Source organism: Agromyces sp. CF514 (assembly GCF_900113185.1).
Classification (GTDB): Bacteria; Actinomycetota; Actinomycetes; order Actinomycetales; family Microbacteriaceae; genus Agromyces.
Genome location: NZ_FOZD01000002.1, coordinates 976005 through 1033493 on the forward strand (window position 1 = coordinate 976005; position 57489 = coordinate 1033493).

Consider the following 57489-nt stretch of genomic DNA (forward strand, 5'->3'; position numbering starts at 1 on the left):
AGCTGACCGATCCCGACAAGCAGTCGACGAGCAACACCGTTTCCCTGGTGCTCACCGACGGCACGAACACCGAGACGATCGAGCTCGGCGAGCTCGTCGACGGCAAGCTCTCGGGCAAGCACCTCTGGCCCGGCGCTTCGGTTGCAGCCGACGGCGTGACCCCGACCGGCTGGCCCGGCTGGGAGCAGCTCGCCGACGGCACCTGGCAGGAGACCGACGGCAACTTCGCGTGGACCCGCTCGGTGACCTCGGCGACCCTCGTCGTCAACCCCGAGATGACGGTCGAGCTGGCCTACCCGCCGGCGACGCCCGACTGCGTCGCGGCACCGCCCACGACCACCCCCGGCGGTGGCGAGGGCGACGGCGACGGCGGAGTTCCGCTGGCGAACACCGGTGGCGGTGACGGCTCGGGGCTCGCGAGCACCGGCTTCGCCGGAACCACGATCGCGATCGTCGCGGGCATCATCGTGCTCGCTGGCGCGGCATTCCTGGTCGTCGCCCGTGTGCGCCGCAAGCGCGCGTAGCGACATCCGATAACGCACGGAAGGGGGTCCGGTTCGCCGGGCCCCCTTCTGCGTGCGGCGAAGGCGCCGTGCGTTCCGGGCGATCCGAAACGTCGCGGGCTCAGAGCACGTCGAGCACGCGGGACGCCGGCAACGGATGGCCGGCCGCCTCGACCTCGTGCACGAGTGCGGTCAGGGCCGCGTTCACGGGCGCCGCGAGGTCGACGATCGCCGCCTCGCGCACCACGGCCCCGTTCAGGTAGTCGATCTCGGTCGGCTGCCCGCGACGCAGGCTCTGCTGCGTGGAGCCGCGATTCGACTCCCAGCCCATGCGCGCCACCAGAGCCGAGGGCACGGCCGCACCCTCCGAGACGGGAAGCTCGGCGAATGCCCGCAGCGATGCATCGTCGAGGCCGTTCAGGTCGCCGAACGTCACGCCTCGAGCGATGCCGACGCGAACGCATTCGCGCATCGACGCGGTGAGGACCGCGAGCAGCCCGGGCTCGGCGGCGACATCGCCGAGCCTGCCGCCGATGATCGCGGGGATCGCGTTGACCATGTTGACGACGAGCTTCGTCCACTGGGCGCCGCGGAAGTCGTCGACCGCCTGCACCGGCACCGCGGAGGAGAGCAGCTCGGCGACCCGCACCGACTCGTCGTCGGCGGGACCGTCGCCGCGGCCGAGCCGACTCTCGGCGGTGGCCGTGACGCGCACGACCCCCGGCTCGGAGTGGTCGGCGGCGATGAGCGAGAGCAGGCCGAAGCAGTCCGATCGGGGGAGCAGCCGCGCGGCTGTGTCGACGCCTTCGAGGCCGTTCTGCACGACCACGATCGGCACGCCGTCGATGAGCTCGCGGTTCGCGGCGATCGCGGCCTCGGCGTCCTGCGCCTTGGTGCACACGAGCACGAGCCCGGGCCGGACCGTCAGCCGATCCGAGGCGGCGACCTCGGCGACCACGTCGCCGTATCCGCCGCTCAGCCGGATGCCGTGGGCGCTGATCGCCGCGAGCACGGCTCCGCGTGCGGCGACCTCGACGTCGTGGCCGGCCTGCGCGAGCAGCGCCGCGAACGTGCCGCCGAGCGCGCCGGCCCCGATGATCCCGATCCTCATCCGTCCAGCGTAGGGCGAGCGGATGCCGCGGCCGCCCGGCCGTGGCCTGGCGGCCCGCCCTCGGTCGCCGGACTCCGCCCGGGTCCCGGCTGTTAGCCTGTACGGCGTGAACAGCGGCATCCTCCTCGTCGACAAGCCGCAGGGCATCACCAGCCACGACGTGGTCGCGCGCACGCGCCGACTCGCCGGAACCCGTCGGGTCGGGCACGCGGGAACCCTCGATCCGATGGCGACCGGCCTGCTCGTGCTCGGCGTGAACGGCTCGACCCGACTCCTGACCTACCTCGTCGGCCTCGACAAGGAGTACGTCGCCACGATCCGGCTCGGCGCGGGCTCGAGCACCGACGACGCCGAGGGCGAACTCCTCGACGCGGCATCCGCCGACCTGATCGACGCGGTCGACGACGCGCGCATCGCCTCGGGCATCGCGAAGCTCACCGGCGTGATCGAGCAGGTGCCGAGTGCGGTGAGCGCGATCAAGGTCGACGGCAAGCGCGCGTACCAGCGCGTGCGCGACGGCGAGCAGGTCGAGCTGAAGGCGCGCACGGTCACGATCTCGGCGTTCGAGGTGCTCGACGTGCGACGCGGCGGCGACGCGGACGGCTTCGTCGACCTCGACGTGCGCGTCGAGTGCTCGTCGGGCACGTACATCCGTGCGCTCGCCCGTGACCTGGGCGTCGACCTCGGCGTCGGCGGGCACCTGACGGCGCTCCGGCGCACGCGCATCGGGCGGTTCGGCGTGGCCGAGGCATCCGTGCTCGAGGATCTCGACGTCGCATCGGCGCTCATCGGCGCCGCGGATGCCGCGGAGCTGGCGCTGCCCGTCGTGCACGTCGACGCGCAGCAGGCGATCGATCTCGGGCACGGCAAGCGCATCGACGCGGCCGGAGCCCCCGACACCGTGAAGGGGGCGCCCATCGCCGCGGTCGCCGACCTCGAGGACGGGGCCCGTCGCCTCGTCGCGATCGTCGAACGTCGCGGCGACACGCTGAAGGTCGTCGTGGGATTCCCGCTCGAGGACGCCTCGTGATCGAGTGGTTCATGTGGGTGCAGCTCGCGGTCGCGATCGCCGCGGGGCTGCTGTGCATCGTGCTCGGGTTCGCGGGCCGACCCCCGAGCGACCTGTCGAACGGCTCGCTCGTGCTCGTCGAGCTGCTGCTGATCGTGCAGGTCGTGATCTCGATCGCCGCGCCGGCGTTCGGCAACCCGCCGACCGGCAACCCGCTGGAGTTCGGCATCTACCTGTTCGCGGCGCTGCTCGTGCCGCCCGCCGCGATCTTCTGGGCCCTGCTCGATCGCAGCCGGTGGAGCACGGTCGTGCTGGGGGTCGGAGCGCTCGCGGTCGCGGTCATGCTCTACCGCATGTTCCAGATCTGGACCGTGCAGCTGGGCTGACCCGCGTCTGAGAGAATCGAACGACATGTCTGAATCGCCCGCGAACCCCGTGAACACCGCGAACCCCGCCGCCGCCGCAGAATCCGGCGCCGCCGACACGCCGGACCGCCCGCGCATGAGCGGCGTCGGTCGCGTGCTCGTGGCCGTGTACGCCGTGCTCGCGCTCGCGGCCACGGGGCGGTCGTTCTTCCAGATCGCGTCGAAGTACGACGAGGCGCCGCTCGCATACACCCTGTCGGCGCTGGCAGCGGTCGTGTACATCGTGGCGACGATCGCGCTCGTGCGCCGAGGGCGGTTCTGGTACCGCGTGGCCTGGGCGACGCTCGTCTTCGAGTTCACCGGCGTGCTCGTGGTCGGCGTGCTGAGCATCCTCGACCCCGAGCTGTTCCCGCACGACACGGTGTGGTCGTGGTTCGGCCGCGGCTACCTGTTCATCCCGCTCGTGCTCCCGGTGCTCGGCATGTGGTGGCTCGCGAAGCACAGACCGGGCGCCGAGGGCTCGCCCGAGACATCCGCTCGCTCGACGGGGGCGGATGCCGCGTGAAGACCTTCAAGGGCATCGACGGGGTCCCCGCGGGCTTCGGGCCGAGCGCGGTCACGATCGGCAAGTTCGACGGTGTGCACCAGGGGCACCGTGCGCTCATCGAGCGGATCCGCACGATCGCCGACGAGCGCGGGCTCGTGACGGCGGCGGTCACGTTCGACCGCAACCCGCTCGCGCTGCTCGCACCAGACAAGTGCCCCGAGGCCCTCGTGAGCAACCGGCAGAAGCTCGAACTGCTGGCGACCACGGGCGTCGACGCGACGCTGCTGCTGCCCTTCGACCGTGCGCTGGCGTCGGTTCCGGCGACCGAGTTCGTCGAGCGGGTGCTCGTGCACGCGCTCGACGCGAAGGTCGTGCTCGTCGGCAAGGACTTCCGGTACGGTGCTCGTGGTGCGGGCGACGTCGATCTACTCATCGCGCTCGGCCGCACGTACGGCTTCGAGGTCGAGGTGGTCGACGACGTGCGCCCCGAGGGCGAGCGCCGCGTGTCGTCGACGTGGATCCGCGAGATCCTCGCCGAGGGCGACGTGCGCCACGCGACCGCCCTGCTCGGGCACACGCCGACGGTGTCGGGCATCGTCGTGCACGGCGCGAAGCGCGGCCGCGAGCTGGGCTTCCCGACGGCGAACCTCACGCCCGAGTCCGAGGGCCTCGTGCCCGCCGACGGCGTGTACGCGGGCTGGCTGACCGATGCGGGCACCCGGTATCCCGCCGCGATCTCGGTCGGCGACAACCCGACGTTCGAGGGCGTCGCTCCCAAGCAGGTCGAGGCCTACGTGCTCGACCGCGACCTCGACCTGTACGACCACCTGGTCGACGTCGAGTTCGTCGAGCGCATCCGCGGCATGGTCGCGTTCACGAGCATCCCCGATCTCATCGAGACCATGCGCGGCGACGTCGAGCGCGCGAAGCAGATCCTCGCGTGACCGGGGCCATCCCGGCGATCCCGACGGGTGAGCCGGCGAGGCCGTTGTGGGCGGGGCGCACGCTGGCGCTCCTCGGTATCCTGCTCGTCGCGTCGAGCCTGCGCACGGGTGTCGCCTCGCTCTCGCCGATCATCGCCGAGATCGACGCCGACATCCCGCTGCCGCCCGCGCTGGTCGGCCTGCTCGGCATGCTCCCGCCCCTCTGCTTCGCCGTCTTCGGCATCCTGACCCCGATGATCGCGAAGCGGCTGGGACTCGAGCGCACCGTCGTCGTGGCGCTCGCGGTGCTCGCCGCCGGGCTGCTCGGCCGCGGTCTGGCACCCGAGGCGGTCACGCTGGTCGGGGCGAGCGTGCTGGTGTTCGCCGCCGTCGGCGTCGGCAATGTGCTGCTGCCGCCGCTCGTGAAGCGGTACTTCTCGGATCGCGTGGGACTCGTGACCACGCTGTACGTGTCGATCATCTCGGTCAGCACCTTCGTGCCGCCGCTCCTCGCGGTGCCGGTGGCGGATGCCGCGGGCTGGCGCGTCTCGCTGGGCGAGTGGGCCCTGGTCGCCGTCGTCGCGCTCGTGCCGTGGATCGCGCTGCTCGTGCACCCGCGCGCGGGCGCTCCTGCGGCGATGCCCGAGGAGGCCGCCGGCGGGCAGGTGCGACGCGCGCTGCGCTCGCCGATCGCGTGGGCGCTCGCGACGATCTTCGCCGTGTCCTCGGTCAATGCGTACGTCATGTTCGCGTGGCTGCCGCGCATCGTCGTCGACGTCGCGGGGGTCACGAGCGCGCAGGCCGGAGCGCTGCTCTCGCTGTTCGCGGCGATGGGCCTGCCGGCCGCGCTGCTCGTGCCGGTCGTCGCTGCGCGCTACGACCGGGTGCGCACGCTCGTCGTCATCTCGGTGCTGGCGTTCCTGCTCGGGTACGGCGGTCTGCTGCTGGCGCCCGAGTCCGCGATCTGGCTGTGGGTCGCGCTCATCGGAACCGGCCCGCTGCTGTTCCCGCTCGCCCTCGTGCTCATCAACCTGCGCACGCGCACGCATGACGGGTCGATCGCATTGAGCGGCGTCGTGCAGTCGGTCGGCTACCTCATCGCCGCCGTCGCACCCATCGGCATCGGCCTCGTGCACGAGGCGACCGGCGGCTGGACCCTCCCGCTCGTGCTGCTCGCGGCGACCGCGGTTCCGGCCGCGATCGCCGGGTTCCTCGCGGCGCGACCCGGCTACCTCGAAGACGACCACCGCGCGCGCCGGGTATAGCCCACGCGCGTCGGCGCTCAGACGACCAGGTGCGGCCGGTGGATCAGTGCTGCGGCGCCCACGAGCGGCCCCTCGTCGGAGAGCGCCGACGGCACGATGCGGGTCCGCGTCACGAATCCGAACGTGACGCGCTCGGCGAGTGCGGCGCGCGCGCGCTCGAAGAGCGCGGGGGAGACCCGGCTGAAGCCGCCGCCGATCGCGACGACGTCGAGGTCGAGCAGGCTCGAGGCGGATGCCGCGGCGCGGCCGATCGCGGTTCCGGCGCGTTCGACCGCGGCGAGGGCGATCGGGTCGCCAGAGGCGTGCGCGGCGGCGAGGTCCTCGCCGGTCGAACCGGTGAAGCCCTGCGCGCGAGCCCACGCGACGGTGCGCGGGCCGGAGGCGACGGCCTCGAGGCATCCGCGTCCGCCGCAGGGGCAGGGATCCTCGAAGCCGCCGACCTCGATGTGGCCGATGTGGCCGCCGTTGCCCGTCGGGCTCGGCACGGCGCGGTCGCCGAGCACGAGCCCGCCGCCGACGCCCGTCGAGACGATCATGCCGAGCAGGTTGTGCGCGCCGCGGCCGGCGCCGATCCAGTGCTCGGCGAGCGCGATGCAGACGCCGTCCATGCGCAGCACGACGGGCGCGTCGGGCACGAGCGCGCGGACCAGCGTCGCGAGCGGGTAGTCGCGCCACACGGGCACGTTGAGCGGGGAGACCGTGCCCTCGGCGACGCCGATGGGGCCGGCGGACCCGACGCCGACGCCCACGAGCACTGCGCCATCGGGCAGTGCGTCGCGGGCGCCCAGCACGACCTCGCGAACGGCCTGCTCGAGTTCGTCGCTCGTCGCGGTCGGCCCGGTGGGCCGACGGTGCCGCGATGCGGGAAGCACGACGCCTGCGTCGTCGACGAGGGCGGCTTCGACCTTGGTGCCGCCGAAGTCGACGGCGAGTGCGAGAGACGTGGGCATGGCCATCAGCATAGGCTGCGACATCCGCCGCTCACCTGCTCATATGAGCACGATCGCACGCGAGTGTTGCCGATGAGCGCCAGGCTGCCTACCCTTGGAGTGAGCGGAAGGACAGGTGTGGACGAGATCGACGAACTCCTCTCGATCCGAGCGGCCGAGCTCTACTACGAGGAGAACAAGACCCAAGACGAGATCGGTCAGGCGCTGCGCCTGACCCGGTGGAAGGTCGGGCGACTCCTCGCGCAAGCCAAGCAAGAGGGCTTCATCCGCATCGAGATCCTGCATCCGCGCGCCCGGCGCCTCCCGATCGAGCGTCGCCTCCGCGACGAGCGCGGCCTCGCCGATGCCGTGGTCGTGTCCTCGGCGGGCGTCGCATCGGCCGAAGAGCTGCAGGCGCGCACCGCGCAGGCCGCGGCCGACTACCTCACGGCCCTCCGGCCGGTGCCCCGCACGCTCGGCGTCAGCTGGGGTCGCACGCTGTTCGAGATCTCGCAGCACCTGCGAAACGGGTGGGCGACCGGCGTCAACGTCGTGCAGATCAACGGCGGCGTGAGTCTCAACCGAAGGCCCGGCACCGCAGCGGCGACCGCCGTGGGCATCGCGCAGAAGGGCGGCGGCAGCGCCACCCTGCTGCCGAGCCCTGCGATCCTCGAGCGCCTCGAGACCAAGCACGCCATCGAGTCCGATCGGGTGGTCGCCGGCGTCATCGACCTCGCGCGCTCCGCCGACGCCTACCTCTTCAGCGCGGGCGCCGCCGACCACACGTCGGTGCACGTCGAGAGCGGCTACCTCGCCGAATCCGACGTCGACCTGCTCGTGGCGAAGGGCGCCGTCGGCGACGTCGTCGGCCGCTACATCGACTCCGACGGCAACATCGTCGACCCCGCCCTCGACGCGCGAACCGTCGGGCTCACGCTCGACGAGCTGCGCGAGGCATCCCTCGGCATCGCCGTGATCGCCGGCCGTGCCAAGCACGCGGTCGCCGATGCGGTCGTGCGCAGCGGCCTCTGCTCGGTGCTCGTCACCGACGAGGCGACGGCCCTTCACCTCCTCGACGGCTGAGCGCGGCGTCGTCCACCACGACGACGCGCACGCCGACACTCCTCGTACCAAGAACCAGCGAAAGCCAGGTCCCACCATGACAGGCACATCCCTCATCACCGCCAGGGAGCGCGCGCTCGCCGTGCTCGGCGGCGAACCCGACGACGCGACGCTCCGCAGGTACCTGCACGGCATCCCGGGCGTCGACGCGGTCGGCCTCGAGCAGCGCGCTGCCGGGCTCGGCACGCGCAGCATCAAGACGACCTCGAAGGCGTGGGCGCTCGACCGCATCATCCGGCTCATCGACCTCACCACGCTCGAGGGCGCCGACACGCCCGGCAAGGTGCGCTCGCTCGTCGCGAAGGCGATCAACCCCGACCCCGCGGATGCCACGACGCCCCGTGTCGCCGCGGTCTGCGTCTACGGCGACATGGTGCCGTACGCGGTCGACGCGCTGGGCGGCGCGCACGGCGACCCCGACGACGGACTCATCTCGGTCGCGGCCGTCGCCACCGCCTTCCCGAGCGGCCGCTCGTCGCTCGAGATCAAGCTCGCCGACACGGCCGAGGCGGTCGCCGCCGGCGCCGACGAGATCGACATGGTCATCGACCGCGGGGCGTTCCTCGCGGGCCGCTACGGCATGGTGTTCGACCAGATCGCGGCCGTGAAGGAGGCCTGCCGACGCCCCGACGGCTCGAGCGCCAGCCTCAAGGTGATCCTCGAGACGGGCGAGCTCGTGACCTACGACAATGTTCGGCGCGCATCGTGGCTCTCGATCCTCGCGGGCGGCGACTTCATCAAGACGTCGACCGGCAAGGTGCCCTCCGCGGCGACCCTGCCCGTCACCCTCCTGATGCTCGAGGTCGTGCGCGACTGGCACCTCGCGACCGGTCAGCGCATCGGCGTGAAGCCCGCGGGCGGCATCCGCACCTCGAAGGACGCGATCAAGTACCTCGTGACCGTCGCCGAGACGGTGGGCGAAGACTGGCTGCAGCCCCACCTGTTCCGCTTCGGCGCGTCGAGCCTGCTGAACGACGTCCTGCTCCAGCGCCAGAAGCTGACCACCTCGCACTACTCCGGCCCCGACTACGTCACGATCGACTGAGACGAGACACCGCACCATGAGCTTCCTCGAATACGCACCCGCCCCCGAATCGACGGCGATCCTGAACCTGCGCGACCAGTACGGCCTCTTCATCGACGGCGAGTTCGTCGACGGCCGCGGCGAGCCGTTCCAGACCATCTCGCCCGCGACCGAGGCCCGCATCGCGACGATCTCGAACGCGAACGAGGCCGACGTCGACCTCGCTGTCGCCGCCGCGCGCCGTGCCTACGACCGCACCTGGTCGCGCATGAGCGGCCGCGACCGCGGCAAGTACCTGTTCCGCATCGCGCGGCTCGTGCAGGAGCGGGCCCGCGAGCTCGCCGTGGCCGAGTCGCTCGACAACGGCAAGCCGATCAAGGAGTCGCGCGACGTCGACGTGCCCCTCGTCGCGGCCTGGTTCTTCTACTACGCCGGTTGGGCCGACAAGCTCGACCACGCGGGCCTCGGCGCGAACCCGCGCTCGCTCGGCGTCGCCGCGCAGGTGATCCCCTGGAACTTCCCGCTGCTCATGCTCGCCTGGAAGATCGCGCCCGCGCTCGCGGCCGGCAACACGGTCGTGCTGAAGCCGGCCGAGACCACCCCGCTCACGGCGCTCATCTTCGCCGAGATCCTCCAGCAGGCCGACCTGCCCCCCGGCGTGGTGAACATCATCACGGGCGCTGGCGACACCGGTGCGACGCTCGTCGCGCACGAGGGCGTCGACAAGGTCGCGTTCACCGGGTCGACGGCCGTCGGTCGTGCGATCGCGAAGCAGATCGCGGGCACCGACAAGAAGGCCACGCTCGAACTCGGCGGCAAGGCCGCGAACATCGTCTTCGACGACGCGCCCATCGACCAGGCGATCGAGGGCATCGTCAACGGCATCTTCTTCAATCAGGGCCACGTCTGCTGCGCGGGTTCGCGCCTGCTCGTGCAGGAGAACATCCACGACGAGGTCGTCGACCGGCTGAAGAACCGCCTGTCGACCCTGCGTCTCGGCGACCCGCTCGACAAGAACACCGACATCGGCGCGATCAACTCGCGCGAGCAGCTCGAGCGCATCCGCGAGCTCTCCGAGATCGGCGAGGCCGAGGGCGCCGAGCGCTGGAGCGCGCCGTGCGAGATCCCCGAGAACGGCTTCTGGTTCGCACCCACGATCTTCACGGGCGTGCAGACCTCGAGCCGCATCGCGCGCGACGAGATCTTCGGCCCGGTGCTCTCGGTGCTCACGTTCCGCACGCCCGCCGAGGCGATCGCGAAGGCGAACAACACGCCCTACGGCCTCTCGGCCGGCATCTGGACCGACAAGGGCAGCCGCATCCTCGCGGTCGCCGACCAGCTGCGCGCCGGCGTCGTCTGGGCGAACACCTTCAACCGGTTCGACCCCGCGTCGCCGTTCGGCGGCTACAAGGAGTCCGGCTACGGCCGCGAGGGCGGACGCCACGGGCTCGCCGCGTACCTCGCGCCGACCCCAATCGGCGCGCAGGCCGCCGTCACCCGCGGTTCGTCCCGCGCCGCCGTCGATGCGGCCGGCGCCGGTGCCGCACCCGAGGCGAAGCCGCGCCGCACCCGCGCCGCACGAACTGCCAAGACCACCGCGAAGGGAACGAAGCGATGAGCCGCCTCGCCGTGCCGAAGACGTACAAGCTCTACATCGGCGGCGCGTTCCCGCGCAGCGAGTCGGGCCGCACCTACGAGATCCTCGCGGCCGACGGCTCGTTCCTGGCGAACGCCGCGAAGGCCTCGCGCAAGGACGCACGCGATGCGGTCGTGGCGGCGCGGGCCGGCGTCGGCGGGTGGGCCGGTGCGACCGCGTACAACCGCGGCCAGGTGCTCTACCGCATCGCCGAGGTGCTCGAGGGGCGCAGGGCGCAGTTCGTCGCCGAGATCGAGGAGGCCGAGGGCGCGACCCGTGCCGCGGCATCCGCCCAGGTCGACGAGGCCATCGACCGCTGGGTCTGGTACGCGGGCTGGGCCGACAAGTTCGCGCAGGTCGCGGGCAACGCGAACCCGGTCGCGGGGCCGTACTTCAACATCTCGGTGCCCGAGCCCACCGGCGTCGTCGCGATCGTCGCGCCGCAGGACTCGTCGCTGCTCGGCTTCGTCTCGGCGATCGCGCCGGCACTCGTCGCCGGCAACGCGGTCGTCGTCGTGGCGAGCGAGCGGTACCCGCTCTCGGCGATCAGCCTCTCCGAGGTGCTCGCCACGAGCGACGTGCCGAAGGGCGTCGTCAACGTGCTCACGGGTTCGCCGGCCGAGATCGCGCCGTGGCTCGCGAGCCACGCCGACGTGAACGCGCTCGACCTCGTCGGTGCGGGCGCGCTCGACTGGGTCGACCTCGAGATCGCCGCGGCCGACACGCTCAAGCGCGTGCTGCGGCCCGAGCAGGGTCCGGATGCCGCGGCGCCGGCACTCGGCCGCATCACCGCCTTCACCGAGACGAAGACGGTCTGGCACCCGAAGAGCATGAAGTAGCGACCTCGTGTCCGGGCGCAACGGTGCATCCGACGAGCGGGGGAGACTCGAGTCCGACCCGTTCGACTACCGGCTCACGGGCCGCGGCGGCGTGATCGTGTATCGCGGCGGCCGGCCCGTGATGACGGTGGGCGGTGGCGACGCCGCGCGCCTCCTCGATGCGCTGCAACGTGCAGACGATTCCCGGGTGCAGCACCTGTTGGCTCGGGCGAGCGGCAACTATCGTCGGGGGAACGAGCGCGGCTGACGCCGTGACGACGGCGGAGGGAGCGGCGTGCGAATCCTCGTGACGGGCGCGACCGGCTACATCGGCGGGCGCCTCGTTCCGCGCCTGCTCGCCGCCGGCCACGAGGTGCGCGTGCTCGTGCGCCGACCCGAGCGCCTGCGCGACGTGCCGTGGGCGGCGTCGGCCGAGGTCGTCGCGGGCGACCTCGCCGATGCCGATGCCGTCGACGCCGCGATGGCCGACGTGCAGGCGGTGTACTACCTCGTGCACTCCATGGGCGGTCGCGGCGACTTCGAGCGCACCGAGCTCGACATCGCCCGCACGGTCGCCGGCGCCGCATACCGGAACGGCGTCGGGCGCATCGTCTACCTCGGCGGCCTGCATCCCGAGGGCGAGAAGCTCTCGCGTCACCTGCGCTCGCGTGCCGAGGTCGGCGAGATCCTGCTCGCGTCGGGCGTGCCGACGATCGTGCTGCAGGCGGGCGTGGTCATCGGGTCGGGGTCGACCTCGTTCGAGATGATCAGGCATCTCACCGAGGTGCTGCCCTACATGCCGGCGCCGCGGTGGGTGCGCAGCTTCATCCAGCCGATCGCCGTCCGCGACGTGCTGCACTACCTGATCGCGGCCGCCGACGTGCCGCCAGAGGTGAACCGCGCGTTCGACATCGGCGGCCCCGACGTCTTCAGGTACGGCCAGCTGATGAACGGCTACGCGGTCGAGGCGGGGCTGCCGCAGCGGCCGATCGCCGCGCTGCCGGTGCTCACGCCGTGGCTCGCCGGCCAGTGGGTCAACCTCGTGACGCCGATCCCGCGGCGGCTCGCGGTGCCGATCATCGAGTCTCTGCAGTACGACTGCGTGATGCACGACCACGACATCGACGAGGTCATCCCGCCACCGGCCGCGGGGCTGCTGCCGTATCGCACGGCGGTGCGGCTGGCGCTCGAGCGGGAGCGGGAGGGCGAGGTCGAGACGAGCTGGCGCAACGCCGAGGTCGCCGGGGCTCCGAGCGACCCGCTGCCGAGCGATCCGGACTGGGCCGGGCACACGGTGTTCGTCGACGAGCGCGAGCGGATGTCGCGGGCGACGCCTGCTGCCCTGTGGCGCGTCATCGAGGGCGTCGGCGGCGAGAACGGCTGGTACTCGTTCCCGCTCGCGTGGGCGCTGCGCGGGTGGATCGACAAGCTCACGGGAGGCGTGGGCCTGCGCCGAGGGCGTCTCGACCCCGACACGCTCCACGTGGGCGACGCGGTCGACTTCTGGCGGGTCGAGGCCATCGAGCGCGGGTCGTTCCTGCGGCTGCGCGCCGAGATGCGGGTTCCGGGGCGGGCGTGGCTCGAGCTGTCGGCATCCGGCGGGTCCGGCGGGTCCGGCGGGTCCGGCGCGTCCGCCGGCTCGCGCTACCGCCAGCGGGCCGTGTTCTTCCCGAGGGGACTTGCGGGCAGGCTCTACTGGTGGTCGATCCTGCCGTTCCACGGCGTGATCTTCTCGGGCATGGCGAATCGAATCACGGCCGAGGCCGAGGCCGACGAACGCGTCTGACGCGGCATCCGGAGGCCTCCGATGCGACTCGGTCGTGCGCCTCGAAAAAGGGTAACGAAACGGTAACGACGTTTGCTAGAGTGACGGGCACCGTCGCGCAAGGACGCGCGATCGGTGGAAAGGCCCGAACCCGTGACTCGCACCGTCCGTGCGATCGCCCCGACGATCGCGCCGCGTTCGACTGCCCCGAGCGCACCACCAGAAGCCCGGCCCGAACCTCGACCCGAAGCCCGTCGCAACGCCCGTGCGGCGACGGCGACGCCCCTGCTGCACCGACTCGCGCACCCGCCCAGGCGCTGGGTGCGCCTGCTGCTCGGAGCCGCCGGCGTGGCGACCGTGTCGACGCTGCTCATCGTCACGGGCATCCCGACGAGCGCCACGGCTCGTGACGTGTTCGGCGCGCTGCGCGGCCCGGGGGAGCCCGCGTTCATCGTCGGGCACCGCGGCGATCGCGCGAGCGCCCCCGAGAACACCATGACGTCGCTCGAGCTCGCCATGGACCGCCTCGCCTACGTCGAGACCGACGTGCAGCTCAGCCGCGACGAGGTGCCCATGCTCTTCCACGACACCGACCTCGAGCGCATCACGGGCGATCACCGCTCGGTCGGCGACCTCGACGCCGCGGCCCTCCGCAAGCTCGACGTCGGCGCCTGGTACGGCGACGAGTTCGCCGGAGAGCGGATGCCGACGCTCGACGAGTTCTTCACAGCCCTCGCCGAGCGGCCCGACGCCAGGGCCCTCGTCGAGCTGAAGGCCGACTGGACGTCCGACGAGGTGCGCACGGTCGTGGACCGCATCGAACGCCACGGACTGCGCGGGCGCGTGGTGCTCCAGAGCTTCAGCCTCGAGACCCTGTTCGCGCTGCAGCGGGTCTCGCCCTCGACGCCGCGCATCATGCTGATCCGCGAACTGCCCGCCGACCCCGTGCCGCTCGCGCAACGCCTCGGCCTCGTCGGATTCGGCACGACCGCGGCATCCGTCGTCGAGCAGCCGCAGGCGCTCGAGGCGCTGCACGCCGCCGAGGTGGCCGTGCTCTGCTACACGCTGAACTCCCACGAGAAGTGGGAGGAGGTGGGTGCGCTCGGCGTCGACGGCATCATCACCGACGAACCGAGCGAGCTCGACGAGTGGCTGGCGGTGACGGCGCCGGGCACCTGAGGACGCCGGCCTCCACGAGCGCGACCGTGCCGCATGCGCAGAACGGGCTCAGGCGAGCGCTTCTGCGATCGCGGCGATGTCGGTCGGCGTCGTGCGGCAGCATCCGCCGATGAGGCCGGCGCCCGCGGCGCGCCACGTGCGCACGAGGTCGGCATCGAAGCCGGCGGAGCCGTGCCAGGTGCGGGTCACGGCATCCCACGTCTCGCCGCTGTTCGGGTAGGCGACGACGGGCTTCGACGTGACCGAGCGGGCGATCCGGACCGCGTCGAGCACCTGCTCGGGCGGGCAGCAGTTCACGCCGACGGCGATGACCCGGTCGGATGCCGCGGCGAGCCCGAACGCGTCGGCGAGCGGCTCGCCCGTACGCAGTCGCTCGCCGTCGGGCGTGACCGCGAGCCACGCGCGCACGCCGGCGCCGTCGAGCTCGGCGACGAGCGCCTCGACCTCGCGAAGGGAGGGGATCGTCTCGATCGCGAGCAGGTCGGCGCCCGCGTCGGCGAGGATCCGCAGTCGGTCGTGATGCCAGGCCCGCAGCTCGGCGACGGTGAGGTCGTCGTCGCCGCGGTATTCGGAGCCGTCGGCGAGCGACGCGCCGTACGGGCCGATCGAGGCTGCCACCCACCCGCCGCCGGCCTCGTCGCGCGCCTGCGCGGCGAGCTCGACGCTGCGCACGAGCATCCGCCGCGCCTCGGCGGTCGTGCGGCCCGCGGCCGCGAAGCCGGATTCCGAGACCTGGTACGACGCGGCGACCGCGACGTCGGCGCCGGCCGAGAAGTAATCGCGATGCACGCCGAGGATCTCGTCGGGCTGCTCGAGCAGCGTCTGCGCGCTCCAGAGGGGTGCCGCGACATCCGCTCCGCGATCGGTCAGGAGCGTGCCGAGGCCGCCGTCGACGACGAGCGGGCGGGTCGAGAGTGCGCTCAGCAGTGCATCGGCGGTGGAGGCGCCGACCTCACCCACGGTTGTTCGACAGCTCGAAGATGCGGATGAGCTCGGCGACCGCGGCCTCGCGCTGCTCGCCGCCCGCGTCGTACATCTCGCTCACGTGCGTGCGCAGGTGGTTCTCGACGAGGAGCTTGTTCAGCGACCCGAGCGACTTCTGCACGGCGAGCGAGAGCGTGATGATGTCGACGCAGTAGTCCTCGTTCTCGATCATCTTCTCGATGCCGCGGAGCTGCCCCTCGATGATCTTCGTGCGGTGCAGTGCGCGTTTCTTGATGTCCTCGATCACCCCTCCATGGTAGTCCTCGCCGCCGCGTACCCCCGGGGGTACCGCGCTCCTGACGGTGCGAGGCGCTAGCGTTGGCGCATGGCGACCAGACTCCTGCGCGGTGCTGCGGCCGCGCTGCTCGCGCTGCTCGTCGCGGTCGCTCCGGCAGCGGCGGTCGCGGCGGCACCCGAGTCGGCGGTCACGGCCGCGCAGGCGGCGGCCGCGGCATCCGTCACCTCGCCCGTGACCGCGGTGCCGGCGGGCGTCGACGACTTCACGTTCGCGTCGTTCGACGCGGTCTACCTGCTCGGCCGCGACGAGGGCGGCCGCTCGGTGCTCGACACGACCGAGACGCTCGTCGCGCTCTTCCCCGACTTCGACCAGAACCGCGGCATCCGCCGGGCGATCCCGCTCGACTACGACGGCCACCCGGTCGACGTCCAGGTGCAGTCGGTGACGGATGCCGCGGGCCAGCCGCGCGCGTTCAGCACCGAGGAGGACGACGACGGCGAGTTCCTGCTGGTGACGATCGCCGGCGACGCGTACGTGCACGGCGAGCAGGCCTACGTCATCGCCTACCGCCAGCACAACGTGACGCTGCAGCCCGACGACGCCGACGTCGACGAGTTCTACTGGGACGTGAACGGCACCGGCTGGGCGCAGCCGTTCGGCACGGTGCGCGCCGAGCTCCGCGTCGACGGGGCGCTCGGCGACGCCTTCACGGGACAGGCCGCGTGCTACCGCGGCAGTGCCGGCACGGGCACGCCATGCGAGAGCCTGCGGCTGGGCGAGACGGCGGAGCAGCCGCTGCTCGTCGCGCAGGCGAGCACGATCGGCCCCTACGAGAACCTCACCATCGCCGCCGCGTTCGAGCCCGGCACGTTCGTGCCGCGCGACGAGTCGTTCGCATCGTCGCCCGCAGCGGTGACCTCGGCCGTGTTCGCGGCCGTCGCGCTCGCGATGTTCGTGCTCGCGCTCGTGCTGCGGCTGACGAGCTGGCGCAGCGCGCCGAGCGGCACGATCATCGCCCAGTACGAGCCGCCCGAGGGAGTCAGCGCGCTCATGGCGGCCGACCTCGTCGACCAGCCGTCGCGCGGCGTGACCGCCACCATCCTCGAGCGCGCGGTGGCGCGAGAGGTGCGCATCCTCGACCGAGGCGGCAAGAGCTACTCCGTGCAGTTCATGGGCGGGCCGCTCGGCGACCTCGACGCCCAGTCCGTCGTGCGGGCGCTCTTCAGCGACTACCCGACGGTCGGGCAGGAGCGCGCACTGAAGTCGAAGTCGACCGCCCTCGGCCAGCGCCTGCTCGCGATCCGCAAGGCCGTCGCCGCGCGGGCCGCGAGCTCGGGGCTGCGTCGACGACCCGCGATCGGCGGGCGCATCGCGATCGCCGCCGTCGCGATCCTCTCCGCGGTGATCGCCTTCATCGGCGCGGTCATCGCCCTCGAGGCCGTCATGGGCGGCGGCTGGCCGTTCCTCGCACTCTTCGTGGGCGGGCTCTCGGCCATGGCCGCCATCGTCACGGTCGCCGGGGTGCGGCCGCTCACCGCCGATGGGCGGCGACTGCGCGACCACCTCGAGGGCCTGCGCCTGTTCATCCGGCTCGCCGAGGCCGACCGCATCCGCATGCTGCAGAGCCCGAGCGGCGCGCTGCGCGACCCGGTGCGCGCCGCGCAGGCGCCCGTCTCCGGAGCGACGGATGCCGCGGCATCCGTCACCGGTCCGGCTGTCGCGGTCGACCCCGCAGAGGTGCTTCGACTGACGGAGCGCCTGCTGCCCTACGCCGCACTGTTCGGCCTCGAGAAGCAGTGGCTGCGCGAACTCGCATCGCTGTACGACGTGAACGGCCAGGAGCCGGGCTGGTACGCCGGGACGTCGGCGTTCGACGCCGCCCGATTCGCGGTCGCGGTCTCGGCGTTCACGACCACGTCGACCACCTCGTGGTCGGGCTCGTCGTCGAGTTCGTCGTCGTCGGGCTCCGGCGGCGGAGGGTCGTCCGGCGGTGGCGGTGGCGGTGGCGGTGGCGGCGGCGGAGGGGTCTGACCATGGCGGACTGGTTCTGGGCGGCCGTCGCGGGCCTCGTCGCGGGCGGCGCGCTGCTCGTCGGCGCGGTCATCGCGTGGTTCGTGAAGGTACCGGCGACGATCGTCGCCTCGGTCATGGCGTTCGGCTCGGGCGTGCTCATCTCGGCGCTCGCCTACGACCTCGTGCTCGAGGCGCAGGGCGAAGGCGGATTCTGGCCGACGGTCGGCGGCTTCGCGGTCGGCGCGGTCGTGTACGTGCTCGCGAACAACCTGCTCGACCGGCTCGACCAGCGCAATCCGCGCGGCAAGGGCGAGGACTCCGGCACGGGGGTCGGCATCGCGCTCGGCGCGCTGCTCGACGGTATCCCCGAGTCGGCCGTGCTCGGCCTCAGCATGGTCGGCGGCGGGGGAGTGAGCGTGCCGGTGCTCGTGGCCATCATCATCTCGAACGTGCCCGAGGGGCTCTCGAGCACGGCCGCGCTCAAGCAGGAGGGCCGTGGAGCCAAGTACGTGTTCCTGCTCTGGACCGGCATCGCGCTCGCGAGCGCGATCGCGGCGCTGCTCGGCTTCGTGCTGCTCGACGGCGCGAGCGGTGGGCTCACGGCGTTCATCACGGCGCTCGCCGCAGGGGCCATCCTGGCGATGATCTGCGACACGATGATCCCCGAGGCCTTCCGCTCGACGCACGCGTACACGGGCCTGCTCGCCACCTCGGGGTTCCTGCTGAGCTACGCGGTGCACGTGGCAGGTTGAGCGGATCGAGCGAACGCATCGGGCACGTCTCGCGCGTGTTTTCGCGGCATCCGGCCTGCTGCGGCTAGAATGGGGGCTGCGCCCAGGCGAACCCGTTCTTCGTTCGACCATGCGAGCCCCGCCCGCATGCTGCTCGAACAGTGTTCAACCTCCTGCAGTGTTCCTGCTCGATCAGGTCTTCTCCTCGAGCAGGGGTTCGCCCGTTCCGCACCGGTCGCATCCGTCGATGCGCCGAGCGGTGCCGGCCGCCGAGATCGGCGACGGGCAGGCGCCCAGAGACGAGCCCCGATACCCCGGAGGATCATGGCCCAGACGAGGCAGCGTCAGCGAACGCGTTCGCGCGACGACGACGCACCCATCATCCCGATCCTCGCGCGCAAGGTGCGCGAGGTCGAGCAGAAGGCGCAGAAGGGCAAGCTCGGTCCGACGAACCGCACCAAGTTCCAGGTCATCGCGCTGCTCATGCGCGAGGAGCGCGCCCGGGTGAAGTCCGACGGCGAGGTGCCCGACAACGCGCGCGCCGAACTGCTGAAGCGCCTCGACGGCATCGCGCAGATCCTCGCGAAGACCGCCGCGCGCGACACGAGCCTCATCACGCTGCTCGAACCGGATGCCTCGATCTCGACGGTCGCGCAGCGGTTCCGCCGTGACTGGCTGCTCGAGTCGGGCGCCGAGCTCAGCGCCGACGAGCTCATCATCACGCGCGAGGCCGAGGTCAAGCCCGTGCTCGCCGAGAACCAGGTGATCCCCGCGTCGGTCAAGTCGCGGCAGCTCGCGAACCCGTTCCTCGCCCCCGACTTCTCGAAGCCCGTTGCTCCGCCCGCACCCGTGCGACGGCTCGCCAACTGGGAGCTGCTCGGCCCGCTGTTCAAGGCGTTCGAGCAGGGTTCCGGAGGCCAGGCCGCCTCGATGGAGCTGCCCGAGGCGCCCAAGATCGATCGGCTCGCGCCACGCGGGCTCGAGCTCATGAAGCACCAGGCGCGGTTCATCGAATCCGCTCGCGAGGGGCACCGCACGTTCCTGCTCGCCGACGAGCCCGGACTGGGCAAGACCGCGCAGTCGGTGCTCGCGGCATCCGTCGCCGATGCCTACCCGCTGCTCGCGGTCGTGCCGAACGTCGTGAAGATGAACTGGGCGCGCGAGGTCGAGCGCTGGACGCCGCACCGGCGCGCGACCGTCATCCACGGCGACGGCGACTCGCTCGACGCGTTCGCCGACGTGGTCGTCGTCAACTACGACGTGCTCGACCGGCACATGGCCTGGCTGTCGACCCTCGGGTTCCGCGGCATGGTCGTCGACGAGGCGCACTTCATCAAGAACCTGCAGTCGCAGCGCTCGAAGAACGTGCTCGCGCTCGCCGACCGCATCCGCCGCGCCACGCCGGGCGGAGACCCCCTGCTGCTCGCCCTCACGGGCACCCCGCTCATCAACGACGTCGACGACTTCCGGGCCATCTGGCAGTTCCTCGGCTGGATCGAGGGCGACAAGCCGTCGCCCAGGCTGCTCGGACTCCTCGAAGAGAACGGGCTCACGCCCGCCGAGCCCGGCTTCTACGCCTCCGCGCGTCGCACCGTCATCGACCTCGGTATCGTGCGCCGGCGCAAGGTCGACGTCGCCGCCGACCTGCCGGCCAAGCGCATCGCCGACCTCCCGGTCGAGCTCGACGACGAACTGGGGCGCTCGGTGCGCGCGGCCGAGCGCGAGCTCGGCAACCGCCTCGTCGGCCGGTTCCGTGCGCTCGTCGAGTCGCGCAACCTGCGCGTCGGCGACCTCGACGACGACGTGCGCGACCAGTACATCCGGGCCGTCGCGAGCGCCGAGCTCGAGGAGTCGAAGTCGGCGAAGTCGGGCGAGAACGTCTTCACGATGGTGCGCAAGATCGGCCAGGCGAAGGCCGGCCTCGCGGCCGACTACGCCGCGCAGCTCGCGCGCTCGGTCGGTAAGGTCGTCTTCTTCGCCAAGCACATCGACGTCATGGACCAGGCCGAGTCGGCGCTCGCCGCGCGCGACCTGCGCACCGTCTCGCTCCGAGGCGACCAGACCGCATTGCAGCGGCAGGCGGCGATCGACGCGTTCAACAACGATCCGGATGTCGCGGTCGCGGTCTGCTCGCTGACCGCGGCCGGCGTCGGCGTCAACCTGCAGGCCGCGTCGAACGTCGTGCTCGCGGAGCTCAGCTGGACCGCCGCCGAGCAGACCCAGGCCATCGACCGCGTGCACCGCATCGGTCAGGACGAGCCGGTCACCGCATGGCGCATCATCGCCGCGCACACGATCGACGCGCGCATCGCCGAGCTCATCGACTCCAAGCAGGGCCTCGCGGCCCGCGCGCTCGACGGCCAGGACGTCGAGCCGGGCTCGGCCGACTCGGTGCAGCTCGACGCCCTCCAGCACCTGCTGCGCGCGGCGCTCGACGGCGCGCTGTAGCGCACGAGGCCGCCCGGCCGGTCGACGCGTCATCCGTCGATCCCCGTCCCTCGCCCGAGCCGAAGGGGCGTGGATCGACGGATCAGCCGCCCGCCCGGCCAGGGGATCCGCGGCTCGCGGAGACAGCGTGGCGAGAACCTTGCACATCTTGGCGACCTTGCCTCGCGAGGGCCGTCGAGCCGCGTTCCGAGAGTCGAGGTTCGCTAGACTTCCGAACGTCGTGCCCCGATGAAGCGGCTCCAGCGACGTTCCCCAACTACCAAGGAGTCCCAGGCGTCATGAAGATCGGAATCCTCACCTCGGGCGGCGATTGCCCCGGACTGAACGCGGTCATCCGCGGATCCGTGCTGAAGGGCGTCATCTCCTACGACACCGAGTTCGTCGGCTTCCGCAACGGCTGGCGCGGCGTCGTCGAAGAGGACCTGATGCCGATCGTGCGTCACGACGTGCGCGGCCTCGCCAAGCAGGGCGGCACGATCCTCGGCTCCAGCCGCACCAACCCGTTCGAGGGCGAGGGCGGGGGCCCCGAGAAGATCCAGGAGATGCTCGACCGCAACGGCATCGACGCGATCATGGCCATCGGCGGCGAGGGCACGCTCACGGCCGCCCGCCGCCTGTGGGACGAAGGCGGCATCAAGGTCATCGGCGTGCCGAAGACCATCGACAACGACCTCGCGGCCACCGACTACTCGTTCGGCTTCGACACGGCCGTGCAGATCGCGACCGAGGCCATCGACCGCCTGCGCACGACGGCCGACTCGCACGGCCGCTGCATGGTGCTCGAGGTCATGGGCCGCCACGTCGGCTGGATCGCCCTGCATTCGGGCATGGCCGGAGGCGCGCACGCGATCCTCATCCCCGAGCAGCCGCAGACCATCGAGCAGATCACCGAATGGGTCGAGTCCGTGCGCGACCGCGGCCGTGCGCCGCTCGTCGTCGTCGCCGAGGGCTTCAAGTTCGAGGGCATGGAGGAGGCGCACTCGCACAAGGGCCTCGACGCGTTCAACCGACCGCGCCTCGGCGGCATCGCCGAGCTCATCGCGCCCATGATCGAGGAGCGCACGGGCATCGAGTCGCGCGCCACCGTGCTCGGCCACATCCAGCGCGGCGGCGAGCCGACCGCGTTCGACCGCGTGCTCGCCACCCGGCTCGGCATGGCCGCCGTCGACGCGGTCTACGACGGCGCGTGGGGCTCCATGGTCACGCTGCGCGGCACCGACATCGAGACGGTCTCGATCGCCGAGGCCGTCGGCTCGCTCAACCAGGTTCCGCCGGCGCGCTACGACGAGGCGAAGATCCTCTTCGGCTGAGTCCGACGGGCGTCGCATGAGTCGAGGCGAACGGATGCCGCTGCCGCAGGTCTGCGTCTGCTACCTGCTGCGCGAGCACGAGGGCCGCACCGAGGTGCTGCTCGGCCGCAAGCGCCACGGCCTGGGCGTCGGCAACTTCGTCGGCCCGGGCGGCAAGCTCGAGCCGGGGGAGTCCGCGGCCGAGGCCATGGTGCGCGAGGTGCTCGAGGAGACGGGCATCCGCGTCGAGCCGCGCGACCTCGAGCCGCGAGGGCTCCTGAGCTACCACTTCCCGCACCGCGAGTCGTGGAGCCAGGAGTCGAGCGTGTTCGTCGCACGTCGATGGAGCGGCGAGCCCGCGGCGTCCGACGAGCTCGAGCCCGAGTGGTTCGCGCTCGACGAGGTGCCCTACGCGACGATGTGGGACGACGCGAGATTCTGGCTGCCCGGCGTGCTCGCGGGCGGCACGGTGCGGCGCACGTTCGTCTTCGGCGCCGACCTCGCGAGCGTGGTGGAGGAGCGCGGAAGCGTCGCGTAGGATTTACCCGGCGTTCGCCGGTTCTTCATCGTTGTCGGCTTTCGCCCTGTTCATCCGGTGACTCTCTGCACCGATCCGAGTCCGATCCAAGAAAGATGCCGGTGGATCTCACCCTCATCGTCGTGCTGGTCATCGCACTGGCCCTCTTCTTCGACTTCACCAACGGCTTCCACGACACCGCCAACGCGATGGCCACGCCCATCGCGACCGGTGCACTCCGGCCGAAGGTGGCGGTCGCGCTCGCCGCGATCCTCAACCTCGTCGGCGCGTTCCTCTCGACCGAGGTGGCCAAGACCATCTCGGGCGGCATCATCAAGGAAGGCGACGGGGGCGTGCTCATCACGCCCCAGCTGATCTTCGCGGGCCTCATCGGCGCCGTCGTCTGGAACATGGTGACCTGGCTGCTCGGCCTGCCGTCGTCGTCGAGCCACGCGCTCTTCGGCGGCCTCATCGGCGCCGCGATCGTGGGCGCCGGCGTCGGCGCCGTCGACTTCGCGGTGGTCGTCTCGAAGGTCATCCTGCCCGCGATCCTCGCGCCGCTCACCGCCGGCCTCATCGCCTACCTGGCGACGAAGCTCGCCTACGCGATCACGCGCCGCTACGACGGCAAGCCCGACGGGCGCTCGGGCTTCCGGTTCGCGCAGATCTTCTCGTCGTCGCTCGTCGCGCTCGCCCACGGCACCAACGACGCGCAGAAGACCATGGGCGTCATCACGCTCACGCTGGTCGCCGCCGGCCTGCAGACCGCGGGCAGCGAAGTGCAGACGTGGGTCATCGTGACCTGCGCGATCGCCATCGCGCTCGGCACGTACATGGGCGGGTGGCGCATCATCCGAACCCTCGGCACGGGCCTCACCGACGTGAAGCCCGCGCAGGGCTTCGCCGCCGAGACCGCGACCGCCGCGACGATCCTCGCATCGAGCCACGTCGGCTTCGCGCTCTCGACCACGCAGGTCGCCTCGGGGTCGGTCATCGGCTCCGGCCTCGGTCGTCGCGGCTCCAAGGTGCGTTGGCGCACCGCCGGCCGCATCGGCATCGGCTGGCTGCTCACGCTGCCCGCGGCCGGCGCCGTGGGTGCGATCGCCGCGTTCATCGCACTGCTCGGTCCCGTCGGCGTCATCCTCGACGCCGTGGTCGGCGCGGGCGTCATCACCGGCATCTTCCTGCTTTCGCAGCGCAGCGAGGTCTCGGCCTCGAACGTCACGAGCGAGGTGGCCGACTCCGGTCGAGCGGTGAAGATCAAGCGCAACCCGAAGCCGAAGGGCAAGGTGTCCAAGTGATCGACTGGCTCGCATTCGTGCTGGTGCTCGTGTCGGCGCTCGTCGGCGCGTGCGTCGTGGTCTCGGCGTACTCCCTCGGCATCCGCCTGCTGACCATCTCGGGGCGCACGCCCGTCGTCACCCCGGCCGAGTTCACCGACGCGATCACGATCGTGACCCCCGCCGAGATCCGCAAGGCCGAGAAGCAGGCCGCCAAGGCGGCCCGCAAGAGCCCGCTCACCGACGGCCAGAAGCGATTCGCGCTCGTCGGCGCCTACGCGAGCTTCGCACTGAGCGCGATCGCCGTGCTCGTCGGCGTCTACCTCATCATCGGCGAGCACCTCTTCAAGATCTTCAGCTGACCGGTCCTTCTGCTGGCCCGCCTCCTCCTGCTATAACTCAATTCCCGACAGTCCACCCGTCGGGCGCACCCGAGCGCCCGTCCCTCATCGAAGGTTCCCGGATGACCACAGAGACCGCCCCTGACACTCGACCCGACGGCGCGAAGCCCGTCGGCGCGTTCGACCGCTTCTTCCAGATCACCGAACGTGGCTCGACGATCGGCACCGAGGTTCGCGGCGGTCTCGTCACGTTCATCACGATGGCCTACATCGTCGTGCTCAACCCGATCATCCTGTCGGCGGGTGTCGACGTCGACGGCAACTCGCTCGCCTTCCCGGCCGTCGCCGCGGTGACGGCGCTCACCGCCGGCGTGATGACGATCCTGTTCGGCCTCGTCGCACGCCTGCCGTTCGCGTTCGCGGCGGGCCTCGGCATCAACTCGTTCCTGGCGTTCAGCGTCGTGGGGCAGGTGACCTGGCCCGAGGCGATGGGCCTGGTCGTCATCAACGGCCTCATCATCGTGCTGCTCGCCGCGACCGGCCTGCGCCGCCTCATCTTCGACGCCGTGCCCTACGAGTTGAAGATCGCGATCACCGTGGGCATCGGCCTCTTCATCGCGTTCATCGGCTTCGTCGATGCGGGCCTCGTGACCGCGACGGGCCAGAACTCGCCCCCGGTGGGCCTCGGCATCGGCGGGTCGATCGCGACCGTTCCGACACTCGTCTTCATCGTCACGCTGCTGCTCACCGGCGTGCTCGTCGCCCGCAAGGTGAAGGGCGCCCTGCTCATCGGCCTCGTCACGGGCACGGTGCTCGCCGTGGTCATCGAGGCGATCTGGCACCTCGGCTCGAGCGTCGACAACGAGGGCGGCTGGGGACTCTCGGTGCCCGCGCTCAACGGCAGCCTGTTCGCGGTGCCCGACCTGAGCCTGGTCGGCGACGTGAGCTTCGACTTCAGCAAGGTCGGCTTCCTCACGGTCATCATGCTCGTCTTCACGCTCGTGTTCACGAACTTCTTCGACGCCATGGGCACCATGACGGGCCTGTCGAAGGAGGCCGGGCTGGCCGACGAGAAGGGCAACTTCCCGCGGCTGAAGAGCGCGCTCGTCGTCGAGGGCGTCGGTGCCGTCGCCGGCGGGTTCACGTCGGGCTCGTCGAACACCGTGTTCATCGAGTCCGGCTCGGGCATCGGCGAGGGTGCCCGCACGGGCTTCGCGAACATCATCACGGGCGTGCTGTTCCTGCTCGCGATGTTCCTCACGCCGCTCGCGCAGATCGTGCCGAGCGAGGTCGCCGCGGCCGCGCTGGTCATCGTCGGCGCCATGATGATGGCGCAGATCCGCGACCTCGACCTCAGCAACTTCTCGGTGCTGCTGCCCGTGTTCCTCACCGTGGTCGTCATGCCGCTCACGTACTCGATCGCGAACGGCATCGGCGCGGGCTTCGTCGCCTGGGTCGTCGTGCGGTCGCTCTCGGGCAAGGCGAAGACGATCAGTCCGCTGCTGTGGATCGTCGCCGCCGGGTTCGTGCTCTACTTCGCCCGTGGTCCGATCGAGGCGCTCTTCGGCGCCTGACCCGCACCCCGAACGACGGATGCCCCGTGGCCGGCCGGCCACGGGGCATCCGCGTTCCTGCTCCGGGCGGGTCAGCCCGCGCGGTCTGCGCCTTCGGTGCCCTCGGGGTGGGTGGCGTCGCGCACGTCGTCGGTGCCGCGCGCCCGCCCGATGGCCGACATCACGTGGAAGATCACGATCGCCGCGATCGTGCCGAGCGCGATGCCGTTGAACGAGACCCCGCCGATCTTGAAGGTGAAGTCGGCGATGCCGATGATGAGCGCCGTGGCCGCCGTGAACTGGTTCACGGGCCGCGAGAAGTCGACCTTGTTGTCGACCCAGATCTTGACGCCGATGATGCCGATGAGCCCGTAGAGGGCCGTCGTCACGCCGCCGAGCACCCCCGGCGGGATCGTGTTGATGACGGCGCCGAACTTGGGGGAGAGGCCGAGCAGGATCGCGACGACGCCCGCGACCCAGTACGCCGCCGTCGAGTACACGCGGGTCGCGGCCATGACGCCGATGTTCTCGCCGTACGTGGTCGTGCCCGATCCGCCGAAGAACCCCGCGATGGTCGTCGCCAGCCCGTCGGAGAACAGGGCGCGACCGGTCGAGCGGTTGATCGAGGCATCCGTCATCTGGGCGACGCCCTTGATGTGGCCGACGTTCTCGGCGACGAGCACGAGCACGACGGGCAGGAACGCGGGCAGGTAGCCCCAGATCGAGGCGTCGGCGAACGGGTTGGACGGGAGGTGGAAGGTCGGCAGGCCCACCCACGCGGCGGCCTCGATCGGCGCATAGTTGACCTGGCCGAGCAGCGCGGCGACGATGTAGCCGAGCACGACGCCCACGAGGATCGACATGCGGCCGAGCAGCCCTCGGAAGAGCACGCTCGAGATGATCACCGCGGCGAGCGTGACGAGGGCCGTGAGCGGCTCCTGCATGAAGTTGTCGCGGGCTGCCGGGGCGAGGTTGAAGCCGATGAGCGCGACGATCGCGCCGGCGACGACGGGCGGCATGAGCGCGTCGATCCACCCGGTGCCGAGCCACTGCACGATGAGGCCGATCGCGGCGAGCAGCACGCCCACTACGACGATGCCGAAGAGCGCCGCGCCCATGGGGTCGGCGACGTTCTCGGCGGCCAGCGCGGCCGTGATCGGGGCGATGAACGCGAACGACGAGCCGAGGTAGCTCGGCACCTTGTTCTGCGTGATGACGAGGAACAGGATCGTGCCGATGCCCGAGAAGAACACCGTGGTCGCGGGCGGGAAGCCCGTGAGGATCGGCACGAGGAAGGTCGCGCCGAACATCGCGATCACGTGCTGCGCCCCGAGCCCGATCGTGCGCGGCCAGCTGAGGCGTTCGCCGGGGGCGACCACCTGCCCCGGAAGCACGTGCTTGCCGTCGCCGTGCAGCGTCCAGGTGAAGTTCATCTCGCTCCGTTCGATCGCGCCCCGTCGGGGATCCCTGAGAGCGTATCGGGGGGTTTGCCCCATGTCATGCAGCCGCCGCGGCTCGTAGCGTTGAAGCATCACCACGAACAGGAGAGATCCCATGACCACCACCGCCACGACCACCGCACCGGCCCCGTTCGCCGAGGTTCCCACCGCGGCCGCTGCCGCGCAGGAGTCGAACGGCTTCAGCATCTCGAGCCTCGTGCTCGGCATCGTCTCGATCTTCGCGAGCTTCACGTTCTTCGTGCCCGCCGTCGGCCTCGTGCTCGGCATCATGGCGCTCAAGCGCGAGCCGGCCTCGCGCACCATGGCGATCTGGGGCATCGTGCTGAACGGCGTCATGCTCGCGGGCACCGTGCTCGTCACCTTCGGAGCGCTGCTCTTCGGGCTGGCGATGCTGCCGTTCCTGCCGTTCGCCCTCATCTGAGCCGTCAGGCGGTCGCGAAGGCCGCCTGCGATGCTCGCACCCTCGAGGCGGGGGCTCCTTCGGGGGCCCCCGCCTCAGGCGTAGAAGCCGCGGAGCAGCGCCTCGGTGCCGTCGACGTGCTCGGCCATCGCGGCCGCCGCCTCGTCGGCGTTGCCGCGGAGGATCGCGGCGACGATCGCCCGGTGCTGGACGTTCGCGTGCACGATGTTCGGCGCGAGCAGCGGGATGCCGTCGAGCAGTTCGTTGACCCGCATGCGCACGTCGGCGACCAGCGGGATCACGCTCGGCGCGCCGAGCAGTTCGGCGATGAGCAGGTGCAGGCGCGAATCCGCGGTGCGGTACTGCTCGGCGGAGGCGGCGTCGCAGGCCTCGTACGCCTGCCAGAGGCGGTCGCGGTCTGCTGAGCTCAGCTCGCTCTCGGCGGCCCGGCGTGCCGTGCCGACCTCGATGACTGCGCGGAGGGCGAGCGTGTCGCCGAGGTGCGCCGCGCGGCGGGCCCGCTCGTCGTCGGAAACGACGCCGGCGACGACGGGTCGGGGCGTCGGCAGCACGTCGGACACGAACGTGCCGCCGCTGCGGCCGCGGCGCGCGACGAGCCACCCGGCGTCGGCGAGCGACCCGATCGCCTCGCGGAGGGTGTCGCGACTCACCTCGAGCATGCCCGCGAGCTCGCGCTCGGCGGGCAACCGATCGCCCGGACCGATGAGGCCGAGGCGGATCGACTGGAGCAGGCGCTGCACGGTCTCCTCGAAGGCGTTCGCCTGGCGCGCGGGCGTGAAGAGCAGCGCGGCGCTCACCGTGCCCGACGCGCCATCGCCCGAGGCTTCGGATGCGGCATCCGAAGCCTCGGGCGATGCGGAACGGGACGTCATGCGCTCAAGCCTAGAGCGGCGTGACGTAGGCCGAGCTGATGCCGCCGTCGACGAGGAACGTCGACCCCGTGATGAACGAGGCGTCGTCGCTGGCGAGGAACGCGACCGCCGCCGCGAGCTCCTCGGGCTCGGCGAACCGTCCGACCGGGATGTGCACGAGGCGGCGCTGGGCGCGCTCGGGATCCTTCGCGAAGAGCTCCTGCAGGAGCGGCGTGTTGACGGGGCCCGGGCAGAGCGCATTCACCCGGATGCCCTGGCGGGCGAACTGCACGCCGAGCTCGCGGCTCATGGCGAGCACGCCGCCCTTCGAGGCGGTGTACGAGATCTGCGAGGTCGCCGATCCGAGCACCGCGACGAACGACGCCGTGTTGATGATCGAGCCGCGGCCCTGCGGCACCATGTGGCGGAGCGCTGCGCGGGAGCAGAGGTACACCGACTTCAGGTTGACGTCCTGCACCTTCTGCCAGGCTGGCAGCTCGGTCGTCTCGATCGAGTCGTCGTCGGGCGGCGAGATGCCCGCGTTGTTGAACGCGATGTCGACCGAGCCGTACGCGCGCGCGGCCTCGTCGAAGAGGTGGTCGACCTGGTCCTGGTCGGTCACGTCGACCCGCACGAAGAGGCCGTCGACGAGTTCGGCGGCGGCGGGTCCCGCCGTGGCATCCATGTCGCCGATGACGACCCTCGCGCCCTCGGCTGCGAGGCGCTTGGCGGTCGCGAGCCCGATGCCGGAGGCGCCGCCGGTGATGACGGCGACCCGGCCGGCGAGTCGCTGCGTGAGGTCGATGCGTGGAAGGTCGGTCATGGTGCTCCTGTCTGGGATTTGTCGACGGCTGTCGGCGCCGTCAGTCGACGGCGAGGAAGACGTTCTTGGTCTCGGTGAACGCGAGCGGTGCGTCGGGTCCGAGCTCGCGACCGAGCCCCGACTGCTTGAATCCGCCGAACGGCGTGCTGTACCGCACCGACGAGTGCGAGTTCACGCTGAGGTTGCCCGATTCGACGGCCCGGGCGACGCGGATGCCGCGCGAGAGGTCGCGGGTCCAGATTGAGCCCGAGAGGCCGAACCGGCTCGCGTTCGCGAAGCCGACCGCGTCGGCCTCGTCGTCGAACGGGAAGACCGAGACGACCGGGCCGAAGATCTCATCGCGGGCCGTGCGCGCGTCGCGCGCGGGCGTGAGCACGGTCGGTGCGAACCAGAAGCCGTCGCCCGTCGGCGCGCTGCCCCGGAAGGCGACGTCGGCGTCGTCGGGCACGAACGAGCGCACGCGGTCGAGGTGCTCGCGCGCGACGAGCGGGCCCATCTCGGTCGACTCGTCGTTCGGGTCGCCGACCCTGACGTTCGCGACCGCGGGTTCGAGCAGCTCCATGAACCGGTCGTAGACGCTGCGCTCGACGAGGATCCGGCTGCGCGCGCAGCAGTCCTGCCCGGCGTTCTCGAAGACGCCGTAGGGGGCGGTCGCGGCGGCCCGCTCGAGGTCGGCGTCGGCGAAGACGATGTTCGCGCTCTTGCCGCCGAGCTCGAGCGTGACGCGCTTCACCTGCTCGGCGCATCCGGCCATGATGCGCTTGCCGACCTCGGTCGAGCCCGTGAAGACGACCTTGCGCACGGTCTCGTTCGTGACGAAGCGCTCGCCGACGACCGAGCCCGCGCCGGGCACGACCTGGAACAGCCCCTCGGGCAGGCCGGCCGTGAGCGCGAGCTCGCCGAGCCGCAGGCTCGTCAGCGGCGTCCAATCGGCCGGCTTCAGCACGACCGCGTTGCCGGCCGCGAGCGCCGGGGCGAAACCCCATGACGCGATCGTCATCGGGAAGTTCCACGGCGTGATCACGCCGACGACGCCGAGCGGCTCCTGGAAGGTGACGTCGAGGCCGCCGGCCACCGGGATCTGCCGGCCGAACAGGCGCTCCGGCGACGCCGAGTAGTACTCGAGCACGTCGCGCACGTGCGCGGCCTCCCACCTCGCCTGCGTGATCGGATGCCCCGAGTTGCGCACCTCGAGGGCGGCGAGCTCCTCGACCGCGCCGTCGACGGCATCGGCGAACCGCCGCAGCATGCGGCCCCGGTCGGCAGGCGCGAGCCGCGCCCACTCGCGCTGCGCCTCGGCGGCACGGGCGATGGCGGCATCCGTCTGCTCGATCGTCGACGATTCGACGGTCGTCACGACCTTCCCGTCGGCCGGGTTGACGATGGTCCTGGTCATGCTGGGCTCCTCGTGGTGCGTGCGGCGGAACCGGTGGCCTGGTCGGCTCGGGCGGCGCGGTCGGTCCGGGCGGCGCGGTCGGTCCGGGCGGCGCGGTGCGTGCGGGCGGCGTCGACGAGCCCGGCGAACAGCCGGCGGTCGGCCGCGTTCTCCTCCGGATGCCACTGCACGCCAAGTCCGAAGGGCACGCCCTCGACCTCGACGGCCTCGATCACCCCGTCGTCGGTGCGCGCGGTGACGGTGAGGCCGTCGGCCACCCGGTCGAGCGCCTGATGGTGGTAGAGGTGAACGGGCAGGCGCCCGTCGCCCACGAGCCCGCCCAGCAGCGAGCCGGACTCGACGCTCACCTCGTCGTCGCCGAAGACCGCGGGACCGGGCTGGTACTTCTCGGATCCGACCACGTCGGGCAGGTGCTGCACGAGCGTGCCGCCGAGCGCGACGTTCAGCATCTGCGCACCACGGCAGATGCCGAGGAACGGGGTCTCCGACGAGATCGCCTCGGCGAGCAGGTCGTGCTCCCATGCATCGCGGTCCGTGCGGGGCGCGCCCGTGCGCGGATGGGCCTCCTGCCCGTACCGTGCGGGGTCGACGTCTGCGCCGCCTGCGACGATGAGCCCGTCGAGCCCGGCGAGCACCGCCCTCGCGATGCCGGGTGACGACGGCTGCGGCGGCAGCAGCACGGCGATGCCGCCCGCGTCGGTGACCGCGTCGAGGTACACCTTCGGCAGGAACGACGCCGGGACGTCCCACACGCCGGTCCGCGCCTGCTCGAGATAGGTGGTCACGCCGATCAGCGGTGCGGATGCGGCGGCCCCCACCGCGGCATCCGCACCGGTCACTGGAGTCGGACCGGTGCCTGCGGCGATCGGTTCAGAGCCGTTCGAAGCCACGAACACGCTCCCAGTCCGTCACGGCCGCGTCGTAGGCGGCGAGTTCGACGCGCGCGTTGTTGAGGTAGTGCTCGACCACCTCGTCGCCGAACGCGTCGCGCGCGATGTCCGATCCGGCGAACAGGTCGGCAGCTTCGCGCAGCGTCGCCGGAACGCGCGCCACGTCGCTCTCGTAGGCATTGCCGACGAAGAGGTCGCCGGGTTCGAGCTCCTGCTCGATGCCGTGCAGGCCCGCCGCGATGAGCGCGGCGACCGCGAGGTACTGGTTGACGTCACCGCCGGGGACGCGGTTCTCGACGCGCATGCCGTGCCCGTGCCCGACGACGCGCAGCGCGCACGTGCGGTTGTCGAGGCCCCAGGCGATCGCGGTCGGCGCGAACGATCCCGCGACGTAGCGCTTGTACGAGTTGATGTTCGGCGCCGAGAAGAGCGTGAGCTCGCGCATCGCGGCGAGCTGCCCGGCGAGGAAGTGCCGGAAGAGCTTCGACATGCCGTGCGGGGCATCGGGGTCGCTGAACACCGCCGAGCCGCCCTCACCGCGCAGGCTGATGTGGATGTGGCAGCTGTTGCCCTCGCGCTCGTTGAACTTCGCCATGAAGGTGAGCGACCTGCCGTGGCGGTCGGCGATCTCCTTCGCCCCGTTCTTGTAGATCGAGTGGTTGTCGCAGGTGCCGAGCGCGTCGGTGTACCGGAACGCGATCTCCTGCTGGCCGAGGTTGCACTCGCCCTTCACGCCCTCGCAGTACATGCCCGCGCCGTCCATGGAGTTGCGGATGTCTCGCAGCAGCGGCTCCATGCGCGTCGACGCGAGCAGCGCGTAGTCGATGTTGTAGTCGCTCGCGGGCGTGAGGTCGCGGTACCCCTTGCGCCACGCGTCGCGGAACGAGTCGTCGAATACGATGAACTCGAGCTCGGTGCCGACGAAGGCGGTGAGCCCACGCTCCGCGAGGCGTTCGAGCTGTCGTTGCAGGATGCGACGCGGCGACGCTTCGACCGGGGTGCCGTCGAGCCACTGCAGGTCGGCGGTCACGAGCGCGGTCGCCTCGAGCCAGGGCGCCGCGCGCAGCGTCGAGAAGTCGGGGATGAGCGCCATGTCGCCGTAGCCGCGCTCCCAGCTCGACATCGCGTAGCCGTCGACCGTGTTCATCTCGACGTCGACCGCGAGCAGGTAGTTGCACGCCTCGGCGCCGTGCTCGGCGACGTCCTCGAGGAAGAGCCTCGCCGAGACGCGCTTGCCGACGAGTCGGCCCTGCATGTCGGTGAACGCGACGATGACCGTGTCGACCTCGCCCTCGTCGACCGCCGATCGCAGTGCGTCGAGGGTCAGGAATCCCTTCGGTGCCGGCATCCGATGCTCCTTCGCGAACCTAATGGTCGGGTGTTCCGACCATTAGAGCACAGTCGCTGCGACCGCGATAGGACTGTCCGGCTGCTGTGCCGGGTCGTGAAGGCGAGCATCATTCGAAAAAGGTCTGGACGGGCTACCATTCAGACCCCTAAAGTCAGCCCCAAGCATCGCACCCCCCCCGCGCCGGCCGTCGGCTCGCGCGAACGAGCACAAGGGAGCCGTCATGGCGAAAGACACCCTGAAGGTCTCGGGCGTGAAGTACACGACCGCCGACCAGGGCTACTTCGAGAAGCGCAGACTCACGAGAACGGCCGGCGTCTGGGGCCTCTGGGGACTCGCGGTCGCCGCGGTCATCTCCGGCGACTTCTCCGGCTGGAACTTCGGCATCGACTTCGCCGGGTTCGGCGGCATGCTGATCGCGTTCGCGATCCTCGTGGTCATGTACTACGGCCTGATCTTCTCGATCGGCGAGATGGCCTCGGCGATGCCGCACACGGGCGGGGCGTACTCGTTCTCGCGCGCGGCCATGGGGCCGTGGGGCGGATTCGTCACCGGGCTCGCCGAGACGATCGAGTACGTCGCGACCACGGCGGTGATCGTGTACTTCTCCGCCGCCTACGCGGACAGCATCACGGCCGAACTGCTCGGCTTCTCGATGCCCGCGTGGGTCTGGTGGATCGTGCTCTACCTCGTGTTCATCGCCCTGAACTCGGCCGGTGCGAGCATCTCGTTCAAGTTCGCGATCGTCGTCTCGATCATCTCCATCGCGATCCTGCTCGTGTTCAGCGCCATGGCGATCTTCTCGGGAGCGTTCTCGTGGGACAAGCTCTACGACATCGCTCCGGATGCCGGTGCCAGCGCGTTCCTCCCGCACGGCGTCTTCCCGATCCTCTTCGCGCTGCCGTTCGCGATGTGGTTCTTCCTCGGCATCGAGGAGCTCCCCCTGGCCGCCGAGGAGTCGCACAACCCCGTCCGCGACATCCCCCGTGCCGGGCTCTGGGCACGCGGCACGCTCATCGTCACCGGCCTGCTCGTGCTCGTGCTCAACACGGGCGTCATCGGCGCCGAGGCGACCGGCGTCGCGGGCGAGCCGCTGCTCGACGGCTTCCGCGCGATCGTCGGCGACGGCGCCGCCGCGGTGCTCGCGCTGTTCGCGCTCATCGGCCTGCTCGCGTCGCTGCAGGGCATCATGTTCGCCTACGGACGCAACATGTACTCGCTCTCGCGGGCCGGCTACTACCCGAGGTTCCTCTCGCTGACCGGCAAGCGGCAGACGCCGTACGTCGCACTGTTCGCGGGCGGCCTGATCGGGTTCATCGCCCTCGTCGTGGTCGACGCCGCCGGCGGTGCGACCGGGGTCGCCGGTGCGATCGTGCTGAACATCGCCGTCTGGGGTGCCGTGCTGGCCTACCTGCTGCAGATGGTCTCGTTCGTGATCCTGCGTCGCAAGTACCCGAACGCCAAGCGTCCGTACCGCAGCCCGTGGGGCGTCGGCGGCGCGGTGACGGCGGCAGTGATCGCCGCGCTCATCTTCGTCGGATTCCTGCTGAACCCCACGTTCCTGCCCGCGATCATCGCGATCATCGTGGTCTACGTGGTCATGCTCGCGATCTTCGCCCTCTGGGGCCGGCACCGCCTCGTGCTCTCGCCCGAGGAGGAGTACGCCGTCTCCGGCGGCCTGCACGGCGATCCGCAGGCCGAGGGCTACGGCGGCGCGGTCGAGCAGGAGCTGCTCGCTGCCGACGGCGTCGACGACGCCGGCGGAGCCGCCGACCCCGTGGGCGGCTCCGGAGCGAGCTGAACGCACCCGATCGGCCGGTCGATCCGACCGGCCGATCGGCGCGTCCGGACGATCGATCGCGATCGTCGGCGCACTCAGGATCCGGTCGGGATCCCGCGAGTAGGCTCGATTGCGAACCGACCCGGAGGTGTTCGTGACGACGACGTCAGACAATCCAACCCCTACCCGAACCGAGACCGATTCCCTCGGAACGGTCGAGGTCCCGGCAGACGCCTATTGGGGCGTGCACACGCTTCGGGCCCTCGAGAACTTCCCGATCTCGAAGCGGCCCATCTCGGTCTATCCCGAACTCGTGATCGCGCTCGCCGCCGTCAAGCAGGCCGCCGCACGGGCGAACCACGACGTCGGCGTGCTGAACGACGAGAAGGCCGCGTGGATCGACGAGGCATGCCAGCGCATCATGGACGGCGCGTTCCACGAGCAGTTCGTCGTCGGCGTGATCCAGGGCGGCGCCGGCACGTCGACCAACATGAACGCGAACGAGGTCATCGCCAACGTCGCGCTCGAGCTGGCCGGGTACGCCAAGGGGCGGTACGACATCCTGCATCCGATCGACGACGTGAACCGCAGCCAGTCGACGAACGACACCTACCCGACCGCGCTCAAGGTCGCGATGACCTACTCGCTCACGACCATGCTCGACGAGCTCGAGCTGCTGCGCCGCTCGTTCAGCGCCAAGGGCCGCGAGTTCCACGAGATCCTGAAGGTCGGGCGCACGCAGCTGCAGGATGCCGTGCCCATGACGCTCGGCCAGGAGTTCCACGGGTTCGCGACGACGCTCGGCGAAGACCTCGAGCGACTCCGCGAGACGATCAAGCTGCTCGGCGAGGTGAACCTCGGCGCCACCGCCATCGGAACCGGCATCACCGCCGACCCCGGCTACGCGGGCCGCGCCGTCGCGCATCTCGGCGTGATCACCGGCCACCAGCTCGTCACCGCGCCGGACCTCATCGAGGCCACGAGCGACACCGGCGTGTTCATGACGTTCTCGAGCGCGCTGAAGCGCAGCGCGATCAAGCTCTCGAAGATCTGCAACGACCTGCGCCTGCTCTCGTCGGGTCCGCAGGCGGGCTTCGGCGAGATCAACCTGCCGCCCAAGCAGGCCGGTTCCTCGATCATGCCGGGCAAGGTCAACCCCGTGATCCCCGAGGCCGTGAGCCAGGTCGCCTACGCGATCGCCGGCGCCGACCTCACGGTCACCATGGCGGCCGAGAGCGGGCAGCTGCAGCTGAACGCGTTCGAGCCCGTCATCGCGCACTCCCTGCTGCAGTCGATCACGTGGATGCGCCAGGCCTGCTGGACCCTGCGCGTCAACTGCGTCGACGGCATCACGGCCAACACCGAGCGGCTCGCCGGCATGGTGGCCTCGAGCGTGGGGGTCATCACGGCGCTCATCCCGTTCATCGGGTACGCCGAGGCGTCGGCACTGGCGAAGCTCGCGCTCGCGACCGGTCGGCCGGTCGCCGACCTCGTGGTCGAGGCCGGGCTCATGACGCGCGAGGCCGTCGAGGCCCAGCTGGTGCCTGCGAAGCTCTCGGGCATCGGCCCGATCACGCAGGCGATCCCGGTCATCAAGCTGCAGGGCGAACCCTCGGAGTGACCCGGCGGATGTCGCGGCGGCCCGGGCTGGGCCGGCGCGGCATCCGTGCTCGGGATCGTGTTCACCGAACGGATGCCGTGGCATCCGCTCGTGCGATTCACGCGGAGGCGCGAGGGGCGCGAGGTCAGATGACGCGGCAGTGGGTCGTCAGCGACCCGATGCCCTCGATGCTCACCGTCACGGTCGAGCCGTCGCGCATGAACACGGGCGGCTTGCGCGAGTAGCCGGCGCCGCCGGGGCTGCCCGTGGAGATGAGGGTTCCGGGCGGGATCGTGGCCGAGCGCGAGAGCAGCGAGATGATCTCGGCGACGCTGCGCACCATCTCGGCGGTCGACGCGTCCTGCATGATGCTGCCGTCGAGGTTCGTCGTGAGCCAGAGGTCCTGCGGGTCGGGGATCTCGTCGGCCGTCACCACGACCGGGCCGGTGGGCGTGAAGCCGTCGAACGACTTGCACCTCGACCACTGCGCCTCGGAGAACTGGATGTTGCGCGCCGTGATGTCGTTGACCACGGTGTAGCCCCACACGTAGTCGAGCGCGTCGCGCGCGTGCACGCCGCGCGCCGGCTTGCCGATGATGACGCCGAGCTCGGCCTCGTAGTCGACCTCTTCGGACAGGTCGGCGGGCCACGTGGTCGTCGCACCGTGCGCGGTCAGCGAGTTCGGCCACAGCGAGAAGATGGTCATCGCGGTCTCGGAGCGCAGCTTCAGCTCTGACGCATGCGCCGCGTAGTTCGCGCCGATCGCGATGACCTGCGCGGGCCGCAGCACGGCCGACGAGTGGCGCAGGTCTGCGACGCGGTGCCGGGGGAGTGCGGCCGGGGCGACGGATGCCTCGAACTCGAGTTCGTGCTCGTGCTCGGTCGCGGCCTCGGGGTCGGGTGCGCCGACGGCCGCACGCACGCGGGCGAGCCCTTCTGGCCCCTGCTCGATGAGGTCCTGCAGGTCGCGCGGCGCGCGGCGCATCACCTCGTCGAGGAAGATCGCGGATTCGCCGTCGACCACCGCGAGTCGGGGGGTCGTCTGGCCGTCGACTCTGAGGTGCGCAAATCTCACTTGTCTAGGCTAACGGCCCGATTCACCCCGAACCTGTGCGAGACGTACAAGATCGGATGCGGAGTCCGACACGATGTCGATGAGTCGGAGGTGTCGACCACGTGCCCGCCAGGCGCGCTCCACGGCGCCGACGTCGCAGGAACATCCGAAGTCTCATCCCTGAAACAGCGTCAATTCGGCGAAATCTGATGCTCTCGAAGGGTTGACGCCGCAGACATCGGATGTTTATGCTCGTCCTGCCCACGAAAGGACCTCATGAGCACCATCGTCAGCGTTGACACCACGGACATCCGCTTTCCGACCTCCCTGCAGCTCGACGGGTCGGACGCGATGAACCCCGACCCCGACTACTCGGCCGCCTACCTCGTGATCGGCACCGACGCGGGCGACGGCCTCGAGGGCCACGCGTTCGTGTTCACGATCGGGCGAGGCAACGACGTGCAGGTCGCCGCACTCGACGCCCTCAGGGGCCACCTGGTCGGGCAGGACGTCGAGGCGCTGCTCGGCGACATGGGGGCCACCTGGCGCCTGCTCGCCCACGACTCGCAGCTGCGCTGGCTCGGCCCCGAGAAGGGCGTCATGCACATGGCGATCGGCGCCGCGATCGACGCCCTCTGGGATCTCAAGGCCAAGCGCGCCGGCCTGCCGCTCTGGCAGCTCCTCGCGCGCATGACCCCCCAGGAGCTCGTCGACACGGTCGACTTCCGCTACCTCTCCGACGCGATCACGCGCGACGAGGCGCTCGGGATCCTCAGCGCAGCCGCCCCCGGGCGGGCCGCGCGCGAGGCGGAGCTGCTCGCCGTCGGGTACCCGGCCTACACGACCAGCCCCGGATGGCTCGGCTACTCCGACGAGAAGCTCGATCGGCTCTGCCGCGAGGCCGTCGCCGACGGGTTCCCGCAGATCAAGCTCAAGGTCGGCGGCGACCTCGCCGACGACCGGCGCCGCCTCGCGATCGCCCGCGCCGCGGTCGGACCCGGGTTCCCGATCGCGATCGACGCGAACCAGCGGTGGGACGTCGCCGACGCGATCGCGTGGGTCAGCGCGCTCGCCGAGTTCGACGTGGCCTGGATCGAGGAGCCGACGAGCCCCGACGACATCCTGGGCCACGCCGCCATCGCGCGCGGCGTCGCGCCGATCCGCGTGGCGACCGGCGAGCACGTCGCGAACCGGGTCGTCTTCAAGCAGCTGCTCCAGGCGGGCGGCATGGCCGTCATGCAGATCGACGCGACCCGCGTCGGCGGCGTCAACGAGAACATCGCCAACCTGCTGCTCGCGGCGAAGTTCGGCGTGCCGGTCTGCCCGCACGCCGGCGGCGTGGGGCTCTGCGAGGCCGTGCAGCACCTCTCGATGTTCGACTACGTCGCCGTCTCGGGCACCATGGACGGTCGCATGATCGAGTTCGTCGACCACCTGCACGAGCACTTCGCGACCCCCGTGGTCGTCGAGCGCGGCCGGTACCTCGCGCCCGTCGCTCCCGGCGCCGGCACCGAGATGCGCGCCGCCTCGATCGAGGAGTACTCCTGGCGCGGCGCGCACGTCGGCGAGGTACCCGCATGAGCCCCGACGAGACATCCGCACCGCTGCTCGACCTGCGCGGGGTGAGCAAGGGGTTCCCGGGCGTGCAGGCGCTCGACGACGTCGACCTCGAGCTGCGCCGCGGCGAGGTGCTGGCCCTCGTCGGCGAGAACGGCGCCGGCAAGTCGACCCTCATGAAGCTGCTCGCGGGCATCTACGTGCCCGATGCCGGCACGTTCCGCCTGAACGGCGAGCAGATCGCCATCGAAGGCCCCAAGCACGCGCAGGAACTCGGCATCTCGATCATCCACCAGGAGTTCAACCTCATGCCCGACCTCACGGTCGCGCAGAACATCTACATCGGCCGCGAACAGCGCTCCGCGGGCTTCTTCCTCGACGAGCGCGCCCTCAACCGTCGTGCGCGCAAGCTCTTCGAAGGGCTCGGGCTCGCGCTCGACCCGAGCGAGCGCATCGAGCACCTCACCGTCGCGAAGCAGCAGATGGTCGAGATCGCGAAAGCGCTCTCGTTCGACGCGAAGGTGCTCATCATGGACGAGCCCACCGCCGCGCTGAACGACGCCGAGGTCGACGTGCTCTTCGAGCTCATCGGCCGGTTCAAGCGGCCCGACACCGGTGTCATCTACATCTCGCATCGTATGGAGGAGCTCACCCGCATCTCCGACCGCATCACGGTGCTGCGCGACGGGCGCAACGTCGGCACCCGCATCACGGCCGAGACCGACCAGCGCGAGGTCATCTCGCTCATGGTCGGCCGCGAGATCTCGGGCGAGCAGCGCCCCGGCCCGCGCTCTGCCGAAGCAGGCCGCGAACCCGTGCTCACTGTCGCGGGCCTGTCGACGCGTTCGCTGCTGCGCGACGTGAGCTTCGAGGTGCACGCCGGCGAGATCCTCGGCTTCGCCGGGCTCATGGGCGCCGGCCGCACCGAGGTCGCCAGGGCGATCGTGGGCGCCGATCCGAAGGAGTCGGGCGAGATCCGCATGCACGGCCGCCCGGTCTCGATCGGAAACCCCGCAGAGGCGTCGCGCCACGGCATCGGCTACCTCTCCGAGGACCGCAAGCACCTCGGCGTGCTGCTCGAACGCAGCGTGCGCGAGAACATCGTGCTCTCCGCACTGCGGGACTACACGTCGGCCCTCGGCTTCGTCAACGACACCCGCATCGAGTCGACCGGCCGCGACTACATCGAGAAGCTCCGCATCAAGACCCCGTCGAGCGCCCAGCTCGTGCGCAACCTCTCGGGCGGCAACCAGCAGAAGGTCGTCATCGCGAAGTGGCTCGCGAAGGACTGCGACGTGCTCATCTTCGACGAACCGACGCGCGGCATCGACGTCGGCGCGAAAGAGGAGATCTACGCACTGCTGAAGGGCCTCGCCGAGCAGGGCAAGGCGATCGTCATGATCTCCTCCGAACTGCCCGAGGTGCTGCGGCTCTCCGACCGCATCGCCGTGATGGCCGAGGGGCGGCTCACCGCGATCCTCGACAACGCCGATGCCACTCAGGAGAACCTCATGGACTACGCAACCCGATTCTCGAGCGAAGGAACGATCGCATGACGAGCCCCACCGTCACCCCACCGAAGCCCGATCGCGATCCCTCGACGACGGCGTTCGCGGCGATCGATCGCGGCACACCCCGGTTCGCGCGCCTGCGCGGATCGCTGCAGCAGCTGCTGGCGTTCGCCAGCCTGATCCTCATCGTGGTGGTGTTCTCGCTCGCGAGCCCGCACTTCTTCACGGCGAACAACCTCGTCTCGATCCTCACCGCGGCGACCGTGACCGGCATCCTCGCGCTCGGCACGACCTTCGTCATCATCACCGGCGGCATCGACCTCTCGATCGGCACCGGCATGGTGCTCTCGGGGGTCATGGCGGGCGTGTTCCTGACCTACCTCGGCTGGCCCCTCTGGGCGGGCGTCATCGCGACGATCCTGTTCGGCGGTCTCATCGGCCTCATCAACGGCGTCAACATCTCGGTGCTCGGCATCCCGCCGTTCATCGCGACGCTCGGCATGATGCTCATCGCCGCCGGGCTCTCGCTCGTGATCTCGGGCACCAAGCCGATCTACTTCAAGGAGCACCCCGACTTCCAGTCGATCATGAACCTGTCGATCATCCCCGGCATCCGGTTCCCGCTCGGCGTCGCGATCTTCATCGTGATGATCGTCATCGCCGCCGTGCTGCTCTCGAAGACGATCCTCGGCCGGTACACGTTCTCGATCGGCTCGAACGAGGCCGCGACCGCGCTCTCGGGCGTCAACGTGCGTCGGTGGAAGATCATCATCTACACGCTCGCCGGACTCTTCGTCGGCCTCGCGGGCGTGCTGAGCGCCTCGCGGCTGTCGTCGGCGCAGCCCACCGGCGGCATGGGTCTCGAACTCGAGGCGATCGCCGCGGTCGTCATCGGCGGCACCTCGCTGCAGGGCGGCAAGGGCTCCATCGTCGGCACCGTCATCGGCGCGCTCATCATGGCCGTGCTCACCAACGGCCTGCGCATCATCTCGGTGCCGCAGGAGTGGCAGTCGGTCGCGGTCGGCGTCGTCATCCTCGTCGCCGTGTACCTCGACATGCTGCGCCGCCGGCGCGCCTGACCGAACGACCGTCGCCCGCGGCATCCGGGCGCCGGAGGCATCACCCGCACCACCGCACCACCTGAACCGCACCAACCCGCATCACCGAATCCGAAAGAACAAGGAGTGATCATGTTCAAGAAGCGCACGATCGGCACCGTCGCCGGTCTCGTCGCCGCAGCCCTGGTACTCGCAGGCTGCGCCGACAGCGGCTCGTCCGGCGGCGACTCGAGCGGCGACAAGCCGTACGTCGCCCTGGTCTCGAAGGGCTTCCAGCACCAGTTCTGGCAGGCCGTGAAGGCGGGCGCCGAGCAGGCCGCCGAGGAGTTCGACGTCGAGATCACCTTCGAGGGGCCCGACACCGAGGCCGACGTCGACCAGCAGATCCAGATGCTGCAGACCGCGCTCGACAAGAACCCCGCCGCCATCGGCTTCGCCGCGCTCGACAGCCAGGCCGCAGGCCCGCTGCTCCAGCAGGCGAAGGACTCGAACATCCCCGTCGTCGCGTTCGACTCCGGCGTCGACAGCGACATCCCGGTGACGACCGCCGCGACCGACAACCTCGCGGCCGCGGCCGAGGCGGCCAAGCACATGGCCGACGCGATCGACCACGAGGGCAAGGTCGCCCTCGTCGTGCACGACCAGACCTCGGTCACCGGGCAGGAGCGTCGCGACGGCTTCGTGCAGTACATGGAGGACAACGAGCCGAACATCGAGATCGTCGACATCCAGTACGGCGGCGGCGACCAGGCGAAGTCGGCCGACCTCGCCAAGGCGATCATCGCCGCGAACCCCGACCTCAAGGGCATCTACGGCTCGAACGAGGGTTCAGCGATCGGCGTCGTGCAGGCCGTCAAGGAGCTCGGCATCGACCCCGCGACGCTCGCGGTCGTCGGCTTCGACTCGGGCAAGGCGCAGATGGACGCCATCCGTGAAGGCCTCATGATCGGCGCCATCACGCAGAACCCGGTCGGCATCGGCTACGAGACCGTCAAGGCCGCCGTCGAGGCGATCGACGGCAAGGACCTGCCGAAGACGATCGACACGGGCTTCTACTGGTACGACGTCTCGAACATCGACGACGATGAGATCCAGGCCGTCCTCTACGAGTGATCGGCTGAGATCCGACTCGACGGATCATCCGAGGGGCGTCGACGCGAGTCGGCGCCCCTTCGCCGTGCCCGGGCGGCCGCGGCTCCCGTTGCGAGCGTCGAGCGTCCGCAGTCCGCGCCGTGATCCGCGAGGAGCGGATGCCGCGTGCCGCCGTCGCTCGGACGGCTCCGTCCGCCCTGCACGGCCGCTGCCGCCGTCGCCCGGCGTCAGAGCGCCGAGCGCAACCACTGCTCGACGCCGCTGACGTGCACCACGGTGAGCGCCTGCGCGAGATCGGCGTCGCCCGCGGCGATCGCGTCGAGGATCGCGTGGTGCTCGTGCAGCGTGCGGTCGACGGCGTTCTCTTCGGTGATGCCGCGCCACACCCGGGCGCGGACCGTGTGCCCGGAGAGCGAGTCGATGAGGCTCGCGAGGTAGGCGTTGCCGGTGGCCTCGGCGATGCCGCGGTGGAACTCGAGGTCGTGCGTCACGAGTCCCTCGACGTCGGTGGCCTCGTCGACGCTCGTGATCACCGTGCGCAGGCGCTCGATGATCGCCTCGTCGGCGTTGCGGGCCGCGAGCGAGGCCGCCGCGGGCTCGAGGATGCGTCGTACCGCGAAGATCTCGAGCACGGACTGGTCGTCGTGCAGGTCGATGACGAAGGACATGGCCTCGAGCAGGAGCCGCGGTTCGAGGCTGGTGACGTAGGTGCCGTCGCCGCGGCGCACGTCGAGCACGCGGATGACCTCGAGTGCCTTGACCGCCTCGCGGAGCGAGGAACGCGAGAGGCCGAGCCGGTCGCTGAGTTCCTTCTCGGGCGGCAGTCGCTCACCGGGAGCGAGCTCGCCGGTGAGGATCATCTCCTTGATCTTGAGGATCGCTTCGTCGGTGACGGCCATTCGTGCATCGTAGCGCGGCACGGCCTCGAAATCGGCGCAGACATCCGATCTTTCAGGATGCGCGCCAGAGGTGCATCGACGCGTAGCTGCGCCAGGGCGCCCAGCGCGCGCCGAACCGGGCGAGTTCGCGCGCGTCTCGCGGGAGGCCGAGGTTCGCGGCGCCGTTGCGCAGGGCGAGGTCGCCCGTGAGGAGCACGTCTGGCGCGCCCGTGACGCGCATCGCGACGTACCCGGCCGTCCACGGCCCGATGCCGGGGATCTCGAGCAGCCTGGCCTCGAGATCGTGCCGTTCGCGGTCTGACGAGACGACGAGGTCGCCCGACGCGAGGCGTGCGGCGACGTCGACGATCGTGCGGATGCGCGCGGCCGGCCCGCGCAGCACCTCGCCCCCGCGCTGGGCGATGGCCGCCGCGGTCGGGAACAACGTGTGCAGTTCGTCGTCGCCGGCGAGACGCTCGCCGAGTTCTGCGGCGAGTCGCCCCAGCGCGGTGCGCGCCGCCGCGACCGAGATCTGCTGCCCGATGAGCGCGCGGAACACGAGTTCGTGCGGGTCGAGGCACCCGGGCACGCGGATGCCGGGCACAGCCGCGACGGCGTCCGCGAAGGCGGGTTCGGCGCTCAGCGCCGTGTCGATGGCGAGCGCATCGGCGTCGAGGTCGAACAGTCGCCGCACCCTGGCGACCAGGGGCGGCAGGTCGGAGAGCCCGGTGAGCCGCGCCTCGACCTCGATGCTCGGCGACTGCGCGTCGCCTCCGGGGGTGAAGCCCACCAGCGCCGGCCCACCCGGAAGCTGGAGGGTGCGCCGGAAGCGCGGGGACCCGTCGGGCGTCGTCGAGACCTGCTCGACGCCGGCGACCGTGCGGGCCGCGAGCCAGCCGAACACGCCGGCCGCGTCGAACGGGGGCCGGGCGGGAAGTCGGAGTCGCACCACGCCGGGGTCGATGTCGACCGCGACCTCGGTCGTCGGGGTGAGGTCGGCCGGCCCGGGGCGTCCGCGATCGACCGCTCGGCTCCGGCCGCCACCACGTTCGTGCACGCGTGCGGAGGCCCGCACCTCGAGCGGGCTGCGCTCGTAGACCTCGCGGATCGTGTCGTTGAACTGGCGGATGCTGCCGAACCCCGAGGCGAACGCGACGTCGGCCACGGGCAGCGAGGTCGAGGTCAGCAGCGAGCGCGCGGTCTGCGCGCGATGCGCCCTGGCGAGCGCGAGCGGCCCGGCCCCGAGTTCGGCGGTGAGCACGCGCGTGAGGTGCCTCGGCGTGTACCCGAGCCGGGCCGCGAGCCCCGGCACGCCGTCGCGCTCGACGACGCCGTCGGCGATGAGGCGCATGGCCCTGGCCGCGAGGTCGTCGCGCAGGTTCCACTCGGGGGAGCCGGGAACCGCGTCGGGCAGGCAGCGCTTGCACGCCCGGAGACCGGCCTCGTGCGCCGCCGCCGCCGTGAGGTAGAACGTCACGTTCGACGGCTTCGGCGCGACCGCCGGGCAGCTCGGCCGGCAGTAGATGCCCGTCGAGTGCACGCCCGTGATGAACTGGCCGTCGAACCGCGCGTCGCGCGCCTGCATGGCGCGATACCGCTCGGCGAAATCGGGGTCGTCGACGGCGGTCTCGCTGAGCGGGTGCGGGGTCACGGCGGTGGCGGACATGGTTCCACCCTCGCACGCCCCGCCGACATCGATCAGCGGGAATCGGACATCAGCCGTGGCCCATAGGCTTGGGCCCATGCCCTCCGACGTGCTCGCACAGCTCACGGCCGACCTCGGCGCCCGCGTCTCGACCGCGCCCGCAGAGCTCGACGCCGTGCGCGAGGACCGCTCGGGCTGGCGGGGCGCGCACCGGCCGATCGCCGTCGTGCACGCGGCATCCGTCGACGACGTGCAGGCCGTGATGCGCATCGCGCATGCGAGCGCGACGCCGGTCGTGGTGCGCGGCGCCGGCACGGGGCTCGCAGGCGGCGCCATCGCGAGCGACGGATGCCTCGTGCTCGACCTCTCTCGCCTCGATCGCATCCTCGAGATCTCCGAGGCCGACGAACTCGCCGTCGTCGAGGCGGGCGTGCTGAACGGCGACCTCGCCGACGCGGTCGCGCCGCTCGGCCTCTGGTACGCGCCCGACCCCGCGAGTCGCGCGATCTCGTCGATCGGCGGCAACATCGCCACGAACGCGGGGGGCCTGCTCTGCGCGAAGTACGGCGTCACGCGCGAGTCGGTGCTCGCGCTCGCCGTGGTGCTCGCCGACGGGCGGCTGCTGCGCACCGGGCACCGCACGGTCAAGGGCGTCACGGGCTACGACCTCACGGCCCTGCTGACCGGATCCGAGGGCACGCTCGGCGTCATCGTCGAGGCGACGGTGCGCCTCCGACCGCTGCCCGCAGGCGAGGTCGTCACGATCGCCGCGGCGTTCCCCGACGTCGAGACCGCCGCCGCGGCATCCGCTGCCGTCACCGCGTCGCGGGTTCGGCCTGCGATGCTCGAGCTCATGGATGCCGCGGGCATCGCGCGCGTCGCCGACCACCTCGGTGCCGCAGCCCTCGCCGGCACCCCGCTCGCCGCTCTCGCGCCGGGCGAGGCGTTCCTGCTCGCGCAGACCGATCAGGCGGGCGCGCTCGCCGAGGCCGACGCCATCGAGGCCACCTTCGCCGCAGCGGGCGGTCGGGTCACCCGATCGACGGATGCCGCGTCGGGCGAGCGCCTCGTCGCGATCCGTCGTGCGTGGCACGGCGCGCTCGCTGCGCGCGGGCAGGTGCTCATCGAAGACGTGGCGGTGCCGCGCTCGCGGCTGCCCGAGATGTTCCGCGCGATCGAGCGCATCGGCGTCGAGCACGGACTCGAGATCCCGACGCTCGCGCACGCGGGCGACGGCAACCTGCACCCGAACTTCGTGTTCGGCGCCGATGACGGCGAGGTCGACCCGGGCGAGGTGCCCGAGCACGTCTGGGCCGCGGCCGACGCGATGTTCCGCGAGGCGGTCGCGCTCGGCGGCACGCTCACAGGCGAGCACGGGGTGGGCGTGCTGAAGCGCCGGTGGCTCGCCGACGAGCTGGGCGACGACCAGTTCGAGCTGCAGCGCGGCATCAAGGCATTGTTCGACCCGACCGGCATCCTGAATCCCGGCGTGATGTTCGAGGAGAACCGATGACCGACCCCGTGCCCGACGCGTACCGTTCCGGACCCGTGGTGAACCCGGGCCCGTCGCCGCAGGCGTTCATGCCGCCGCCGCCCCCGGCCCCCGTCGTGGTCCCGACACGGCGCGGTGCGGGGGCGTTCGCCCCGATCGGCATCGCGGTCGCCGTGCTCGTCGGCGTGCTCGTCATCGCGTACTTCGCGATGTCGCTCGGCATCCCGACGCTCCTGATCGGCAGCCTGCTCGCGTTCGTGCCCCTCGCGATCGTGCTGCTCGCGGTGCGCTGGATCGACCGGTGGGAGCCCGAGCCGCGCTGGGCGCTCTGGTTCGCGCTCCTCTGGGGCGCCGCCGTCTCGGTCGCGATCGCGCTCGTCGTCGACACCGGCGTGCAGCTGGCGATGGCTTTCGCGCTCAACGCCGGGCCAGACGAGGCGATCCAGGCCGTCGTGCAGGCGCCCATCGTCGAAGAGGTCGCGAAGGGACTCGGCGTGCTGCTGCTCTTCGCGTTCTCGCGCAGCCACTTCGACGGCCCGGTCGACGGCCTCGTGTACGCGGCGACCGTTGCGGCCGGCTTCGCGTTCACCGAGAACATCCTGTACTTCGGGTCCGCGCTCATCGAGGGCGGCGGTGCCGCGCTCGGGGCGACGTTCGTCGTTCGAGGCCTGTTCTCACCCTTCGCGCACGTGCTCTTCACGGCGTGCACCGGGCTCGCGATCGGGCTCGGCGCACGCCGCACGCGCGGCCCCGGCATCATCGTGTGGTTCCTCGGCGGGCTCGCCTGCGCGATCGCGCTGCACGCCCTCTGGAACGGATCGCTGACGTTCGCCTCCGATGCCGTCGCCCTCTACCTGCTCGTGCAGGTGCCCATCTTCGTCGTGGCGATCGTCGTCACGGTGCTGCTCCGGCGCCAGGAGCGAAGCATCACGCGCGCCCGCCTGCTCGAGTACGCGGCCGCAGGCTGGTTCAACCCCGACGAGGTCGAGGGGCTCGCGTCGCCCGCCGGCCGCAGCGCCGCACTCGCCTGGGGCCGGTCGCAAGTGCCGCCCCGTACCGACCAGGTCAAGCGATTCATCGCGGATGCCACGCGCCTGGCGTTCACGCGCCAGGCGATCGTCACCGGCCGGGCCGATGCCCGACGCCTCGCCGACGAGCGCGAGCTCCTCGACCTCGTGGCGGCCGACCGGCGCGCGATCGCGGGGCCCGGCGCCTGAACGCCGCCGTACCGTGGGCTTGACGGCCCTGCCGTTCCGGGCACCCGCGACGTAGGATTGCGGCATCCAGATTGACGGCGATCGGAGTCGGCATGCCCGTGCCGCAGTACCCGCAGAGTTCGATGCTGCGCGATCGACTGCTGCACCTGCAGGAAGACGCGATCGCGGCCGGATCCGTCTCGCCCGTGCTGCGGCCCGTCGTACGCGAGTCGTGGGAGCGCGCGATCCGCGGGGCCATCGATCCCGACCGGGCCCTGCCGCGGGTCGATCTCGATGAAGACGCGTTCCGCGACTACCGCGCCGCGCACGCCCTGGCGCCCGTGATGCCCGTCATCCGCCGACTGCTCGTCGAGGGCGCCGACGAGTCGGGGCTCGTGGTCGCGATCGGCGACGCGCACGGCAGGCTGCTCTGGGTCGAGGGCGACGCCGGACTGCGACGCCGGGCTGAGGACATGCTCTTCGTCGCAGGCGCCGACTGGTCGGAGGCGAGCGTGGGCACGAGCGCACCGGGCACGGCGCTCGCGCTCGACCGCGCCGTGCAGATCCGGGGCGCCGAGCATTACAACCGCATCGTGCACCCGTGGAGCTGCACCGCGGCGCCCGTGCACGACCCGGCGACCGGCGAGATGCTGGGGGTCATCGACATCACGGGCACCGACCTCGCGGTCGCGCCGCATGCGCTCTCGCTCGTGTCGGCGACGGTCGCGGCCGTCGAGGCCGAGCTGCGCATCGCCCGGCTCGAATCCGCCGTGAAGTCGACCCTCCGTCGCTCGCGCGTGCGCGCGGTCGCACCGCCGAAGCCGCTGCCGACACCGCTCACCGTGCTCGGCGAGCAGCGACCGCGCATCGGCGCGACCGAGCTCAGCCCCCGGCATGCCGAGATCCTGACCCTGCTCGCGTGGCATCCCCGGGGCCTGGGCGCCGAGCGCCTCGCCGCGCTGCTGTCCGAGCGGGATGTCTCGCCGGTCACGGTCCGCGCCGAGCTCGTCCGCCTGCGCCGAGTGCTCGAAGCCGTGGGCGAGCCGCCGCTCGAATCGCGCCCATATCGGCTCGCACGCGAGGTCGACCTCGACGCGAGTGCGGTCGCAGCACTGCTCGCACGAGGATCGCTGCGCCGAGCCGCCGAGCGCTACACCGGCCCCGTGCTGCCGGCATCGACCGCACCCGGCATCGTCGAGATCCGCGAGGAGCTCGCCAGTCGCCTGCGCGAGTCCATGCTGTCGGATGCCGCGCCCGACCTCCTGGCCGCGTACGCCGACCGCGATGAGAACCGCCAGGACGCCGACGTGTGGCGCGCCCTCCTCGGCGTGCTGCCGCCGCGATCCCCGCGCCGGGCCTCCGTCGTGGCGCACCTCGAACGGCTCGAGGCCGCGCAGCGCTGAGGCGCCGGGCATTCGCTCGCCTGAGCCCACGTCAGCTCTGCTCCGCGCGTGCGTTGCAACGCACCTGCAACCCTCGGGCAACCGAGTCGCAACGGGCCCGCACCTAGCGTGACTGCCAACCTCCGCACCGTGCGCCTGCCCGGTGCGGGGGAACCAGACAACAGGGCAACCAGACAACGACGTCACGAGGAGACACGATGACCGTGTACGCCGCGCCAGGCACCGCCGGCGCTTTGATCGAGTTCAAGCCGCGATACGAGCACTTCATCGGCGGCGAGTGGGTGAAGCCCAAGGAGGGCGCCTACTTCGAGAACATCTCGCCCGTGAACGGCCGGCCGTTCACCGAGGTCGCCCGCGGCACGGCCGCCGACATCGACGCGGCGCTGGATGCCGCGCACAAGGCAGCGCCGGCATGGGGTCGCACGAGCGCAGCGAAGCGCGCCGCCGTGCTCAACGCGATCGCCGACCGCATCGACGCGAACCTCGAGCTGCTCGCGGTCGCCGAGACGTGGGACAACGGCAAGTCGATCCGCGAGCCGCTGAACGCCGACCTGCCGCTCGCGAGCGACCACTTCCGCTACTTCGCGAGCCTGATCCGTGCACAGGAGGGCAGCTTCACGCAGCTCGACGAGGACACGGTGGCCTACCACTTCCACGAGCCGCTCGGCGTGGTCGGGCAGATCATCCCGTGGAACTTCCCGCTGCTCATGGCCGTGTGGAAGCTCGCGCCCGCGCTCGCCGCGGGCAACGCCGTGGTGCTGAAGCCCGCCGAGCAGACGCCGACGTCGATCCTCGTGCTCATGGAGCTCATCGCCGACATCCTGCCGCCCGGCGTGGTGAACGTCGTGAACGGCTTCGGGGTCGAGGCGGGCAAGCCGCTCGCGTCGTCGAACCGCATCCGCAAGATCGCCTTCACCGGAGAGACCACGACCGGCCGCCTCATCCTGCAGTACGCGTCGAACAACATCATCCCCTCGACCGTCGAGCTCGGCGGCAAGAGCCCGAACATCGTGTTCGAGTCCGTCGCCGACAAGCGCGACACGTTCTACGACAAGGCGCTCGAGGGCTTCAGCCTGTTCGCGTTCAACCAGGGCGAGGTCTGCACCTGCCCGAGCCGTTCGCTCATCCAGAAGTCGATCTACGACACGTTCCTCGACGACGCGATCGAGCGCACGAAGCTCGCCAAGCAGGGCAACCCGCTCGACACCGAGACCCAGGTCGGTGCGCAGGCCTCGAACGACCAGCTCGAGAAGATCCTGAGCTACATCGACATCGGCAAGCAGGAGGGTGCGAAGCTGCTGCTCGGCGGCGAGCGGGCCGATCTCGGCGGCGACCTCAGCGAGGGCTACTACGTGCAGCCCACGATCTTCGAGGGTCAGAACCGCATGCGGCTCTTCCAGGAGGAGATCTTCGGCCCCGTGGTCGCCGTCACGAGCTTCACCGACTACGCCGACGCCATCGAGATCGCGAACGACACGCTCTACGGGCTCGGCGCCGGCGTCTGGAGCCGCAACGGCAACGAGGCGTACCGGGCCGGCCGCGACATCCAGGCCGGTCGCGTGTGGGTGAACAACTACCACGCGTACCCCGCGGGCGCGGCGTTCGGCGGCTACAAGTCGTCGGGCATCGGCCGCGAGAACAACAAGGCGGCGCTCGACCACTACCAGCAGACCAAGAACCTCCTGGTCAGCTACAACGAGAACCCGCTCGGGTTCTTCTGATCCGGGGACGGCCGCGATGAGCATGCACGGGTCGGGCGTGGGGGCGCTCGGCCGGATCGTCGGCTCGATCACGGTCGCGGGGGAGCGGATGCCGCGGGTGGAACTCTCGCCCGCGGCATCCGACCTGCTCGCGATGCTGTGGTCGAAGCACGGACCGCTCATGTTCCACCAGTCGGGCGGATGCTGCGACGGGAGCTCGCCCATGTGCTACCCGGCCGGCGACTTCATCACGAGCGACGCCGACGTGCTGCTCGGCGAGCTCGACCTCGGGCCGCCCGACGCAGGGCGAGCGGATGTCGCGGGCGACCCCCGAGCCTCCGGTGAGGCGGATGTCGCGGGCTCGCCGCGAATCGTGCCGTTCTGGATGTCGGCGGAGCAGTTCGCCTACTGGCGGCACACCCACCTGACGGTCGACGTGGTGAAGGGCCGGGGGAGCGGCTTCTCGGTCGAGGCGCCGGAGGGGGTGCGGTTCCTCATCAGGTCGCGGCTCATGGAGGAGTGAGCGGTGGCAGGGCGTCGCGGCGAGCCGCCCGGACGCAAAGAAACTCGCCGCCCTGCGGTGTGGCAATGCCGACGACTCTGCGGGACGACGAGTTCTTAGGGTTCAAGGGTGCGTCATGTTCGCAGTCAGCGCAAGAGGGGGGTGGACGCTTGTCCGAGACGGCTCGCTCGGATTGGATGGAACCCATGACTGACACGAACAGCAAGCCCGAGATCGACGCGCCCGAGGGCCCGGCCCCCGCAGACCTCCTCATCGAGGACATCGTAGTCGGCGACGGCGCCGAGGCGACCCCCGGCTCCACGGTCGACGTGCACTACCTCGGCGTCGAGTACGACACCGGCGACGAGTTCGACTCCTCCTGGAGCCGCAACCAGTCCATCAACTTCCCGCTCCAGGCGCTCATCGCCGGCTGGCAGGAGGGCATCCCGGGCATGAAGGTCGGCGGCCGCCGCAAGCTCATCGTGCCGCCGCACAAGGCCTACGGCCCCGCCGGCGGCGGACACCGCCTCTCGGGCCAGACCCTGATCTTCGTGATCGACCTGCTCGGCGTGAGCTGAGCCCCAGAACACCGCACCACTGGATCACCCGAAGGCCGTCGGCGCACGCCGGCGGCCTTCGTCGTGCGTGCGGCACGCGGCATCCGCTCGGCTACGATCGGCGGGTGCCGAAGACGTTCACCCCCTACCTCGTGCTGTGCGCCGTTCACCTCGTGCTCCTCGAGACGGGGCCCGACTGGTCGATCACGGCGACGAAGGCGCTGCTCATGCCGCTGCTCGCCCTCGGGGTGGTGCTGGCTGCGCGGCGCGCGCGGCCCGAGCCGCTCGAGACGCCGTGGCTGCTGCTCGCCGCGATCGGGCTCTCGTGGGCGGGCGACGTGGCCCTGTCGTTCCCCGGCATGTTCGTCGTCGGGTTGGGCGCATTCCTGCTCGCGCACGTCGCGTACATCAGCGTCTTCGTGCGGATGCCGGGCGGGCGTCGCCGTCCTCCGGCGTGGACGCTCGTCTACGTGGTCTGGTTCGCCGGCTTCATCGCGCTGCTCGGACCCCACACCGGGGCCCTGCTCGTGCCGGTCGCGCTCTACGGCCTCGTGCTCGGGCTCATGGCGACCTTCGCCGCGGCCCACGGCCGCGTGATGGCGATCGGCGGCGCCCTGTTCGTGGTCTCCGACTCCGTGCTCGGCCTCGGCCGGTTCCTGCCGGGCTACGAGTTCGCACCGCTCGGGTTCGACCTGCACGACCTCACGGTCATGGGCACGTATCTCGCGGCCCAGTTGCTCATCTCGCTCGGGGTGCTCGCGGCGCTTCGCGCTGCGGCTCGGTCGTCTCGCGCACCCGGTCGACCAGTTGGCGCCACGGCCCCGTGAGCTGACGTTCGGCGAGCGTCGCCTCGGCGGTCTGCGCGATCGGGTCGCGCCCGCCGGGCTCCGTCGGATCGGAGGGTTCGCACCGGATGTCCCAGGTGAACCGGTCGGGCTCGGGCGGGACCGGGGGAACCTCGTTCCACGGGATCTCCTCGATGAGCACGAACCAGTCGTCGGCGTCGGGCTGATCGTCGACCTTCACATGCCAGGTGAGGCGGATGCCGGCCAGGCCGCCGCTGCGCGCCACGAAGACGTCCATGCCGCCCACGGTACCCCTCGGTGCGCCGAGCCGGCACCCGCAGGCGTCAGTGCGCTGCGCTACGCGGACAGGACTCCGACCTCTCGCCACCCGTCGCGCACGGCCTCGACCTCGCGCGAGCCCGCACCGAATCGGCGCTCGGCCTGTCGCACGGTCTCGTCGGCGAACTGCGCGAACGTCGCGTCTTCGTCGAGTTCGCCCGACGTGAGCGTGTCGTACCAGATGCGCCCGACGTGCTCCCAGGCGAAGCCGCCCAGCTGCCGGGCGGCCAGGGCGAAGGCCCGGTTCGGGATGCCGGAGTTCAGGTGCACGCCCCCGTTGTCTTCGACCGTGTCGATGTAGTCGCGCATGTGCGCGGGCTGCGGGTCGCGGCCGAGCACGTCGTCGTCGTAGGCCGTGCCGGGCTCGATCATCGACCGGAGCGCGCGGCCCTGCACCTCGGCGGTGAAGATGCCCTCGCCGATGAGCCAGGTCGCCGCCTCGGCGTCTTGACCGAGCGCGTACTGCTCGACGAGCGCGCCGAACGCGTCGGAGACGTGCTCGTTGAGTGCGCCTGACTGGTCTTGGTAGCGCAGCTTCGCGGTGTGCTCGGTGACGCCGTGCGCGAGCTCGTGCCCGATGACGCTCAGCGAGTCGGTGAACCCGCGGAAGATCTCGCCGTCTCCGTCGCCGAAGACCATGCGCTCGCCGTCCCAGAAGGCGTTGTCGTACTTGTCGCCGAAGTGCACCGTCGCCTCGAGGGGCATGCCGCGCCCGTCGATCGAGTCGCGCCCGAACACGCGGTCGAACATGCGATGCGTGTCGCCGAGGCCGTCGTAGGCGTCGTCGACCGCGTCGTCGCCGGTGGCGCGTTCGCCCTCGCGGCGCACGAGCCGGCCGGGCAGCCGCTCGGTGCCCTCGGCGTCGGAGATGCGCCGATCCGGGTCGGACGGCGCGTCGGGCAGGGCGCTCGGCTGCCCCGGGTACGACTCGAGCGGAAGCCCCGGCGAGGTCGGTCCGAGCCGGGCGGGGGGCTCGCGCAGCAGGGCGCGGCGGGCGGCCTCGGCGGCGAGCGGGTACCGCGTGCCCGCGGCCTCGGCGATGCGGTCGAGCAGGTAGGGCGGAACGATCGTCGGCATGCGTCGATGCTGGCAGCAGCCCCCGACATCCGCTCGCCGCCGCGCCGCGCCGCGCCGCGCCACCGTCGACCAACCCCTGCCCCGAATCGACGCATCCGCCGAATGTCGGGCGTCGGCGGCGGCGCGCCGTCGCGAACGTCGGCGGGCCCGGCGCGTCGACGCCCGCATCCGACATTCGGCGAATGTCGAGGGGGGCACGCCGCATAGGCTGGTGTGGTGACCAACACCCCGCTGCTCGGCCTGCTGCTCGACGTCGACGGGCCCATCGCGAGCCCCGTGACCCGTTCGATCGCGATCCCGTCGATCGCGCGCGATCTCGCGACCCTCGCGAACGCGGGCATCCCGGTGATCTTCAACACGGGCCGATCCGACGCCTTCATCGCCGAGCAGGTCGTGCCGCCGCTCCTGGCGGCGGGGCTCGAGCCCGGCGCACCCGTGTGGGCGATCTGCGAGAAGGGCGCGGTCTGGGCCGCGATCGACACGAACGGCCTCGGCGAGGTGTTCGTCGACCTCGACCTCGCGATGCCGACCGAGTTCTCCGACGCCATGCGCGACTACGTCGGGGCGCACTTCGACGAGTTCGGCTTCTTCGACGAGACGAAGCGGGCCATGGTGTCGGTCGAGCAGCACGTGCACGTCGAGAACGCCGACTACCTCGCGGCGCAGCCGGGCTTCGACGACCACGCGCACGATGCGCTCGCCGCGCGCGGGTTCGGCACGGTGCGCGAGGGGCTCGAGCGACCGGATGCCGCGGGGCGCGTGCACTGGCGCATCGACCCCACGATCATCTCGACCGACATCGAGTCCGTGCGGCTCGGCAAGGACCTGGGCGCCGAGCGCGCCACGGCCCTGCTCGGCGAGCGAGACATCCGCCCGTTGCACTGGCGAACGGTCGGCGACTCGCGCGGTGACTACGCGATGGCGACGTGGCTGCACGAGCGCGGCGAGTCCGTGCGGCATGTCGACGTGCGTCCGGCCGACGGCATCCCGGCCACCGGGTACCCCGTGCTGACGGCGGGCGAGCTCATCCACGACGAGGCCGGGGCGGAGTTCCTCGCGAAGTGGGTCGAGGCCGTGCGCCGCGGCTCGCTCGCCGACGACGAATAGCGGCGAAGGGCGACGGGAGGCGACGATGGTGCGCACGGACGACGACGGAACCCGCGACGTCGCCGCGCTGCGGACGCATCCGCTCGCCCTGCTGCCGGCAGTGCTCGTGTGCGGCGCCGCGGTGCTGCTGTTCGGGTTCCTGCTGCCGATCGCGGGCTATGCGATGCTCGCCGCCGGACTGCTGATCGCGTGGCTCTGCGACCGCTCGGGCCGCACGGAACGCCTGCTCGCCGACCTCGCGCTCATCGCGATCGGGCAGGTGATCATCTCGACGGCGTCGATGAAGGCCGACCTGAGCGACGCGGGCATGGTGCGCTTCGCGGTCGTGCTCGGGCTCGCGGTGCTCGTGCCGTTCCTCATCTCGCGATTCCTGTACCGCGAACGCACGATCCGCTTCCCGTGGCGCACGGGCAACCGCTGGAACCGCACGCAGTGGCTCTACCTGATCTTCGTGACGCTCGCGGGCTGGCTGATCCTGCCGTTCTACTTCATCACCTCGGGGGTGTACCAGAACTGGCCGACCGTGACGGAGCCCGACGAGATCGGGCGCCTGCTGATCGGCGTCATCGCGGTCGGCACGTGGGACGAGCTGTTCTTCATCTGCACGGTGTTCGTGCTGCTGCGCCGCCACTTCCCGACCTGGCAGGCGAACCTGCTCCAGACGATCGTGTTCGTGTCGTTCCTGTGGGAGCTCGGCTACCAGTCGTGGGGGCCGCTGCTCACGATTCCGTTCGCGCTGATCCAGGGCTACACGTTCAAGCTCACGAAGTCGCTCGGCTACGTCTTCACCGTGCACATGCTCTTCGACGCGGTCGTGTTCGCCGTCATCGTGTACGCGCACACGGGGTGGCCGCCGATCTTCCTGCTCGCGCCCTAGCGCCGACCGGGCAGTGCGCTCAGGCGGCGGATGTCGCGGGCGCGCCGAGCTCGGCGACGATCCGCCGCACCGCCACGCGCCCGGCGCGGTTCGCTCCGACGGTCGACTGCGACGGGCCGTAGCCGATGAGGAACAGCCGCGGATCGTCGAGCGAACGCGTGTCGGCGACCCGGAACCCGCCCTGCGGGGTGCGCAGCCCGAGGGGGGCGAGGTGGGAAACCGCGGGGCGGAACCCGGTCGCCCAGAGGATGTCGTCGGCCGGCTCGAACGTGCCGTCGGGCATCCGCACGCCGTGCTCCTCGATCGCCGCGAACATCGGGTGCCGCACGAGCACGCCGCGCGCCTCGGCCGCGCGCGCCCACGGGGTCCAGTGCATGCCGGTGACCGAGATGACGCTGCCGGGCGGCAGGCCCATGCGCACGCGGGCCTCGACGCCCGCGATCGCGGCGGTGCGGGCGGGCAGGTCGAAGTCCTCCTCGACCCACTCGGGTTCGCGTCGGGTGACCCAGAACGTGTCGGCGACGTGGGAGATCTCGTCGAGGAGCTGCACGGCCGAGACCCCGGCCCCGACGATGACGACCCGCCGCCCGGCGAAGGCGTCGGCCGAGACGTAGTCGGCGACATGGAGCTGTCGTCCGCGGAAGCGGTCGGCCCCCGGAACCCAGGGCAGGAACGGGCGGGTCCAGGTGCCCGTCGCGTTGACCACGTACCGGGCGGCCCAGGTGCGCGTGCCGTTCGGCGTCTCGGTCTCGACCAGCAGTCGGCCGTTCGGGTCGTCGTCGGCCCGTCGGACGGCGCGGACCCGCACCGGGCGCTCGATCCGCAGGTCGAAGCGCCGTTCGTACTCGGCGAAGTAGGCCGGCAGCACATCCCTCGCGGATGCCGCGGGGTCGGCCGGCGGCACCGCGAATCCGGGCAACTCGTGGATGCCGTTGACGGTGGCCATGCGCAGCGACGCCCAGCGGTGCTGCCATGCCCCGCCCGGTGCGGCTTCGCCGTCGAGCACGACGAAGGTGCGGGTGGATGCCTCGGGGAAGCCGGATGCTTCAGGGGAGCCGGGTGCTTCGGGGGAACCGGGTGCTTCAGGGGAGCCCTCGACGGTGGCGGGTCCCGGCCGGCCCTGGGCGACGGAATGCTCGGCGCCGACGGGCGTGAACCCCCGCCGCCGGAGGTGATATCCGGCCGACAGCCCGGCCTGGCCCGCGCCGATCACGACGACGTCGACCGGGATCGCAAGCTCATGCACACGTATGGGAACGACGCTGCGCAGGGGCGTATTCCGGCAGGGCGGCGATCCGAGCCGACTCGGGGCATGCTGCGTGCCCAGCGGCGGCTCCGTCGAGGGACGGATGCCGTGGCATCCCCACTCGCTGAATCCACCGCACGAGGGACGCGCCCGTGCCGCCCCGCCTGATGGCATGGAGGCATGACCGAGCAGTCCACCCCGATCGTTCCCGCAGCCGCTCCGGGCACCCCGGCGCCCGCGCCGATCGAAGCGCC

54 protein-coding genes (2 of these 54 running past the window's edge) are annotated in these 57489 nt (G+C 71.2%); 38 read left to right on the top strand and 16 right to left on the bottom strand.

The window, feature by feature from the left end:
* A protein-coding gene (locus BM342_RS20225) for a hypothetical protein (RefSeq protein ID WP_255368891.1) crosses the window boundary here: on the top strand, positions 1-524 show its 3' end. 2350 nt of this gene lie to the left of the window's left edge; only the last 524 of its 2874 coding nucleotides appear in the window; the start codon falls outside the window, past its left edge; its stop codon occupies positions 522-524.
* A 100-nt stretch (positions 525-624) separates the two neighbouring features.
* On the opposite strand, the gene BM342_RS17220 is transcribed toward BM342_RS20225, so the two are convergent.
* Complete coding sequence (locus tag BM342_RS17220; protein WP_092968307.1) at positions 625-1614, bottom strand: ketopantoate reductase family protein; 990 nt, start codon at positions 1612-1614, stop codon at positions 625-627.
* Between the two features lie 106 nt (positions 1615-1720).
* On the opposite strand from BM342_RS17220, the gene truB reads away from it, so the two are divergent.
* The 5 genes from truB to BM342_RS17245 all read left to right on the top strand — a co-directional run bounded on the left by truB (position 1721) and on the right by BM342_RS17245 (position 5723).
* Complete coding sequence (gene truB, locus BM342_RS17225) at positions 1721-2644, top strand: tRNA pseudouridine(55) synthase TruB (RefSeq protein WP_369823189.1); 924 nt, start codon at positions 1721-1723, stop codon at positions 2642-2644.
* Positions 2641-3009, top strand: a complete 369-nt coding sequence (locus tag BM342_RS17230) for a hypothetical protein (RefSeq protein WP_092968311.1) — start codon at positions 2641-2643, stop codon at positions 3007-3009. The genes truB and BM342_RS17230 overlap by 4 nt, the downstream gene beginning before the upstream one ends.
* 115 nt (positions 3010-3124) lie before the next feature.
* Positions 3125-3553 (top strand): hypothetical protein, encoded by a 429-nt coding sequence (locus BM342_RS17235; protein WP_092968803.1) that lies wholly within the window; start codon positions 3125-3127, stop codon positions 3551-3553.
* Positions 3550-4479, top strand: coding sequence for a bifunctional riboflavin kinase/FAD synthetase (locus BM342_RS17240; protein WP_092968313.1), 930 nt, complete (start codon positions 3550-3552; stop codon positions 4477-4479). Before BM342_RS17235 ends, BM342_RS17240 begins: the two co-directional genes overlap by 4 nt.
* Positions 4476-5723 (top strand): MFS transporter, encoded by a 1248-nt coding sequence (locus tag BM342_RS17245; RefSeq protein ID WP_255368892.1) that lies wholly within the window; start codon positions 4476-4478, stop codon positions 5721-5723. The genes BM342_RS17240 and BM342_RS17245 overlap by 4 nt, the downstream gene beginning before the upstream one ends.
* Positions 5724-5740: 17 nt before the next feature.
* Here the strand turns inward: BM342_RS17245 and BM342_RS17250 are convergent, their stop codons facing one another.
* Positions 5741-6673, bottom strand: coding sequence for an ROK family protein (locus BM342_RS17250; protein ID WP_092968809.1), 933 nt, complete (start codon positions 6671-6673; stop codon positions 5741-5743).
* Between the two features lie 117 nt (positions 6674-6790).
* Here BM342_RS17250 and BM342_RS17255 point away from each other — a divergent pair, with 117 nt between their 5' ends.
* The 7 genes from BM342_RS17255 (at position 6791) to BM342_RS17285 (ending at position 14196) form a co-directional block, all read left to right on the top strand.
* Positions 6791-7735 (top strand): sugar-binding transcriptional regulator, encoded by a 945-nt coding sequence (locus BM342_RS17255; protein ID WP_092968315.1) that lies wholly within the window; start codon positions 6791-6793, stop codon positions 7733-7735.
* Positions 7736-7811: 76 nt separating this feature from the next.
* On the top strand, positions 7812-8819 hold the full coding sequence (deoC, locus tag BM342_RS17260; RefSeq protein ID WP_092968317.1) for a deoxyribose-phosphate aldolase: 1008 nt from the start codon (positions 7812-7814) through the stop codon (positions 8817-8819).
* 16 nt (positions 8820-8835) lie between these two features.
* Complete coding sequence (locus BM342_RS17265; protein WP_092968319.1) at positions 8836-10416, top strand: aldehyde dehydrogenase family protein; 1581 nt, start codon at positions 8836-8838, stop codon at positions 10414-10416.
* Entirely contained in the window at positions 10413-11273 is an 861-nt protein-coding gene (locus BM342_RS17270) for an aldehyde dehydrogenase family protein (protein ID WP_092968321.1), read from the top strand. Before BM342_RS17265 ends, BM342_RS17270 begins: the two co-directional genes overlap by 4 nt.
* A gap of 7 nt (positions 11274-11280) precedes the next feature.
* Positions 11281-11520: a hypothetical protein gene (locus BM342_RS17275; protein ID WP_092968323.1), complete on the top strand. Its 240-nt coding sequence runs from the start codon at positions 11281-11283 to the stop codon at positions 11518-11520.
* A gap of 39 nt (positions 11521-11559) precedes the next feature.
* Positions 11560-13038, top strand: coding sequence for an SDR family oxidoreductase (locus BM342_RS17280; RefSeq protein ID WP_218154967.1), 1479 nt, complete (start codon positions 11560-11562; stop codon positions 13036-13038).
* Positions 13039-13170: 132 nt separating this feature from the next.
* Positions 13171-14196, top strand: coding sequence for a glycerophosphodiester phosphodiesterase (locus BM342_RS17285; RefSeq protein ID WP_092968327.1), 1026 nt, complete (start codon positions 13171-13173; stop codon positions 14194-14196).
* Positions 14197-14244: 48 nt separating this feature from the next.
* On the opposite strand, the gene mmuM is transcribed toward BM342_RS17285, so the two are convergent.
* On the bottom strand, positions 14245-15156 hold the full coding sequence (gene mmuM, locus BM342_RS17290) for a homocysteine S-methyltransferase (RefSeq protein WP_255368894.1): 912 nt from the start codon (positions 15154-15156) through the stop codon (positions 14245-14247).
* Positions 15149-15427 (bottom strand): metal-sensitive transcriptional regulator, encoded by a 279-nt coding sequence (locus BM342_RS17295; protein ID WP_092968329.1) that lies wholly within the window; start codon positions 15425-15427, stop codon positions 15149-15151. The genes mmuM and BM342_RS17295 overlap by 8 nt, the downstream gene beginning before the upstream one ends.
* A gap of 78 nt (positions 15428-15505) precedes the next feature.
* Between BM342_RS17295 and BM342_RS17300 the strand changes: the two genes are divergently transcribed.
* The 8 genes from BM342_RS17300 (at position 15506) to BM342_RS17335 (ending at position 25611) form a co-directional block, all read left to right on the top strand.
* Entirely contained in the window at positions 15506-17449 is a 1944-nt protein-coding gene (locus BM342_RS17300) for a DUF2207 domain-containing protein (protein ID WP_092968331.1), read from the top strand.
* Between the two features lie 2 nt (positions 17450-17451).
* Complete coding sequence (locus BM342_RS17305) at positions 17452-18183, top strand: ZIP family metal transporter (protein ID WP_092968333.1); 732 nt, start codon at positions 17452-17454, stop codon at positions 18181-18183.
* Between the two features lie 303 nt (positions 18184-18486).
* Positions 18487-20610 carry a DEAD/DEAH box helicase gene (locus BM342_RS17310; RefSeq protein WP_092968335.1) on the top strand — a complete coding sequence of 708 codons (2124 nt, stop codon included), beginning with the start codon at positions 18487-18489 and terminating at the stop codon, positions 20608-20610.
* 278 nt (positions 20611-20888) lie between these two features.
* Positions 20889-21920, top strand: a complete 1032-nt coding sequence (locus BM342_RS17315) for a 6-phosphofructokinase (RefSeq protein WP_092968337.1) — start codon at positions 20889-20891, stop codon at positions 21918-21920.
* Between the two features lie 34 nt (positions 21921-21954).
* On the top strand, positions 21955-22437 hold the full coding sequence (locus BM342_RS17320; RefSeq protein ID WP_177232237.1) for an 8-oxo-dGTP diphosphatase: 483 nt from the start codon (positions 21955-21957) through the stop codon (positions 22435-22437).
* A 101-nt stretch (positions 22438-22538) separates the two neighbouring features.
* Positions 22539-23717: an inorganic phosphate transporter gene (locus tag BM342_RS17325; protein ID WP_092968811.1), complete on the top strand. Its 1179-nt coding sequence runs from the start codon at positions 22539-22541 to the stop codon at positions 23715-23717.
* On the top strand, positions 23714-24058 hold the full coding sequence (locus tag BM342_RS17330; protein ID WP_092968341.1) for a peptidase: 345 nt from the start codon (positions 23714-23716) through the stop codon (positions 24056-24058). The genes BM342_RS17325 and BM342_RS17330 overlap by 4 nt, the downstream gene beginning before the upstream one ends.
* Before the next feature lie 101 nt (positions 24059-24159).
* Entirely contained in the window at positions 24160-25611 is a 1452-nt protein-coding gene (locus BM342_RS17335) for an NCS2 family permease (RefSeq protein WP_092968343.1), read from the top strand.
* Between the two features lie 71 nt (positions 25612-25682).
* Here BM342_RS17335 and BM342_RS17340 read toward each other — a convergent pair whose 3' ends face one another.
* Positions 25683-27023, bottom strand: coding sequence for a uracil-xanthine permease family protein (locus tag BM342_RS17340; protein WP_092968345.1), 1341 nt, complete (start codon positions 27021-27023; stop codon positions 25683-25685).
* Positions 27024-27144: 121 nt separating this feature from the next.
* Here BM342_RS17340 and BM342_RS17345 point away from each other — a divergent pair, with 121 nt between their 5' ends.
* Positions 27145-27471, top strand: coding sequence for a DUF4190 domain-containing protein (locus BM342_RS17345; RefSeq protein ID WP_143109922.1), 327 nt, complete (start codon positions 27145-27147; stop codon positions 27469-27471).
* A 74-nt stretch (positions 27472-27545) separates the two neighbouring features.
* Here the strand turns inward: BM342_RS17345 and BM342_RS17350 are convergent, their stop codons facing one another.
* Genes BM342_RS17350 through BM342_RS17370 form a run of 5 tightly spaced genes read right to left on the bottom strand, consistent with a single transcriptional unit; the run spans position 27546 to position 32779 of the window.
* Positions 27546-28343, bottom strand: coding sequence for a FadR/GntR family transcriptional regulator (locus BM342_RS17350; RefSeq protein ID WP_092968347.1), 798 nt, complete (start codon positions 28341-28343; stop codon positions 27546-27548).
* A 10-nt stretch (positions 28344-28353) separates the two neighbouring features.
* Positions 28354-29145 (bottom strand): 3-oxoacyl-ACP reductase, encoded by a 792-nt coding sequence (locus BM342_RS17355; RefSeq protein ID WP_177232239.1) that lies wholly within the window; start codon positions 29143-29145, stop codon positions 28354-28356.
* A gap of 40 nt (positions 29146-29185) precedes the next feature.
* Complete coding sequence (locus BM342_RS17360) at positions 29186-30541, bottom strand: aldehyde dehydrogenase family protein (protein WP_092968349.1); 1356 nt, start codon at positions 30539-30541, stop codon at positions 29186-29188.
* Complete coding sequence (locus tag BM342_RS17365) at positions 30538-31359, bottom strand: gamma-glutamyl-gamma-aminobutyrate hydrolase family protein (RefSeq protein ID WP_092968839.1); 822 nt, start codon at positions 31357-31359, stop codon at positions 30538-30540. Before BM342_RS17365 ends, BM342_RS17360 begins: the two co-directional genes overlap by 4 nt.
* A gap of 52 nt (positions 31360-31411) precedes the next feature.
* The gene (locus tag BM342_RS17370) at positions 31412-32779 is read right to left on the bottom strand and encodes a glutamine synthetase family protein (protein WP_092968351.1); all 1368 of its coding nucleotides are present in this window, start codon (positions 32777-32779) and stop codon (positions 31412-31414) included.
* Positions 32780-33002: 223 nt separating this feature from the next.
* On the opposite strand from BM342_RS17370, the gene BM342_RS17375 reads away from it, so the two are divergent.
* Positions 33003-34580: an amino acid permease gene (locus tag BM342_RS17375; RefSeq protein ID WP_092968353.1), complete on the top strand. Its 1578-nt coding sequence runs from the start codon at positions 33003-33005 to the stop codon at positions 34578-34580.
* Positions 34581-34713: 133 nt separating this feature from the next.
* Positions 34714-36180, top strand: a complete 1467-nt coding sequence (locus tag BM342_RS17380) for an aspartate ammonia-lyase (RefSeq protein WP_177232240.1) — start codon at positions 34714-34716, stop codon at positions 36178-36180.
* A gap of 124 nt (positions 36181-36304) precedes the next feature.
* Here the strand turns inward: BM342_RS17380 and BM342_RS17385 are convergent, their stop codons facing one another.
* Entirely contained in the window at positions 36305-37234 is a 930-nt protein-coding gene (locus BM342_RS17385) for a fumarylacetoacetate hydrolase family protein (RefSeq protein WP_255368897.1), read from the bottom strand.
* Positions 37235-37489: 255 nt separating this feature from the next.
* Between BM342_RS17385 and BM342_RS17390 the strand changes: the two genes are divergently transcribed.
* From BM342_RS17390 to BM342_RS17405, 4 genes are all read left to right on the top strand, one after another.
* Positions 37490-38794: an enolase C-terminal domain-like protein gene (locus tag BM342_RS17390; protein WP_092968357.1), complete on the top strand. Its 1305-nt coding sequence runs from the start codon at positions 37490-37492 to the stop codon at positions 38792-38794.
* Positions 38791-40326: a sugar ABC transporter ATP-binding protein gene (locus BM342_RS17395; RefSeq protein WP_092968359.1), complete on the top strand. Its 1536-nt coding sequence runs from the start codon at positions 38791-38793 to the stop codon at positions 40324-40326. Before BM342_RS17390 ends, BM342_RS17395 begins: the two co-directional genes overlap by 4 nt.
* On the top strand, positions 40323-41360 hold the full coding sequence (locus BM342_RS17400; protein ID WP_092968361.1) for an ABC transporter permease: 1038 nt from the start codon (positions 40323-40325) through the stop codon (positions 41358-41360). The genes BM342_RS17395 and BM342_RS17400 overlap by 4 nt, the downstream gene beginning before the upstream one ends.
* A 111-nt stretch (positions 41361-41471) precedes the next feature.
* Positions 41472-42452 (top strand): ABC transporter substrate-binding protein, encoded by a 981-nt coding sequence (locus BM342_RS17405; protein WP_092968841.1) that lies wholly within the window; start codon positions 41472-41474, stop codon positions 42450-42452.
* A gap of 206 nt (positions 42453-42658) precedes the next feature.
* Here BM342_RS17405 and BM342_RS17410 read toward each other — a convergent pair whose 3' ends face one another.
* A complete protein-coding gene (locus tag BM342_RS17410; RefSeq protein ID WP_092968363.1) occupies positions 42659-43330 on the bottom strand; it encodes a FadR/GntR family transcriptional regulator in 672 nt (223 codons plus the stop codon).
* A gap of 52 nt (positions 43331-43382) precedes the next feature.
* Positions 43383-44975, bottom strand: a complete 1593-nt coding sequence (locus BM342_RS17415; RefSeq protein WP_092968365.1) for an AlkA N-terminal domain-containing protein — start codon at positions 44973-44975, stop codon at positions 43383-43385.
* 76 nt (positions 44976-45051) lie between these two features.
* Between BM342_RS17415 and BM342_RS17420 the strand changes: the two genes are divergently transcribed.
* From BM342_RS17420 to BM342_RS17450, 7 genes are all read left to right on the top strand, one after another.
* Positions 45052-46467 (top strand): FAD-binding oxidoreductase, encoded by a 1416-nt coding sequence (locus tag BM342_RS17420; RefSeq protein WP_255368898.1) that lies wholly within the window; start codon positions 45052-45054, stop codon positions 46465-46467.
* Positions 46464-47663: a PrsW family intramembrane metalloprotease gene (locus BM342_RS17425; protein WP_092968367.1), complete on the top strand. Its 1200-nt coding sequence runs from the start codon at positions 46464-46466 to the stop codon at positions 47661-47663. The genes BM342_RS17420 and BM342_RS17425 overlap by 4 nt, the downstream gene beginning before the upstream one ends.
* A 92-nt stretch (positions 47664-47755) precedes the next feature.
* Entirely contained in the window at positions 47756-49045 is a 1290-nt protein-coding gene (locus BM342_RS17430; protein ID WP_143109923.1) for a GAF domain-containing protein, read from the top strand.
* A gap of 197 nt (positions 49046-49242) precedes the next feature.
* Positions 49243-50766, top strand: a complete 1524-nt coding sequence (locus BM342_RS17435) for an acetaldehyde dehydrogenase ExaC (RefSeq protein WP_092968371.1) — start codon at positions 49243-49245, stop codon at positions 50764-50766.
* A gap of 22 nt (positions 50767-50788) precedes the next feature.
* Positions 50789-51268, top strand: a complete 480-nt coding sequence (locus BM342_RS17440) for a DUF779 domain-containing protein (protein WP_092968845.1) — start codon at positions 50789-50791, stop codon at positions 51266-51268.
* Between the two features lie 185 nt (positions 51269-51453).
* Positions 51454-51825 carry an FKBP-type peptidyl-prolyl cis-trans isomerase gene (locus BM342_RS17445; RefSeq protein WP_092968373.1) on the top strand — a complete coding sequence of 124 codons (372 nt, stop codon included), beginning with the start codon at positions 51454-51456 and terminating at the stop codon, positions 51823-51825.
* A 104-nt stretch (positions 51826-51929) separates the two neighbouring features.
* Positions 51930-52631 (top strand): lysoplasmalogenase, encoded by a 702-nt coding sequence (locus BM342_RS17450; protein ID WP_092968375.1) that lies wholly within the window; start codon positions 51930-51932, stop codon positions 52629-52631.
* Here BM342_RS17450 and BM342_RS17455 read toward each other — a convergent pair.
* Together BM342_RS17455 and BM342_RS17460 are read right to left on the bottom strand one after the other, a co-directional pair.
* On the bottom strand, positions 52543-52887 hold the full coding sequence (locus tag BM342_RS17455) for a protealysin inhibitor emfourin (RefSeq protein ID WP_092968377.1): 345 nt from the start codon (positions 52885-52887) through the stop codon (positions 52543-52545). The two genes, BM342_RS17450 and BM342_RS17455, sit on opposite strands and share 89 nt — an antisense overlap.
* 59 nt (positions 52888-52946) lie before the next feature.
* A complete protein-coding gene (locus tag BM342_RS17460; RefSeq protein ID WP_092968379.1) occupies positions 52947-54005 on the bottom strand; it encodes a M4 family metallopeptidase in 1059 nt (352 codons plus the stop codon).
* Positions 54006-54221: 216 nt separating this feature from the next.
* Here BM342_RS17460 and BM342_RS17465 point away from each other — a divergent pair, with 216 nt between their 5' ends.
* Together BM342_RS17465 and BM342_RS17470 are read left to right on the top strand one after the other, a co-directional pair.
* Positions 54222-55112 carry a Cof-type HAD-IIB family hydrolase gene (locus BM342_RS17465; RefSeq protein ID WP_092968847.1) on the top strand — a complete coding sequence of 297 codons (891 nt, stop codon included), beginning with the start codon at positions 54222-54224 and terminating at the stop codon, positions 55110-55112.
* Between the two features lie 25 nt (positions 55113-55137).
* Positions 55138-55989, top strand: a complete 852-nt coding sequence (locus tag BM342_RS17470) for a CPBP family intramembrane glutamic endopeptidase (RefSeq protein ID WP_218154955.1) — start codon at positions 55138-55140, stop codon at positions 55987-55989.
* Between the two features lie 19 nt (positions 55990-56008).
* Here BM342_RS17470 and BM342_RS17475 read toward each other — a convergent pair whose 3' ends face one another.
* On the bottom strand, positions 56009-57235 hold the full coding sequence (locus BM342_RS17475) for an FAD-dependent oxidoreductase (RefSeq protein ID WP_177232242.1): 1227 nt from the start codon (positions 57233-57235) through the stop codon (positions 56009-56011).
* A gap of 180 nt (positions 57236-57415) precedes the next feature.
* On the opposite strand from BM342_RS17475, the gene BM342_RS17480 reads away from it, so the two are divergent.
* Positions 57416-57489 carry the start of a CPBP family intramembrane glutamic endopeptidase gene (locus BM342_RS17480; RefSeq protein WP_255368900.1) on the top strand. It continues 1102 nt past the right edge of the window, so 74 of the gene's 1176 nt are visible here — the first part of the coding sequence; the start codon lies at positions 57416-57418; the stop codon falls past the right edge of the window.

Coding starts and splice junctions, on each gene's coding strand:
- BM342_RS17220 (WP_092968307.1), bottom strand. CDS start 1,614: ATGAGGATCGGGATCATCGGGGCCGGCGCGCTCGGCGGCACGTTCGCG.
- BM342_RS17235 (WP_092968803.1), top strand. CDS start 3,125: ATGAGCGGCGTCGGTCGCGTGCTCGTGGCCGTGTACGCCGTGCTCGCG.
- BM342_RS17250 (WP_092968809.1), bottom strand. CDS start 6,673: ATGCCCACGTCTCTCGCACTCGCCGTCGACTTCGGCGGCACCAAGGTC.
- deoC (WP_092968317.1), top strand. CDS start 7,812: ATGACAGGCACATCCCTCATCACCGCCAGGGAGCGCGCGCTCGCCGTG.
- BM342_RS17265 (WP_092968319.1), top strand. CDS start 8,836: ATGAGCTTCCTCGAATACGCACCCGCCCCCGAATCGACGGCGATCCTG.
- BM342_RS17270 (WP_092968321.1), top strand. CDS start 10,413: ATGAGCCGCCTCGCCGTGCCGAAGACGTACAAGCTCTACATCGGCGGC.
- BM342_RS17300 (WP_092968331.1), top strand. CDS start 15,506: ATGGCGACCAGACTCCTGCGCGGTGCTGCGGCCGCGCTGCTCGCGCTG.
- BM342_RS17305 (WP_092968333.1), top strand. CDS start 17,452: ATGGCGGACTGGTTCTGGGCGGCCGTCGCGGGCCTCGTCGCGGGCGGC.
- BM342_RS17310 (WP_092968335.1), top strand. CDS start 18,487: ATGGCCCAGACGAGGCAGCGTCAGCGAACGCGTTCGCGCGACGACGAC.
- BM342_RS17315 (WP_092968337.1), top strand. CDS start 20,889: ATGAAGATCGGAATCCTCACCTCGGGCGGCGATTGCCCCGGACTGAAC.
- BM342_RS17320 (WP_177232237.1), top strand. CDS start 21,955: ATGCCGCTGCCGCAGGTCTGCGTCTGCTACCTGCTGCGCGAGCACGAG.
- BM342_RS17335 (WP_092968343.1), top strand. CDS start 24,160: ATGACCACAGAGACCGCCCCTGACACTCGACCCGACGGCGCGAAGCCC.
- BM342_RS17340 (WP_092968345.1), bottom strand. CDS start 27,023: ATGAACTTCACCTGGACGCTGCACGGCGACGGCAAGCACGTGCTTCCG.
- BM342_RS17345 (WP_143109922.1), top strand. CDS start 27,145: ATGACCACCACCGCCACGACCACCGCACCGGCCCCGTTCGCCGAGGTT.
- BM342_RS17350 (WP_092968347.1), bottom strand. CDS start 28,343: ATGACGTCCCGTTCCGCATCGCCCGAGGCTTCGGATGCCGCATCCGAA.
- BM342_RS17355 (WP_177232239.1), bottom strand. CDS start 29,145: ATGACCGACCTTCCACGCATCGACCTCACGCAGCGACTCGCCGGCCGG.
- BM342_RS17360 (WP_092968349.1), bottom strand. CDS start 30,541: ATGACCAGGACCATCGTCAACCCGGCCGACGGGAAGGTCGTGACGACC.
- BM342_RS17370 (WP_092968351.1), bottom strand. CDS start 32,779: ATGCCGGCACCGAAGGGATTCCTGACCCTCGACGCACTGCGATCGGCG.
- BM342_RS17375 (WP_092968353.1), top strand. CDS start 33,003: ATGGCGAAAGACACCCTGAAGGTCTCGGGCGTGAAGTACACGACCGCC.
- BM342_RS17390 (WP_092968357.1), top strand. CDS start 37,490: ATGAGCACCATCGTCAGCGTTGACACCACGGACATCCGCTTTCCGACC.
- BM342_RS17395 (WP_092968359.1), top strand. CDS start 38,791: ATGAGCCCCGACGAGACATCCGCACCGCTGCTCGACCTGCGCGGGGTG.
- BM342_RS17400 (WP_092968361.1), top strand. CDS start 40,323: ATGACGAGCCCCACCGTCACCCCACCGAAGCCCGATCGCGATCCCTCG.
- BM342_RS17405 (WP_092968841.1), top strand. CDS start 41,472: ATGTTCAAGAAGCGCACGATCGGCACCGTCGCCGGTCTCGTCGCCGCA.
- BM342_RS17410 (WP_092968363.1), bottom strand. CDS start 43,330: ATGGCCGTCACCGACGAAGCGATCCTCAAGATCAAGGAGATGATCCTC.
- BM342_RS17415 (WP_092968365.1), bottom strand. CDS start 44,975: ATGTCCGCCACCGCCGTGACCCCGCACCCGCTCAGCGAGACCGCCGTC.
- BM342_RS17420 (WP_255368898.1), top strand. CDS start 45,052: ATGCCCTCCGACGTGCTCGCACAGCTCACGGCCGACCTCGGCGCCCGC.
- BM342_RS17425 (WP_092968367.1), top strand. CDS start 46,464: ATGACCGACCCCGTGCCCGACGCGTACCGTTCCGGACCCGTGGTGAAC.
- BM342_RS17430 (WP_143109923.1), top strand. CDS start 47,756: ATGCCCGTGCCGCAGTACCCGCAGAGTTCGATGCTGCGCGATCGACTG.
- BM342_RS17435 (WP_092968371.1), top strand. CDS start 49,243: ATGACCGTGTACGCCGCGCCAGGCACCGCCGGCGCTTTGATCGAGTTC.
- BM342_RS17440 (WP_092968845.1), top strand. CDS start 50,789: ATGCACGGGTCGGGCGTGGGGGCGCTCGGCCGGATCGTCGGCTCGATC.
- BM342_RS17445 (WP_092968373.1), top strand. CDS start 51,454: ATGACTGACACGAACAGCAAGCCCGAGATCGACGCGCCCGAGGGCCCG.
- BM342_RS17455 (WP_092968377.1), bottom strand. CDS start 52,887: ATGGACGTCTTCGTGGCGCGCAGCGGCGGCCTGGCCGGCATCCGCCTC.
- BM342_RS17460 (WP_092968379.1), bottom strand. CDS start 54,005: ATGCCGACGATCGTTCCGCCCTACCTGCTCGACCGCATCGCCGAGGCC.
- BM342_RS17470 (WP_218154955.1), top strand. CDS start 55,138: ATGGTGCGCACGGACGACGACGGAACCCGCGACGTCGCCGCGCTGCGG.